This is a genomic window from Paraburkholderia sp. BR14320, from assembly GCF_040948665.1.
Classification (GTDB): Bacteria; Pseudomonadota; Gammaproteobacteria; order Burkholderiales; family Burkholderiaceae; genus Paraburkholderia; species Paraburkholderia youngii.
Genome location: NZ_JBFPKG010000013.1, coordinates 56,398 through 111,761, shown reverse-complemented (window position 1 = coordinate 111,761; position 55,364 = coordinate 56,398). Strand labels below are relative to the sequence as shown.

Sequence of the window (55,364 nt, the reverse complement as noted above, 5' to 3'; positions counted from 1 at the left end):
CGGCGGCTCGCTCGGCCGCCGCGAGGCGACCGGCCGCGGCGTGTTCGTGGTGGGCTGCGAAGCGGCTCGCCGGATCGGCTTCGACATCGAAGGCGCGCGTATTGCGGTGCAGGGCTTCGGCAACGTCGGCGGCATCGCCGCACGTCTGTTCCAGGAAGCGGGCGCGAAGGTCGTCGCGGTGCAGGACCACACCGGCTCGGTGTACAAGTCCACCGGGATCGATGCGGTCGCGTTGCTCGATTACGTCGCGAAGAAGGGCGGCGTCGGCGGTTTCCCTGAAGCCGACGCGATCACCGCTGATGAGTTCTGGACCGTCGAATCGGACATCCTGATTCCGGCGGCGCTGGAAAACCAGATCACCGAAAAGAACGCAGGCAAGATCAAGACCAGGATCATCGTCGAGGGCGCGAACGGCCCGACCACCACGGCGGCGGACGACATCCTGCACGATCGCGGCATCCTCGTGATTCCGGACGTGGTCGCGAATGCGGGCGGTGTGACAGTGTCATATTTCGAATGGGTGCAGGACTTTTCGAGCTTCTTCTGGACCGAAGACGAGATCAACGAGCGCCTCGAGCGCGTGATGCGCGAAGCGTTCGCGGCGGTGTGGCAGGTGTCGAGCGAGCAGAACGTGTCGGTGCGGACGGCGGCGTTCATCGTCGCGTGTAAGCGGATTTTGCAAGCGCGCGAGATGCGCGGCTTGTATCCCTGATGGACCCTGTCCTATCTTGTTGGAAGCGGCGGTGACGCGGCCCGGTATCCGGGCCGGGAGGCGAAACCGCCGAAATTTTGTGCATCAGCGCTGTCCACAAGACGGCGTGTTTGACCGGCGGGCGGCATCCTATCGATGCCGCCCGCCTTCTCGTATGCGCGAAACGGCTGTGCGACCGCGCCGCGGGCCCATCGAGGCGTGCGCGCAACAGCATGGTTAATAGGAATACTTTCAGAAAAATTACTTTGTTACACTGGCGCCGGTTCTTGCCAAGGAGATCAAGATGAAGGTTAAAAAAGCTGCGCTGTTGCTCGCCACTCTCGGATTGTTTACGGTTGGCGCGCATGCGCAAGACTCGGGGACGCTGAAAAAGATCAAGGATACGGGCGTCATTTCGCTGGGCCATCGGGAGTCGTCGATCCCGTTCTCTTATTACGACGACAAGCAGAACGTGATCGGCTACTCGCAGGATTACGCGACGAAGATCGTCGAGGCCGTCAAGCAGAAGCTGAACATGCCGAACCTGAAGGTGAAGCTCGTGCCGGTCACGTCGCAGAACCGCATTCCGCTCGTGCAGAACGGCACGGTCGACATCGAGTGCGGCTCCACCACGAATAACCTCGAGCGCCAGCAACAGGCTGCCTTCACGAACACGATCTTCGTGATCGGCACGCGCCTGATGACCAAGAAAGATTCGGGCATCAAGGACTTCCCGGACCTGAAGGGCAAGACGGTCGTGACGACCGCCGGCACCACGTCCGAGCGCCTGCTTCGCAAGATGAACCAGGACAAGAACATGGGCATGAACATCATCAGCGCGAAGGATCACGGCGAGTCGTTCCTGACGCTGTCGACGGGCCGTGCCGCCGCGTTCATGATGGACGACGCGCTGCTCGCCGGCGAGCGCGCCAAGTCGAGCAACCCGAACGATTTCGTGATCGTCGGCACGCCGCAATCGCGTGAGGCTTACGGCTGCATGCTGCGCAAGAACGACGCCGACTTCAAGAAGGTCGCCGACGACGCGATCGCAAAGGTCCAATTGTCGAGCGAAGGCGAAACGATCTACAAGCGCTGGTTCGAATCGCCGATCCCGCCGAAGGGCCTGAACCTGAACTTCCCGATGAGCGACGACATGCGTGCGCTGTTCAAGAACCCGAACGACAAGGCAATCGACTAAACCCTAGCTGCTTTTTCGACACTTTCGAAACGCTGAACGGAACGGAAGGGGCCACGCGCTTCTTCCGTTTCTTTTTGCCGGAGTCTTGGTCATGTCATATCACTGGAACTGGGGCATTTTGCTGAGTCCCGTCTCCACGGGCGAGCCGACCACCTACCTGGGCTGGCTGCTCTCGGGGCTGTGGGTGACGGTCACCGTGTCGCTGTCGGCATGGGTGATCGCGCTGATCGTCGGCTCGCTGTTCGGTGTGCTGCGCACGGTGCCGAACAAATGGGCGTCGGGCGTCGGCACCGTCTACGTCGCGATTTTCCGTAACATTCCACTGATCGTGCAGTTCTTCATCTGGTATCTGGTGATACCGGAGTTGCTGCCCGTGTCGATCGGCACCTGGTTCAAGCAATTGCCGCCGGGCGCGCAGTTCTTCTCGGCGTCGATCGTGTGTCTGGGCCTCTTCACCGCCGCGCGCGTGTGCGAGCAGGTGCGCTCGGGCATCAACGCGTTGCCGCGCGGCCAGCGCGCGGCAGGTCTCGCGGTGGGCTTCACGCAATGGCAGACGTATCGCTACGTGCTGCTGCCGGTCGCCTACCGGATCATCGTGCCGCCGCTCACCTCCGAGTTTCTGAACATCTTCAAGAACTCCGCGGTTGCCTCGACGATCGGTCTGCTCGATCTGTCGGCGCAGGCGCGCCAGCTGGTCGACTATACGTCGCAAACTTATGAGTCGTTCATCGCGGTCACGGTCGCGTACATGCTGATCAACGTGATCGTGATGCTCCTGATGCGCTGGGTCGAAGCGAAGTCCCGGCTGCCAGGCTACATCGGAGGCAAGTGATGCATCATTTCGACTGGAGCGGTATTCCGGGCGCGCTGCCGACGCTGTGGACCGGCGCGATCATCACGTTCAAGATCACGCTCGTCGCGATCGTGTTCGGCATCATCTGGGGCACCATTCTCGCGATGTTTCGACTGTCGTCGGTCAAACCGCTCGCATGGTTCGCGCAGGGCTACGTGACGCTGTTCCGTTCCATCCCGCTCGTGATGGTGCTGCTGTGGTTCTTCCTGATCGTGCCGCAGGTGCTGCAAAGCGTGCTCGGTCTGTCGGCCGACATCGACATCCGGCTCGCCTCGGCGATGGTCGCGTTCTCGCTGTTCGAGGCCGCGTACTATTCGGAGATCATTCGCGCCGGCATTCAGGCGGTGCCGCGCGGCCAGGTCAACGCCGCGTTCGCGCTCGGCATGACCTATGGGCAGGCAATGCGTCTGATCGTGCTGCCGCAGGCGTTTCGCGCGATGGTGCCGCTGCTGCTCACGCAGGGGATCGTGCTGTTTCAGGATACATCGCTCGTGTACGTGATCAGCCTCGCCGACTTCTTCCGCACGGCCACGAATATTGGCGATCGTGACGGCACGAATGTCGAGATGGTACTGTTCGCGGGTGCGGTTTATTTCGTGATCTGCGTTATCGCGTCGAGCCTCGTCAAAAGTCTTCAGAAAAAGGTCGCAAGATGATCTCTATCAAGAATGTTTCGAAGTGGTACGGCCATTTCCAGGTGCTGACCGACTGCACGACGGAAGTCAAAAAGGGCGAAGTGGTGGTGGTGTGCGGGCCGTCCGGCTCGGGCAAGTCCACGCTGATCAAGACCGTGAACGGCCTCGAGCCGTTCCAGAAGGGTGAGATCGTCATCAACGGCCAGTCGCTGACCGACAAGAAAACCAATCTGTCGAAGCTGCGCTCGAAGGTCGGCATGGTGTTCCAGCACTTCGAGCTGTTCCCGCATCTGTCGATCGTGCAGAACCTGACGCTCGCGCAGGTCAAGGTGCTCGGCCGCTCGAACGACGAGGCGACCGCGAAGGGCCTGAAGCTGCTCGATCGCGTCGGCCTGCGCGCGCATGCGGACAAGTATCCGGGGCAGCTGTCCGGTGGTCAGCAGCAGCGCGTGGCGATTGCGCGAGCGCTGTCCATGGACCCGATCGCGATGCTGTTCGACGAGCCGACTTCGGCGCTCGACCCGGAGATGATCAACGAAGTGCTCGACGTGATGGTCGAACTCGCGCAGGAAGGCATGACGATGATGTGCGTGACGCACGAAATGGGCTTCGCGAAGAAGGTCGCGCATCGCGTGATCTTTATGGACAAGGGTTTGATCGTCGAAGACGACCGCAAGGAAGACTTCTTCGCGAATCCGAAGTCGGATCGCGCGAAGGACTTTCTCGCAAAGATCCTGCACTGAGATTCGCCGGGCAGGCCTCGTTGCCGAGGCTTGCGTGGGGATCAAAAAAGCCGCTCGGTGGAGCGGCTTTTTGTTGCCTGGCTGAGGGCGACGTCAGCGGTTTATGACTCGAACGCCGCCGCATCATCCGCGGCTTCGAGATCGGGTTCGCTGTCGGGCGAATGCGTGGCTCCATGCGTGCCCACCGGCTGCGCGCCGTTCGACGCCGCGATCGTCGTCGCCGATGCGGATGCATCGAGCGCCGGATTGCGCAGCTTTTCGAGCACCGAGTTCGGCACCGGGATATGGGCCTGGCCGATCACTTCGCCATGCCGGAACATCAGCAGATCGCCGGGCTTGAACGCGGTCCACACTTCGTTGTCGGTCAGCGGCTTGGTCGCGATGACGGCGACGCGGTCTTCGGGCGTCGTGTATTTGGCGAAATCGATCGATACGTCCGCGTCGACCAGATGCGCGGTCGAAAACGGCCAGTGACGCACGAGGTAATGCAGATGCGTCGAGCAATGCGCGAACAGCGCCTGGCCATTCGACATCAGGAAATTGAACACGCCGTATTGCGTGATTTCACGCGTGAGCGCCTCGAGCGCGCCGAACAGCTCGTCGAGCGGCTGCTGCTGCGTGGCCGGGAAAGCCTTGCGCAAACCCTGCAGCAGCGCGCAAAACGCGAGTTCGCTGTCGGTCGTGCCGACCGGCTGATACACGCCGTTCAACTCCGGCGCGTAGCCCTGCAGATCGCCGTTATGCGCGAAGATCCAGTGACGCCCCCACAGTTCGCGCATGAACGGGTGGCAGTTTTCGAGCAGGATGTGCCCTTGCGTCGCCTTGCGGATGTGCGCGATCGTGTTTTTCGATTTGATCGGGTAACGCTTGACCATCTCGGCGATCGGCGAGGTGGCCGACGATTGATGATCGATGAACAACCGGCAGGCCTTGTCTTCAAAGAAGGCGATGCCCCAGCCGTCGGCGTGGTGATCGGTGACGCCGCCGCGCGCCGCAAAGCCGGTGAAGGAAAAGGTAACGTCCGTCGGCGCGGCGCAGTTCATTCCGAGAAGTTGGCACATGTTGCGGGTGAGCCTGTGAACGGAGCGAGCCGTTACAATGATGATTTTCCAAGCATATCACCGAGCCGGAGACGCCAAATAGCAAAATTGACACGTGTTTGGGCCGCTACAACGCGGTTTGACCGGTCGATCAGCGAGGCGCGCGAAGTCTCGTATTCCTGCCATGACTGCTTCCAACGTTTCCCCCGATTCCGTCACGCTGGTCCGCCCGGACGACTGGCACCTGCACGTGCGCGACGGCGCGATGCTCGCAGCCGTGCTGCCTGACACCGCGCGCCAGTTCGGCCGCGCGATCATCATGCCGAACCTGAAGCCGCCGGTCACGACGACCGCGATGGCGAAGGCGTATCGCGAGCGCATCATCGCCGCGATCCCCGAGGGCGCGAAATTCGAGCCGCTGATGACGCTGTACCTGACCGACAACACGCCGCCCGACGAAATCCGCAGCGCGCGAGAGAGCGGCTTCGTGCACGGCGTGAAGCTGTACCCGGCGGGCGCGACGACGAACTCGGACGCGGGCGTCACCGATCTGATGAAGTGCGCGAAGACACTGGAAGTGATGCAGGAAGTAGGCATGCCGCTACTCGTGCACGGCGAGGTGACGGATTCGGACATCGATCTGTTCGACCGCGAGAAGGTCTTCATCGATCGCGTGATGATGCCGCTGCGCCGCGCGTTTCCGGCGTTGAAGGTCGTGTTCGAGCACATCACGACGAAGGACGCGGCAGACTACGTCCGCGAAGCGGGCGTCGCGCCGGAGCTGCTGGGCGCTACCATCACCGCGCACCATCTGCTGTACAACCGCAATGCGATTTTCCAGGGTGGCATTCGTCCGCATTACTACTGCCTGCCGGTGCTCAAGCGCGAGACGCATCGCGTCGCGCTGGTCGAGGCGGCGACCTCGGGCGATCCGCGTTTCTTCCTCGGCACCGACAGCGCGCCGCATCCGAAGGGGCTGAAGGAGCATGCGTGCGGCTGCGCGGGCTGCTACACCGCGCTGCACGCGCTCGAGCTCTACACCGAGGCATTCGACAAGGCCGGCGCGCTCGACAAGCTCGAAGGCTTCGCGAGCTTTCACGGGCCGGACTTCTATCGTCTGCCGCGCAATACGGAGAAGGTCACGCTGCGTCGCGAGGAATGGACGCTGCCGGCCGAACTGCCGGCTGGCGATACGCCGGTCGTGCCGCTGCGCGGCGGTGAATCGATCGGCTGGCGTCTCGTTTGAGGCTGTGTTAAATGCCCGAGCGTGAGGCGGGGCAGCGCGCTGCCAATATTGATGTGGCGGCGAACGCCGGCTCCGCGGTAGCGCGTGAAGCCGCGGCCCAAGCTGTACGCGGCATGGCACCCGAGCCTGTGCCAGCAGGCTTCGCCGCAATCGACTGGTCGACGCCGTGGTTCGCGCAATTCGCCGCACGCGGCGAGCGTTGGCAGCAAGCCGCGCTGACCGGCCACGCTGACCTGCTCGCCGCGATGAATGCCGACGCGGCCCAGATGCAACAGACCACCGGCCGCGGCCAGCGGCTCGCGTTTATCGCGCAGGACGATCTGCCACCGGGCGCCGCGTACGAGGGGCATATCGCGTCGACCGGTTGCGTGCCGACGCGCCACAATCTGCACGACTTCTTCAACGGCTCCATGTGGTTCGCGTTTCCGCGCATCAAGGCAGCGTTGAACGCGCGCCAGTCGGCGGAACTCGACGTGCTCGGCGTCGGCCCGACGCGTGGCGGCGTGCGCGACATGCTGACCCTGTTCGACGAAAACGCGCTGCTGTTCGCTTGCGCCGATCCTGCGCTGAGCGCCGCGCTACGTGGTTTCGACTGGCAAACGCTGTTCGTCGCACGGCGCGACGCATGGGGGCGCGACTGCGAAGTACGTTGCTTCGGTCATGCGCTGCTCGAAAAGCTGGTCGCGCCGTTCAAGGGCTGCACCGGCCATGCGTGGATCGTCGACGTTCCGGCCGAATATTTCGACTGGGACACCCTGGCGCGCGACGCATGGCTCGATGAAGCGGTCAGCACCGCGCTGCTCGGCACCGACGCTTTGACCAGCCGCCTGTTCGCACCGCTGCCGGTGCTCGGCATTCCGGGCTGGTGGCCCGAGAACGAATCACCCGCGTTCTATGACGACACGAACGTGTTCCGAGCGGGGCGGCGCAAGCGTTAGGTGCTTTTGCGTTCGGTGTTAAAATCCGCGCCAGCAAAGCAGGCTAGGCAGTCGCGGCCTCGGCGGCTTCGGCCAACGAGGGCGAGGAAAGTCCGGACTCCACAGGGCAGGGTGATGGCTAACGGCCATCCGTGGCGACACGCGGAACAGGGCAACAGAAAGTAAACCGCCGATGGCCCGGCGCAAGCCGGGATCAGGTAAGGGTGAAACGGTGCGGTAAGAGCGCACCGCGGCTGTCGCAAGGCAGACCGGCACGGTAACCTCCACCCGGAGCAATTCCAAGTAGGCAGGCGCGCATCTTCGCGATGCAGGACGGGGCCCCCGTCTCGTCTGCGGGTAGGAAGCTTGAGCGCGTCAGTAATGGCGCGCCTAGAGGAATGGCTGCCACGCGCGTCGCGTCTCCGGACGTGGGGCGTGCACAGAATCCGGCTTATCGGCCTGCTTTGCCGCTGAATAAGAAAAGCCGGCGTCCGTTGGGACGCCGGCTTTTTCATTTGGGGCGCGGATGGCGGCCCGTGGCCGCTGCCCCTATCGCGCTCAGAGCGCCACGATGTCGAACGAATGCGTGAGTTCGGCGGTCTTCGCGATCATGATCGACGCCGAGCAGTATTTGTCGTGCGACAGATTGATCGCGCGCTCGACAGTCGCCGGGTTCAGATTCTTGCCCGTCACCGTGAAGTGGAAGTGGATCTTCGTGAACACTTTCGGATCTTCGCTTGCGCGCTCGGCCTTCAGCGTCACCGAGCAGCCGGCGATCTCCTGGCGGCTCTTCTTCAGGATCATCACGACGTCGTAGGCGGTACAGCCGCCGGTGCCGAGTAGCACCATTTCCATCGGACGCGGTGCGAGGTTGCGTCCCCCACCCTCGGGTGCGCCGTCCATCGCGACCAGATGGCCGCTGCCCGTCTCGGCCGCGAACGCCATCCCGTCCTGTCCCATCCAGCTTACTTTGCATTCCATGCTGTCACTCCCACCGCGCATCGCTTTGTCGAGACGGCATTGTAGCCCGGTGCCTGACAATTAGCTCAGGCCGACCGCATCCGCTATCCATGCACACTGATTGCTTTCTTGCTGCAGCGCGGAATGGACGGACGATTCCCTCATTCCGTGCTCGCTTTAGGGGTTTTACTCTAGCGGATGTCTGATGCCGTTTGAATTGTTTTGCCCTTGGTGCTTGATCCATAAGGGATTTTGCAAAACCTTCTCAGTGCGCCGAATCTATCGCATTATGAAAGCGCGTTTCGCAATGCAAATATTCTTGCGTTGCACAAGGGCGACTCTTATAATCCACTCATCGTTGCAGCAGTTCTGCAACCTCCGCTGTCTCCTCCACCTCCTCCTTTGGTGGATTAAACCCGAACCACTTGTTCGGGTTTTTTTTCGCCGGCCGTTGTCCGTCGTTTTGCCCCGATTTCGTACCGCCCATGGCGAGCGCATCGCGCCTTTTGACTTGCGGCTACAAATTCCTTTATAATTCAGGGCTTTTCCGCATCCGCGCCCGCGGAAGAAGAACCAGGGAGAGCCTGCACGCGCCTCGATGCGCACACTACAAGCAGGAAAGAACACACTGGGCGCAGCAATTTTTTTGGATCGATCATGAAGACGTTTTCCGCAAAAGCCCATGAGGTGACGCGCGAATGGTACGTGATTGACGCGACGGATAAGGTTCTCGGGCGTGTCGCCAGCGAAGTGGCACACCGTCTTCGCGGCAAGCACAAGCCTGAATTCACTCCCCACGTCGACACCGGTGATTTCATCATCGTTATCAACGCAGGCAAGCTGAAGGTCACGGGCAACAAGGTTACCGACAAGAAGTACTACCGTCACTCGGGCTACCCGGGCGGTATCTATGAAACGACGTTCGGCAAGATGCAGGAACGCTTCCCGGGCCGCGCGCTCGAGAAGGCGGTCAAGGGCATGCTGCCGAAGGGCCCGCTCGGCTACGCGATGATCAAGAAGCTGAAGGTCTACGCTGACGCAACGCATCCGCATTCGGCACAACAGCCGAAGGCGCTCGAGATCTAAGGGGAGCCCACATGATCGGTAACTGGAATTACGGCACGGGCCGCCGCAAGAGCGCCGTCGCTCGCGTGTTCATCAAGGCAGGCAAGGGCGACATCGTTGTGAACGGCAAGCCCATCGCCGACTACTTCTCCCGCGAAACGTCGCTGATGATCGTGCGTCAGCCGCTGGAACTCACGAACCACGGCACCACGTTCGACATCAAGGTCAACGTGACCGGTGGCGGTGAAACGGGTCAAGCCGGTGCGGTTCGCCACGGCATCACCCGCGCTCTGATGGACTACGACGCAACGCTGAAGCCGCAACTGTCGAACGCTGGCTTCGTTACCCGTGACGCTCGTGAAGTCGAACGTAAGAAGGTCGGTTTCCACAAGGCACGTCGCCGCAAGCAGTTCTCGAAGCGTTAATCGTTTCGGGCGCGAACCGGCCTTCACGCCGGTTTGCAGAAAAAAGCCGCCAACGCCATGTGCGAAGGCGGCTTTTTTTATGGTTCACTGGGGTTGGCGGCCAGGTCTCGTTCGCTCGAGCGGCAACGGCTCGCCTTGCATCGACCTTGCAACAAGAACCCATTGATTTTGTGGGCATCAGCACGATATCCGGAACAGCCCTACAATATCGGCTAAAGCTTTTTGGAGAGTTCGAATGAACGCAGTCACCGACACCCCCGTGACCGAGATGCCGGCCCCCTTCGTCTTTACCGACGCAGCGGCTGACAAGGTCAAGCAACTGATCGATGAGGAAGGCAACCCGGAGCTCAAACTGCGCGTGTTCGTGCAGGGCGGCGGCTGCTCGGGCTTCCAGTACGGCTTCACGTTTGACGAAGCGATCAACGAAGACGACACCGTGATGAACAAGAGCGGCGTGCAGCTTCTGATCGACTCGATGAGCTACCAGTACCTGGTCGGCGCAGAGATCGACTACAAAGATGACATCAACGGCGCGCAGTTCGTCATCAAGAACCCGAACGCGACCACGACCTGCGGTTGCGGTTCGTCGTTCTCAGTCTGAGCGAAAAGGCTGATCAAGCCACAGCGAAAACGGGGCCTCGGCCCCGTTTTTTTATTGCCTCCGCGCCGCGAAAGCAGCGCGGCGGCAAAAGAAGGCGTGGGCTTCTTCGCTGTGACCTCTCCTCACCGCGGATAAATCGCGCCCAGCACCCGCTCCGCGGACGCCCCCGTCACGCTTGGCAGACTGCCCGGTAGACGCGCGATGCAGCGCATCGCGAGCCACGCGAACGCGAGCGGTTCGACCTGGCTCGGCGGCACGCCTAGCGCGTCGGTAGTCAGCACGGGCACACCGCTCACGCCGCTGTCTTCGAGTGCCCGCTGCAATGCCTTCATGATCTCCGGATTGCGCGCGCCGCCGCCGCACACGTACACAGCCCGCGCGTCGGATGCATGCCGCTCGATCTCGCGCGCGACCGTCACCGCGGTCAGCGCGACGAGCGTCGCCTGCACGTCGGCTGGTGCGAGCGCGGCGAACGGTTCGAGCTTCGCATCGAGCCATGCGGTGTTGAACAGATCGCGGCCGGTGCTCTTCGGCGGCTGCTCGGCGAAGAACGGCTCGTCGAGTAGCGCGTTCAGCAGCTTGCGATCGACCTGGCCGCTCGCCGCGAAATGACCGTTTTCGTCGAATGGCTTGCCGAGATGGCGCTCGGACCACGCGTCGAGCAGCGCGTTCGCCGGGCCGCAGTCGAAGCCGCGCACCCCGCCCGTCGCGTTCAGGATCGTGATGTTGCTGATGCCGCCGAGATTGCAGACGACGCGTGTTTCGTCCTTCGCGCCGAAAATCGTCGCGTGAAAAGCGGGCACGAGCGGCGCGCCCTGGCCGCCCGCCGCGACGTCGCGGCTGCGGAAGTCGGCGACCACGTCGATATGCAACATCTCCGCGAGCAGCGCCGGGTTGTTGATCTGCCGCGTATAGCCCTTTTCTGGCCGATGCCGCACGGTCTGCCCATGCACGCCAATCGCGCGGACCTCGTCGGCCGATACGCGGCTGTCGCGCAGCAGATCGTGGCAGCACACCGTGTAGCGCGTCGCGAGCGCGTTGGCGGCGAGCGCCTCGCGCTCGATCTCGTTATCCCCCGGCTGTTGCAGCGCGAATAGCGCCTCGCGGATGCCGGCCGAAAAGCCGACGAACGCCTCGGCCAGCACTTCGGGCGGTTTCCCCGTGGCAAACCGGACGGCCACGCCGTCCACACCGTCCATGCTGGTTCCCGACATCAGTCCGAAATAGATGCCGTCTGCGGGGTCTTGCGCCACGTCGCTGCTCCTGTCGATGTTCATTGCGATTCGTTGTAGCAGATTATCGGCGCAAACGCCGAAAGCGACGCGAGCGGCAACGAAATCGCCCGTCGCGACGCCGCGCAGGGCGCGTCAGTGGGCGCGGCGGCGCGCATCTATGGGACAATCCTGTTTTTTCGCGACTTCACGTTTCCAGCATGAGCACCGAGTCCACCCAGCCCAATCCCGCTTCCGCCTTCCCGATCACCGACGAAGTCCGTCACGCGCTCGCCGTGACCAAGCGCGGCGTCGACGAATTGCTGATCGAAGACGAATTCGCGCAAAAGCTCGCGCGCAGCGCGGCGACGGCCAAGCCGCTGCGCATCAAGCTCGGGCTCGATCCGACCGCACCCGACATCCACATCGGCCACACGGTCGTGCTGAACAAGATGCGCCAGCTGCAGGACCTCGGCCACACGGTGATTTTTCTGATCGGCGATTTCACGTCGCTGATCGGCGACCCGTCCGGGCGCAACGCGACCCGCCCGCCGCTCACGCGCGAGCAGATCGAGTCGAACGCGAAGACCTACTTCGAGCAGGCCGCACTGGTGCTCGATCGCGACAAGACCGAGATCCGCTACAACAGCGAATGGTCGATGCCGCTCGGCGCCGACGGCATGATCAAGCTCGCGTCGCGCTACACGGTCGCGCGCATTCTCGAGCGCGAGGACTTCACGAAGCGCTTCCAGGGGGGCGTGCCGATCTCGATCCACGAGTTCCTGTACCCGCTGATGCAGGGCTACGACTCGGTCGCGCTGAACGCGGACCTCGAACTCGGCGGCACGGACCAGAAGTTCAACCTGCTGGTCGGTCGCGAGCTGCAGAAGCAGTACGGCCAGGAGCAGCAGTGCATCCTGACGATGCCGCTGCTCGAAGGGCTCGACGGCGTCGAGAAGATGTCGAAGTCGAAGAACAACTACATCGGCATCAGCGAAAAGCCGACCGACATGTTCGGCAAGCTGATGAGCATCTCCGACACGCTGATGTGGCGTTACTTCGAGCTGCTGTCATTCCGTCCGATGGACGAAATCGCCGGCTTCAAGCGCGAAGCCGAAGCGGGCCGTAATCCGCGCGACTTCAAGGTGATGCTCGGCCAGGAAATCGTCGCGCGCTTCCACTCGCAGGCGGATGCCGAGCGCGCGCTCGAGGACTTCAATCATCGCGCGAAGGGCGGCGTGCCCGACGATATTCCGGCTGTCACGCTCGCGGGCGCACCGCTTGCGATCGGCCAGTTGCTGAAGCAGGCGAACCTCGTGCCGTCGACGAGCGAGGCACTGCGCAACATCGAGCAGGGGGGCGTGAAGATCGATGGCACCGCGGTGTCCGACAAAGGCCTGAAGGTCGAGGCGGGCGAGTACGTCGTGCAGGTCGGCAAGCGCCGCTTCGCACGCGTGACGCTGACGGCGTGATCGCGCTGATCCAACGTGTGCGGCGCGCCGAAGTGCGCGTCGCCGAACGCGTAACCGGCGCGATCGACGCCGGCTTGCTCGCGCTCGTCTGCGCGGAGCGCGGCGACACCGAGGCGGTGGCCGACAAGCTGCTCGCCAAGGTGCTCGGCTACCGCGTGTTCAGCGACGCGGCCGGCAAGATGAACCTGTCGGTGCAAAATCTCGACGGCGCAGGACGCGCGGGCGGCCTGCTGCTGGTGTCGCAGTTCACGCTCGCGGCCGATACCAACAGCGGCCTTCGTCCGAGCTTCACACCGGCCGCGCCGCCCGACGAGGGCAAGCGCCTGTTCGACTATTTCGTCGCGGCCGCGCGCGCGAAGCATCCGATCGTCGAGACCGGCGAGTTCGGCGCGGACATGCAGGTGTCGCTCGTCAACGACGGACCGGTCACGTTCTGGTTGCAGACCAACGCATAAAAGAGAGCGAACGGTGCGAGCTGCGGTCGCGGCATGCGAGCCGCGCCGCCGCTTTTTGCGACAATAGCCGCTGGACACAACCGCGAACCGCACCCCTCTCTCATGACGACGCAGATCCTGTTCATCCGGCACGGCGAGACCGACTGGAACCGCATCAAGCGGATTCAAGGCCACATCGACATTCCGCTCGCGACGACCGGCATCGCGCAGGCGCAACGTCTCGCGCAGCGTCTAGCCGCCGAGGCGAAGCAGGGCGCGCGGCTCGACGCGATCTACTCGAGCGACCTGCAGCGCGCGCAGCAGACCGCGCAGCCGATCGGCGAGGCGCTCGGCTTGCCGCTGCAATCGCGTGAGAACTTGCGCGAGCGCTCGTACGGCGCGTTCCAGGGCCATGACAGCGACGAGATCGCGCTACGTTTCCCTGACGAATACGCGCAGTGGCAAACCCGCGATCCCGGCTTCGCGCCGCCCGAGGGCGAGTCGCAACGCGTGTTCTACCACCGCATCATGCATGCGATCGAACCGCTCGTCGCCGCGCATCCGGGTGGGCGCATCGTGTGTGTCACGCATGGCGGCGTGCTCGACTGTGTGCACCGCTTTGCAACCAGTATGCCGCTCGACGCACCGCGCAATTACCCGCTGCTGAACACCAGCCTGAACGTCGTGGATTACGGGAACGATCGCGCGACAATCGTGACGTGGGCGGACGTATCGCATCTCGAAGCCGGCAGCGCCGACGACGATGGTTTCAGGAAGGGACCGGAGTCGAAGCGGTAAGCCGAAGCCGAGAATGGCCCGGCTCGCGCGGCGCGATCAATCCTGCCGCCGCGCCGCCGCCGCGCGCCGCCGCGCCCGCTTCGATACGCCATTGACCAGCGCCCAGCGGATTACCGGCGCGACGACCCGCACGCCAGGCCGTGCGAAGGTTCGACGCAGCACCGCGTAGCGATTCAGGTCGAGCATCGTCTGCGCCCAGTCGGGCAACAGATCGACCCCCGCGTTGAGCATCAGCGTGCCGGCGGGCCGCATCGCGAAGCTCGGTGCGGGCGCGTTCATCAGAATCCTGACGACTTCGCGCGTGCGCTCGCTGGCGACGAGGGCGGGCCGCATCGCAAGCAGGTAGGCCTCGATCTCGGCGCGCGAGCGCGGAATATCGACGGCGCCGAGCATTTCCGCGATGCGCGCGGTTTCCGCGAAGTATTGATCCTGCGCGGTGACGGACAGCACCGGATTCACATAGCGCAAATGCGCGGTCATGAAGCTCGACACTTCCGCGACGTGCACCCACGTCAGCAGCGCGGGCTCGCTCGCGCGATACGACTGGCCGTCCGGTGCGACGCCGGTCACGTCGAGATGAATGCGCTTCACGCGCTCGATCAACGCGAGCGCATCGCTCTTGCTGCCGTATGTCGTGCCGGCGATGAACGTCGCCGTGCGGCGCAGCCGGCCCAGGATGTCGGTGCGAAAACTCGAGTGGTCCCAGACGCCCGCGAGCGCGAGCGGATGTAGCGCTTGCAGCAGCAGCGCACTGATGCCGCCCGCCATCATCGACGTGAAGTCGGCGTGGACTTTCCAGCACACGGAGTTCGGCCCGAACAGGCCAGGATCGCCCGGCGGCGATGAGTAGTCGAGCACCGGTCCGCTACCGGTCGTCAGATGCGTGACGCCGGCGGCGAGCTTCGAACGCAGGCGGTGGGTGAGGCGCGCGGCGAAATTACCGGACGGGTCGCCGGCGGGATTGACGGGTGAACGGTTGGAAGGGCCGGGTTGCTCGGTCTGATCGGACATCCTGGTCGACCTCGTCGTGTGACTCAGTTCGTTGAATTCCACAGACCCGGCAGCGCGCTCGACGAATCCGGCGCGGCCAGCCCGAAGTGCCTATACGTGAGCAGCGTGGCGACGCGGCCGCGCGGCGTGCGCTGCAGGAAGCCCTGCTGGATCAGATACGGCTCGAGCACGTCTTCGATCGTGTCGCGCTCCTCGCCGATTGCCGCCGCGAGATTGTCGACACCGACCGGGCCGCCGTCGAACTTGTACAGGATCGCTTCGAGGAGCTTGCGGTCCATCAGGTCGAAGCCGACCGCGTCGACGTCGAGCATGCTGAGCGCGGCGTCGGCCACCTGCGCGGTGATGTTGCCGTCGGCCTTCACTTCGGCGAAGTCGCGCACGCGCCGCAGCAGGCGGTTCGCGATACGCGGCGTGCCGCGCGCGCGACGGGCGATTTCAAATGCACCGTCCGGATGGATCTGCGCACCGAGCAGCGCGGCCGAACGCGTGACGATGCGCGCAAGCTCCTCGGCGTTGTAGAACTCGAGTCGCGCGACGATGCCGAAGCGGTCGCGCAGCGGATTGGTCAGCATGCCCGCGCGCGTGGTCGCGCCGACCAGCGTGAACGGCTGCAGATCGAGCTTCACGCTGCGCGCGGCCGGTCCTTCGCCGATCATGATGTCGATCTGATAATCCTCGAGCGCCGGATAGAGGATTTCCTCGACGACCGGCGAGAGCCGGTGGATTTCGTCGATGAACAACACGTCGTTGGCTTCGAGATTGGTGAGCAGCGCGGCGAGGTCGCCGGCGCGTTCGAGCACCGGCCCCGACGTTTGCCGCAGATTGACGCCCATCTCGCGCGCGATGATGTGCGCGAGCGTGGTCTTGCCGAGGCCCGGCGGGCCGAATAGCAACACGTGGTCGAGCGATTCGGAACGGCGCTTCGCGGCCTCGATGAAGATTTCGAGCTGGCCGCGGACTTTCTCCTGCCCGACATATTCGTCGAGCTGACGCGGGCGCAGCGCGCGTTCGAACGCTTCTTCGTTCGGCGACACGGGCGTGGCCGCGATGATGCGCTCGGCGGCGAGTTTGTCGGTTTCGATCATCTGTTCATTGTACCGCGCGCGGATCGCGCATCAGCCCTTCGACAGCGCCTTCAGCGCGAGCTTGATGCCCTCGGACACGCCCGTGCCGGCCGGCACGTTCTTGATCGCCGCGAGCGCTTCCTTTTCCGAGTAGCCGAGCGCTAGCAGCGCATTGAGGATGTCCGACGCGTGGTCGGATGGCGACGCGGCGCCCGCCATTGCACCCAGGTCGGCGCCGAGCTTGCCCTTCAGTTCGAGCAGCAGCCGCTCGGCGGTCTTCTTGCCGATGCCCGGCACACGCGTGAGGCGCGCGGCGTCCTGCATCGTGACGGTCTGCGCGAGTTCCGCGACGCTCATGCCCGACAGCACCGCGAGCGCCATGCGCGCGCCGATGCCGGAAATCTTCAGCAGTTCGCGGAAGGTCGCGCGTTCCTGCGCGGTGCCGAAGCCGTATAGCAGATGCGCGTCCTCGCGCACGATCATCTGCGTGAGCAGCACGATGCGCTCGCCGGTCGACGGCAGGTTGTAGAACGTGCTCATCGGCACGTCCACTTCATAGCCGACGCCGTTGCAGTCGACGAGCAGATGCGGCGGGTTTTTTTCCAGCAGAACGCCGGCGATGCGACCGATCATGGCGGATTATTTTTCAGAGTCGGATGGGAATGCGCGAGTGTAGCGCAGCGGGTCGGCGGCGCGAACGGTATCGTATCCGCGTCGCGCTAGCCGACCAGACGCCCGCGCCGCACTCGCAGACCCTTCTTTGCGAGCGCCGGGGCGATGCCGCCGAGCGTGCTCAGCGTCGAGCCACCGTGCGCGTGGCAGATGGCCATGCCGAGCGCGTCGGCGGCGTCGGTGCCGGGCACGCCCGACAGGCTCAAGAGCCGCACGACCATCTGCTGCATCTGCTCCTTGGTCGCCCGGCCATAGCCGACCACCGACTGCTTCAGCTGCAGCGCGGTGTATTCGGCGACCGGCACGCCGCCCGCGACGAGCCCGCAGATCGCGGCGCCGCGCGCCTGGCCGAGCAGCAGCGTCGACTGCGGATTGACGTTGACGAAGACTTTTTCGATCGCCGCCTGATCCGGCGCGTGCTCGCGGATCAGCGTCGAGATGCCGACGAAGATGGTGCCGAGGCGCGACGGCAGATCCGCGTCGGCGGTGCGGATCACGCCGCTCGCGACATAGCTCAGTGTGTGGCCGTGTTGTTCGATCACGCCGAAGCCGGTCACGCGCAGGCCGGGGTCGATGCCGAGAATTCTCATGAAGTGCCGCACAAGCGATAAAAACCAGGTGCCTGCGATACTACAACGAACGCGGCGTGCGGCGGACCGCTGGCCGCACGCTTAGCGGAATAAAAGCTGCTAAAGGCTTCGCACGAGGAGGGCGATCGGGAATGGAGCGCTACCGCAATCTCAGCCGCGACTCGGGCGTCGACGCCTATGAAATCGGCGACGATTTCATCAAGGTGCGCTTTCGGCCGGGCATCGTGTATTGGTACACAGAGGCAAGTGTCGGCGCCGAGCATCTCACGGTACTTAAGCGTCTCGCGCGGCGAGGCCAGGGTTTGGGCACGTACATCAGCCAGCATGAGCAGGTTCGGGACGGTTACGCCCGCAAAGAACCGGACGATTGAACGCGTCGCTGCAAGACAAAAGGCCCGGTGGGACAACCCGCCGGGCCTTTTTTCAGCTAGCGACCTTCAGCCGATCAATGACGGAAGTGACGCACGCCCGTCAGCACCATCGCGATGTTGTGCTCGTCGGCGGCCATGACCACTTCGTCGTCGCGCACCGAGCCGCCCGGCTGGATCACGCAGGTCGCGCCTGCCGCGACCACGACGTCGAGACCGTCGCGGAACGGGAAGAACGCGTCCGATGCGACCGCCGAACCGGCCAGCGTCAGGCCGGCGTTCTGCGCCTTGATGCTGGCGATACGCGCCGAGTCCACGCGGCTCATCTGACCGGCGCCGACGCCGAGCGTCATGCCGTTCGCGCAGAACACGATCGCGTTCGACTTCACGTACTTCGCGACACGCCATGCGAACAGCAGATCGTCCATTTCCTTCGGCGTCGGATGACGCTTGGTGACGACGCGCAGCTCGCGCGGCTGCACGTTCCTCGAGTCGAGCGACTGCACCAGCAGGCCGCCACCGACGCGCTTCAGATCGAACGTGTTATGGCCTTCGCCCAGCGCGATTTCGAGCAGACGCACGTTCTGCTTCGCCGCGAACACCTGGCGCGCTTCGGCGCTGAACGACGGCGCGATCAGCACTTCGACGAACTGCTTCGCGACGGCTTGCGCGGCCGCTTCGTCGACTTCACGGTTGAACGCGATGATGCCGCCGAACGCCGAGGTCGGGTCGGTCTGGAACGCCTTCGAGTACGCTTCGTGCGCGTTCGCGCCCACCGCGACGCCGCACGGATTCGCGTGCTTGACGATCACGCAGGCCGGCACGTCGAAGGTCTTCACGCATTCCCACGCCGCGTCGGAGTCGGCGATGTTGTTGTACGACAGTTCCTTGCCCTGCAACTGGTTGTAGTTCGCGAGCGCGCCGTCCGGCACGGTCAGGTCGCGGTAGAACGCCGCGCTCTGGTGCGGGTTTTCGCCGTAGCGCAGGTCCTGCACCTTGTTGAACGCCATGTTGAAGGTGGCCGGGTACTCGTTGCGCGACGAGTGCTGCAACTCGTCGGTCAGGCTCGTCAGATAGTTCGTGATCGCGCCGTCGTACTGCGCGGTATGCGCGTACACCTTGGTCGCGAGACGGAAGTTCGTCTTGTACGACACCGCGTTGCCGTTCGCGCGCATTTCGTCGAGCACGACCGCGTAGTCGGCCGGGTCGACCACCACCGTCACGTCACGATGATTCTTCGCGGCCGAGCGCAGCATCGTCGGGCCGCCGATGTCGATGTTCTCGATCGCGTCTTCGAGCGAGCACTCTTCCTTCGACACCGTCTGCACGAACGGGTACAGGTTCACGACCAGCAGGTCGATGGTCGGAATGTCGTGCTTCTCGAGCGCGGCCATGTGTTCGGGCAGATCACGGCGCGCGAGGATGCCGCCGTGCACCTTCGGATGCAGCGTTTTCACGCGCCCGTCGAGCATTTCCGGGAAGCCCGTGTAGTCGGCGACTTCGGTGACGGACAGGCCCGCGTCCGCGAGCAGTTTCGCGGTGCCGCCGGTCGACAGGATCTTGATGCCGAGGTCCGACAGCGATTTGGCGAAGTCGACGATGCCGGACTTGTCGGAAACGGAGATGAGCGCTTGCTTGATCATGATGAAGACGAAAAGCCGAAGGGGAAACGTGGCAGGGCGCGAGAAACTACAACGCGCTACAGCAAACCGTGTTGTTGCAGCTTCTTGCGCAGCGTATTGCGGTTGATGCCGAGATACTCGGCGGCCAGCGACTGGTTACCGTTGGCCTGCTCGAGCACCACTTCGAGCAAGGGTTTTTCCACGCATGAAATGACCATGTCGTAGACGTCGTGCGGATTGGAGCCGTCGAGATCCTGGAAATACACATCCAGGCTGTCGCGGACAGATTGTTCGATGTTGTTCTTGCTCATGCTGCTAGTCGGTCGGTGTTGTCCTCGCCTTGGCTGTCGAGCCCGGGGTTGCCGGGCGCTTCGTCGACGTAGACGAGGCGGTCTGAGATCGCCCTTTGCGCGTCAAAGAACTCGTTGACGGCGAGGAGTTGTTCGCGCGTGGTGTCCAGCGTATTCATGCGATGCCGGAACAGGTTGGCGCCGGAAAGGCCGCGAGTGTACCAGCCGATGTGCTTGCGCGCAGTGCGAACACCGGTAAATTCCCCGTAAAAAGCGTAGTGATCTTCGAGATGCTCGTTCATCACCTGCTGGATTTCGTCGATGCGCGGCGGCGGCAGAAGCTCGCCCGTCTGCAGGAAATGCTCGATCTCGCGAAACAACCACGGACGGCCCTGCGCGGCCCGGCCGATCATGATCGCGTCCGCGCCGGTCGCGGCGAGCACCTCGCGCGCCTTGTGCGGCGACGTGATGTCGCCGTTCGCGACGACCGGAATGTTGACCGCCGCTTTGACGGCGGCGATGGTTTCGTACTCGGCGTCGCCGTGGTACAGGTCGGCGCGCGTGCGGCCGTGCACGGTCAGCATTGAAACGCCCGCTGCTTGCGCGAGACGCGCGACGTTCAGCGCGTTTTTGTTCTCGCGATTCCAGCCGGTGCGGATTTTCAGCGTGACGGGTACCGCGTCGGGCCCGACGCCAACCGCGTTCACGACGGCCTCGACGATGCGCTGCACGAGCGGTTCGTTCTGCAGCAGCGCCGAGCCGGCCGCCACGTTGCAAACCTTCTTGGCCGGGCAGCCCATGTTGATGTCGATGATCTGTGCGCCGTTCGCGACGTTGTAGCGGGCGGCCTCGGCCATCATGTCCGGGTCGGCGCCAGCGATCTGCACCGCGATCGGTTCGACCTCGCCTTCGTGATTCGCGCGGCGCATGGTCTTTTCGCTTTTCCACAACTGCGCGTTCGACGCGACCATTTCCGACACCGCGTAGCCCGCGCCGAGCCGTTTGCAGAGCTGGCGGAACGGCCGGTCGGTCACGCCGGCCATCGGGGCGACGAACAGGTTGTTGCGCAGATTGTGGGGGCCAAGAGTGGGCATGACGTGAGCGTGCGCCGACGTCGGCTCAGGATTTGACAATCGTGACGGCCGGCGCAGCGCGAAATGCGAGGGAAAACCACCATTTTAGCGTTAACGGGTTGCCGGGACTCGCGAACCAGGTCTCGTAACTTGTTAAATCTTCTATGAAAGTCGCGCGGCTCATAGAGCCGCGCGGCGTTTTGCGCCCCTAGCGGCGCTGGCCGAACATCATCTGGCGGGCAAGCGCGGTTTTCACCGGCGGGACGAATTCGAGCGCGGTCAGCGCGAGGCCGCGCAGTACCGCGAGCGGCGCGAAGTCGATGGTGAACAGGCGCGCGAGCGTGTCGGTCGAGCCGATCGTCAGGCGCCGGTCGAGCGTGCGGCGCTGCGCGAAAGTGGCGAGCGCGAGCGGTGTCGGGCCCTCGACCGACAGCGCATCGGCGAGCGCGTGCGCGTCTCGCAGACCCAGGTTGAGGCCCTGGCCCGCCACCGGATGCAAGGTCTGCGCCGCATTGCCGATCGCCACGATGTGGCCGTTCACGAGCGTGTCGATCGTGTTGAGACCGAGCGGAAACGACGCCCGGCCCTTGATGTGCGTAAAGCGGCCCATGCGGTCGCCGAAAGCGGCATCGAGTTCGCGCAGGAACGCTTCGTCGGAGAGCTGCGCGCGGCGCGCGGCTTCGTCGGGCGCGCAGCACCAGACGAGCGCGTAGTCGGCGCCGCGCACGCCGCCCATCGGCAGCAGCGCGATCGGGCCTTGCGACGTGAAGCGCTCCCATGCGACGTGCGGCTGCGGTGCGGACACGGTGACCGTGCCGACCAGCGCGGTCTGGCCGTAGTCGCGCGAGGCGGCGGCGTTTTTACCGATGCTGCGTGCGCCGGCGGCTTCGTCCGTCGCGCGACTCGGGTTTTTCGTGTGCTTCTGGTCGCCGAACAGGCCGCCCTCGGCGTTCACCAGAATCCGCGTGCGCAACTGACGCGCGACGCCCGCGGTTTCGATCGGCAGCGTGACGCCGTCGAGCTCCTGAACCGGCGCACCGGCCGACGTCGAGCGGAACCAGTGGACCGGCGTCGCGTGCACGGCGTCGGCGAGGCCATGCACGATCGAGCCGTAACGCAGCACGTAGCCGAGCGCGGGCAGGCCGTGCTCGCGATGATCGATCAGCGTGCGGCCGAAATGACCGCGCTGCGACACGTGGATGCGCTCGATCGCGGTGGCGTCGGCCGGCCAGCGCAGCGGCTCGAGGATCATCCGGCTGCCGTGCGAGACCGCGATCGCGCGCGGATCGGCGATCGAATCTTCCGGTTCGCGCGCGTCGACGAGCGCGATCTTCATCTCGCGCGTCACGCTGCGGCGCGCGAGCCAGCCGGCGAGCGCGAGGCCGACCGGCCCGGCGCCGACGATCGTCACATCGAAATCGAACCCCTGCTGGTGGGAGGCGGGCCTCAGGATCACCGCCGATGGAGATGCTTCGTTCATCGCCGATCAGGTCCTCTGTTGATGAACCGCTCGTGCTTCCTGCATCAGCGCCTCGATCTCGTCGGCGGCGACCGGGACGTCGCGCGTAATCAGCTCACAGCCGGTCGGCGTGACGATCGCGTCGTCCTCGATGCGGATGCCGATGTTCCAGTAGCGCTCGGGCACACCCTCGGCCGGGCGCACATACAAGCCCGGCTCGATCGTCAGCGTCATCGACGCGCGCAGCGTGCGCCACGGTAGCGCGCCCGCTTCGTCGCGCGGCGCGCCGCGCTCGCGGTAGTCGCCGCAGTCGTGCACGTCCATGCCGAGCCAGTGGCCGGTGCGGTGCATGTAGAACGGCGCGTAGGCACGCTCGGCGATCACGTCGTCGACCGACGCGAACTTCGCGCGCGGCACGATGCCGGTGTCCAGCAGCCCCTGCGACAGCACGCGCAGCGCGGCCTGGTGCGGATCGTCGAAGCTCGCGCCGGCGTGCGTCGCATCGACGGCGGCCCGCTGCGCGGCCAGCACGATGTCGTACAGCTCGCGCTGCGCGGGCGTGAAACGGCCGCTCGCCGGGAACGTGCGCGTGATGTCGGACGCATAGCCGTCGAGTTCGCAGGCCGCATCGATCAGGATCAGATCGCCGTCGCGCGCGATTGCGTTGCCGGCGGGGTAGTGCAGCACGCACGCGTTCGCGCCGGCCGCGACGATCGACGCATAGGCCGGCGCCTGCGCGCCGAACTTGCGGAACGTATAGAGCAGTTCGGCCTCGAGTTCGTACTCGCGGATGCCGGGGCGGCACACCGCCATCGCGCGACGATGCGCGGCCGCCGAAATCTGCCCGGCGCGGCGCATGATCGCGAGCTCGTGGTCGTCCTTGACGAGCCGCATCTCGTCGAGCAACGGCAGCAGGTCGCGCGCGGCCGTGGGTGCGACGGTGCCGCTGCGGCTTTGCGCGCGCACCGCGTCGAGCCAGCCGCGCACCTGCTCATCCAGATGTGCCGAGCTGCCGAACGCGTAGTGCAGCGCCGGCTTGTCGGCGATGATGCGCGGCAACTGCGTGTCGAGTTCGCCGATCGGGAACGCGGCGTCGAGCCCGAACGCTTCGCGCGCACCGTCGGGGCCGAAGCGGAAGCCTTCCCACGTCTCGCGCTCGACGTTTTTCTCGCGGCAGAACAGCACCGACGCGGGCGCGCCGGGCGCGGCGCTGGCGTCGAGTACCAGCAGCGCTTCGGGCTCGGTGAAGCCGGTCAGATAATAGAAGTAGCTGTCGTGGCGGTACGGATAGTCAGTATCGCGGTTGCGCAGCGCTTCCGGCGAGGTCGGGACGATGGCGACGCCGCCGCCCGCGGCGCGCAGCGCGGCGAGAACGCGCTCGCGGCGCGTGCGGTAGACGTCGATGGCGATGGTGGGTTCGGTCGGCTGGTTCATCGTGCGATTGTAGCGCCGCGTGTCTCCTGGCCCCATTCTCCGCGCGCGACATCGACTCGCTTTGTGCGGATTCCGACGGCGCGGCGGTCGCCGTCATGTTGCAATCCGTCCACAGCGGCTCGGCGGGCAGTTCGCGAAGATGCCGCCAGCACGTTCGCGAAAGGCTTAGACCACTTATACTTTCGCCGGATTCAGAAAAAGGCAGAAGGTCATGATGAAACTCATCGGTTCGCTCGGCAGCCCGTACGTGCGTAAAGCGCGCATCGTGCTCGCCGACAAGAAGATCGACTACGAACTGGTGCCCGAGAACGTCTGGGCGCCGGATACCCGGATTCACACCTTCAACCCGCTCGGCAAGGTGCCGTGCCTAGTGATGGAAGACGGCGAGGCCGTGTTCGATTCGCGGGTGATCTGCGAATACGTCGATACGCTGTCGCCGGTGGGCAAGCTGATTCCGCCGTCGGGGCGCGAGCGCATCGAAGTGCGCTGCTGGGAGGCGCTAGCCGACGGCGTGCTCGACGCGGCCGTGCTGATCCGCCTCGAAAGCACGCAGCGCGCGCCCGAACAGCGCGTGGACGCGTGGGTCGCGCGGCAGCAGCGCAAGATCGACGAAGCGCTGATCGCGATGTCGCAGGGACTCGGCAGCAAGCCGTGGTGCGCGAGCAATCACTACACGCTGGCCGACATCGCGATGGGCTGTGCGCTCGGCTATCTGGACTTCCGTATGCCGGAACTGAACTGGCGCGAATCGCATCCGAACCTGGACAAGCACTTCCAGAAGCTGTCGCAGCGGCAGTCGTTCATCGATACCGCGCCGAAGGATTGATGAAGCTCGAATGAGCATAAAAAAATGCGCCTGCATGTCAGGCGCATTTTTTTATGCGGGTGGTGTTCGTTTGACGTCGGGGCCGGCGTTACCGCTTGCCGTTGCGTCGCCGCGCGATCCCCGGTCCGAACGCGAAACCGATCGCGAGCAGCAGCACCGACACCGCGAGCACCGTGTTGTTGCCGCTCATCACGTAAGGCGTGTTGCCGGCGGTGCCTTGCACGTTGACGTCGAGCGAGCCGACCGTGTATGGCGTCAGGCGCCCGATCACGCGGCCGTTCGCGTCGATCGCGGCGGTCATGCCGGTGTTGGTTGCGCGCAGCATCGGCCGGCCGGTTTCGAGCGAGCGCATGCGCGCGATCTGCAGATGCTGGTCGAGCGCGATGGTGTCGCCGAACCAGGCCAGGTTGGTCGAGTTGATCAGCACGCCGGCGGGCGTCGCGTTCTCGCGCAGCGTGCGCGCGATTTCCTCGCCGAAGATGTCCTCGTAGCAGATGTTCACCGCGACCGGCTGGTTATGCACCATGAACGGCTTTTGCACCGGCGGGCCGCGGAAGAAGTCGCCGAGCGGAATGTTCATCAGGTTCACGAACCAGCGGAAGCCCCACGGCACGAATTCGCCGAACGGCACCAGATGGTGCTTGTCGTAGCGATAAATCTCGTGCGAGCCGGGCGTCACGACGAACAGACTGTTGGTGTAGTCGACCACCCGGCCATCCGGCGTGATGGTGCCGCCGATCGCGCCGAACAGCAGCGCGCTGCCGGTCGAATCCGAGAACTGGCGGATCGCGGCTGCGAAGTTCGGCGGAAGCTGCTGCGCGAGCACTGGAATCGAGGTTTCCGGCGTGACGATCAGATCTGCCGGCTTCGACGTGATCATCTGTTGATACTCATCGACCGCCGCGCGCAAGCCGGCTTCCTCAAATTTCATCTCCTGCTTCACGTTGCCTTGCAGTAGCCGCACCGTCAGCGGCGCGTTGGCGGGTGTCGTCCACTGCACGAGCGGCAGCAGCAGGCCGACCACGAGCAGCGCGAGGGCGACGCAGGCTGGCACCGCGATGGCGGCGACGCGCGTGCCGCGGCCTCGCGCGGCGCGGCTGTCGACGTCACCAGCGGCGGCGGCATCCGGCTCGCGCGATTCATTGGCAGACCCGGGGCGCCACGACGGCAGCAGCGCAAGCAACGCCTGCACAATCAATGCGGCCGTCAGCGCGACCATCCAGCCGACGCCATACACGCCGACCACCGGTGCAAACCCCGCCAACGGACCGTCGACTTGCGCATAACCGGTGGCGAGCCACGGAAAGCCGGTGAACACCGTGCCGCGCAGCCATTCGCCGATCGCCCACGCGCTGGCAAAAGCGAGTGCACCGTGCCAGGTCGGCGAGAATGGCGCGCGCTCGTCGGCCGCGCCGTTGCGCGCGTGGCCCGCGCAGAACGACCATATCCCCGCGGCGAGCGCCGGATAGAGGGCGAGATACAGCGAGAACAGCACGAGCGCCGTGCCCGCGAGTGGCGCCGGCATGCCGCCGTAGTAGTGCATGCTCACATACAGCCACCAGACCCCGCTCACGAAGTTGCCGAAGCCGAACGCGCCGCCCGTCAGCGCGGCGCTTTTCCAGCCGGTGCTGCGCGTGAGCCACGCGAAGAAGAACACGAAGATCGCGAGTTGCAGCCAGCCGCCATGCGGCGTCGGCGCGAACGACAGCGTATTGGCCGCGCCCGCGGCCAGTGCGACGAGGTAGTGCCAGCGCGGCAGCGCGCGGCTGCGCGTGACGTCGTCGGTGGGAGCGGGGGCGGCAGCGCTCACGCCGCGGTGCGAGTCGGAAGTGATCGGGTCGGCCATTGTTGCGCGGTCGGCGTCGGAAGTTGGAAGGGTAAATCAGTAGGAAAACGCGTAGACAACATGCGCCTGCAATAACAGCGCGCGGGCGCTCGGGCCGTGCATCGGCCCGAGCCGCCGGCTCAGGTCTGCACGTGCTGCGACTCGCGTTCACGCTGGCCCGCAAGCGGGTCGCGGCGCACCAGCAGCATGTGGATCTGGCGGGCGTCGCCGCGCAGGATCTCGAAGATCAGATCGTCGAGGCGGACCTTCTCGCCGCGATGCGGCACCCGGCCGAAGTGATGCGTGACCAGCCCGCCGATCGTGTCGACTTCTTCGTCTGAATAATGCGTGCCGAAGGTGTCGTTGAACTGCTCGATCTCGGTCAGCGCGCGCACGCGGAAGCGTCCGTCCGGCGACGCGATGATGTTGCCGCTTTCCTCGTCGAAATCGTATTCGTCCTCGATGTCGCCGACGATCTGCTCCAGCACGTCTTCGATCGTGATCAGGCCCGCGACGCCGCCGTATTCGTCGACGACCACCGCGAGGTGGTTACGGTTCACGCGAAAGTCGTGCAGCAGCACGTTCAGCCGCTTCGACTCGGGGATGAACACGGCCGGGCGCAGCATGCCGCGCACGTCGAATTCCTCTTCGGCGTAGTAGCGCAGCAGATCTTTCGCGAGCAGCACGCCGATGATGTTGTCGCGATTGCCCTCATAGACCGGATAGCGCGAATGCGCTTTCTCCAGTACATAGGGGATGAATTCGGCGGGATTGTCCGCGATATTGATCGCGTCCATTTGCGCGCGCGGCACCATGATGTCGCGTGCGCTCAATTCCGAAACCTGGAACACGCCTTCGATCATCGACAGCGAGTCGGCGTCGATCAGGTTGCGCTCGTGCGCGTCCTGCAGAATTTCCAGAAGTTCGGCCCGTGAGTCGGGTTCGGGCGAGATGAAGTCGGTCAGGCGTTCGAGCAGCGAGCGCTTTTCCTGCGGTTTGTCGAGATGGCGTCCGGTATGGCGTCGACTGGGATACGTGTCGTTCATGGTAGTGCGCCCGGCGAGACTGAGCGCGCTGTTACAGAGCGTTAAGGATACACCAGGCACATGGCGGAACCGTGTCCGGCCGGGCCTGGCGATGAGTGAAGCCAAGGTGAAACGGACGCGCCGCGAAGGCGGAGCGTGGAATCATCCTAACCGATTACGCGGGCAAAAGCGCTCGCCGGCAAAAAAGTCGCGGGTGGGGTTTTCGCCGAGATGACGAAATTACACGGCCGGCTTGCAGCGCGCGAGCAGCGCTTCGAGCGCGCGGTCCGGCATCCCGCTTTCGCGCAGCGCATGCACGGTGCGGCTCACGTAATCGAAAGTCGTGCCGTAGCGGCCGCTCGCGCAGCCCAGCACGGTCTGGATGATGTCGTCGCGCAGCTTGCCGGTGTAGCTCGGCACGTCGCGGCGCATCACGAAGGCGAGCGCGTCGACGCGCCGGCCGTCCGCGAGTACGCATGGCAGCCACGCGGGACGGTACGAGCCCATCGGCATTTCGCGGCGCCACAGTGCTTCGAGGTGCGGCATCGAGCCATCGGCCGCGAGCCGGAACGCCATGCCGGTGCACGAGCCGCCGCGATCGAGTGCGAGCACGAGGCCGGGCTGCTCGGGCGTGCCGCGATTCACCCGTGACCACAGATAGAGGCCGCGGTGATAGCCGTGCACCTTCGAGCGCATCGCTTCGACGGTGGGCAGGCCCGGGTTCCAGATCAGCGAGCCATAGCCGAACAGCCACAGGTCGCTCTGGCGGTCCCAGCCTCGCAACGTGCATTCGAGCGACGCGCGCAGTTCGTCGTCCGTCAGAAGCCGCGAGTCGCCGAGCACCGGCGGGTAGTCCGGACAGCGCACGGGGATCTCGGCTTCGGGGGACGGAGTGCTCACGGTGGATTCGGTTGGAGGAGGGGCGGGGACGTCTATTGATAAGGGTCCGGAAAGCCGAGCCGGGCGAGGATTTCGGTTTCGATCGCTTCCATTTCCTCGGCTTCTTCTTCGATTTCGTGGTCGTAGCCCTGTGCATGCAGCGTGCCGTGCACGAGCAGGTGCGCGTAATGCGCGGCGAGCGGTTTGCCCTGCTCGGCGGCTTCCTTCTCGACCACCGGGCAGCACAGAATCAGATCGCCCGTCACCGGGTCGTCTTCCGATTCGGCATAGGCGAAGGTCAGTACGTTGGTCGCGTAATCCTTGCCGCGATAGGTGCGGTTCAGCGTGCGGCCTTCTTCGGCGTCGACGAAGCGAACCGTCAGTTCGCCGTCCGCGAACAGCGCCGCCTTGATCCAGCCTGCCACCGTCGCGCGCGGCAGCAACGCCTTGTGTTCCGGCCAGGCTTTGGCCGCGGGGAATTGCAGGCTCAGTGTTAGTTTTGGGGTGCGGCTCATGCGGATTCTATGCGGGGCGTTCGTGGCTCGGTCGTTTTTTGCGGCGTGGTGGCGAGGCCACGCGGGCCTCGCGCTGCGAAGCGCATCGCTTTAGCGCGGATCGGCCGCGGCGGTCGACTTCTGCGCATGCGCATCGTACGCCTCCACAATTCGCGCGACCAGCGGATGGCGCACCACGTCCGCACTCGTGAAGCGCGTGAGCGCGATGCCGCGCACGTTCCCGAGCACCTGCTGCGCTTCGATCAGCCCGCTCTTCTGGCCGCGCGGCAGGTCGACCTGGGTCGTGTCGCCGGTGACGACCGCCTTCGAGCCGAAGCCGATCCGCGTGAGGAACATCTTCATCTGCTCGGGCGTGGTGTTCTGCGCCTCGTCGAGGATGATGAACGCGTGATTCAGCGTGCGGCCGCGCATGTACGCGAGCGGCGCGATTTCGATCATCTGCCGCTCGAACATCTTCGCGGTTTTGTCGAAGCCGAGCAGGTCGTACAGCGCGTCGTACAGCGGACGCAGATACGGATCGACCTTCTGCGCGAGATCGCCCGGCAAAAAGCCGAGCCGCTCGCCCGCTTCGACGGCCGGGCGCGTCAGCACGATGCGCTTGACCTGGTCACGCTCGAGCGCGTCGACCGCGCAGGCCACCGCGAGGTAGGTCTTGCCGGTGCCGGCCGGGCCGACGCCGAAGGTGACGTCGTGCGACACGATCTGCTTCAGGTAATCGCGCTGCGCCGGCGTGCGGCCGCGCAGATCCGCGCGCCGTGTGTACAGCTTCGGGCCGTATTCCTCGAAGTCGTCTTCGCTCGCATTCGCATCGGCGGGCTGGTCGAACGGATGATCGGGGTTGCCCGCGAAGCGCGCGTCGCCGTCGCCATTGCCATTCGAACGATGGCGCGCCGGATGGCGCACTTCGACGAGCGCGAGCTGGATGTCGTCGACCGACAAGGGCTCGCGTGCGCTGTTGTAGAAGTTTTCGAGCGCGGTGAGCGCGAGTTTCGCGCCGCGCCCGCGGATCGTGATGCGGTGGCCACGGCGCTGCAGGGTCACGTCGAGCGCCTGCTCGATCTGCCGCAGATTTTCGTCGAGCGGTCCGCAGAGGTTGGCAAGCCGCGCGTTGTCTTCGCGCGGCGCGGTGAATTCCAGATGCTGCTGAGTGGTCTTCAAGGCGGTGAGTCGATCCTGTCGGTTGCGATACTCAGAATGTCGGTCAGTGCGCTCAGTGTGCTCAGTGCGTGACGGCGGCGCTGTCGTCGTGAACCATCACGAGTTCGCCGCGCAGCGAGTGCGGGTACGCGTGCACGATCTTCACGTCGACCATCTGGCCGATCAGCCGTGCATGCGACGCGACCGGCGCCGGGAAATTGACGACGCGGTTGTTCTCGGTGCGGCCCGCGAGCTCGTTCGGGTCCTTGCGCGCCGGGCGCTCGACCAGAATGCGCTCGACCTTGCCGACCATCGCGTCGCTGATGCGCTGCACGTTCTCTTCGATCGTGGCCTGCAGATGCTGCAGGCGTTTGAGCTTCACCTCGCGCGGCGTGTCGTCGTGCAGGTTCGCGGCCGGCGTACCGGGGCGCGGGCTGTAGATGAACGAGAAGCTCGTGTCGTACTTCATCTCTTCGACGAGCGCCATCATCTTCGCAAAGTCTTCCTCGGTCTCGCCGGGGAAGCCGACGATCATGTCCGTCGATAGCGACAGATCAGGGCGGATCGCGCGCAGCTTGCGGATCACGGACTTGTACTCGAGCACGGTGTAGCCGCGCTTCATCGCCATCAGGATGCGGTCGGAGCCGTGCTGTACCGGCAGATGCAGGTGGCTGACGAGTTTCGGCACCTTCGCGTAGGTATCGATCAGGCGCTGCGTGAATTCCTTCGGATGCGACGTCGTGTAGCGAATCCGTTCGATGCCGGGGATGTCCGCGACGTATTCGATCAGCGTCGCAAAGTCGGCGATCTCGGTCGAGCCCACGGTCAGCGCGCCGCCGAATTTTCCACGATAAGCGTTCACGTTCTGGCCGAGCAGCGTGACTTCGCGCACGCCCTGGTCGGCGAGACCGGCGATTTCGGTCAACACGTCGTCGAGCGGACGCGACACTTCCTCGCCGCGCGTGTACGGCACCACGCAGTAGCTGCAGTACTTGCTGCAGCCTTCCATGATCGACACGAACGCGCTCGGACCTTCGACGCGCGCCGGCGGCAGATGATCGAACTTCTCGATTTCGGGAAACGAAATATCGACCTGCGCGCGGCCGCTCGCGCGGCGCTCGTCGATCATTTGCGGCAGGCGGTGCAGCGTTTGCGGACCGAACACGATATCGACGTACGGCGCGCGCGCCACGATCGATGCGCCTTCCTGGCTAGCGAGGCAGCCACCCACGCCAATGATCAGATTCGGATTCGCGTCCTTCAGCTCGCGCACGCGGCCGAGGTCGGAGAAGACTTTTTCTTGCGCTTTTTCGCGCACCGAGCAGGTATTGAACAGGATCACGTCGGCATCTTCCGGCGTGTCTGTCTTGACGAGTCCTTCAGCGGCACCGAGCACGTCGACCATCTTGTCGGAGTCGTACTCGTTCATCTGGCAGCCAAAGGTCTTTACATAAACTTTCTTGGTCATTGAATTTCGCCGGTCGCAGTGGTTAACCTGGGGGCGTCGTAAAAAGGTGAAGGAGGCCGCGGCGCGGGGCAGCGCGGCGCGTGATGGCCGGCTTGCTCGCGTCTTCGCAGCGTAACTGCATATTATAGCCCTTCACGCTGCGGGGGTTTTGGCGCTCACTGGGCGCTCACTGGCCGGTCCGGCGGCAGTCCCAACAGGCGTTCCAGTTCATCCGACACCTGCGCGAAGCGCTCGGCGAGGAAATCGAGCAGCACGCGTACGCGCGGCGCCATGAAGCGGTTGCGGTGATACAGCGCGTGCAGCGGCGCGTCCGGGTAGCGCCACTCCGGCAGCAGGATCTTCAGGCGGCCGGCGCGCAGGTCCGCTTCCACGTCCCACATCGATTTGATCGCAATGCCGTAGCCGCGCAACGCCCATTCGCGCGCGACCGCGCCGTCATTGGTTTCGCGCGCCGCTTCGAACGGCACGCTGTAGTGCTGCACCTCGTCGCCGCGCGTGAAGCGCCATTCGCTGGCCGGCCCCGATGTGGTACCGAGCACGATGCAATCGAAATTGGCGAGGTCGAGCGGGTTTTTCGGCTCGCCGCGACGCCCGATGTATTCCGGCGATGCACACAGCACGCGCCGGTTCGGCGCGAGCCGGCGCGCAACCAGCGAGCTGTCCTGCGGCACGCCGAAGCGGATCGCCAGATCGATGTCTTCCTGCACGAGATTGGCCAGCGCATCGGACAGCGTCAACGCGAACGTCACGTCCGGGTACAGCGCGTTGAATTCATCGAGCCAGTGCATCAGCAGATTGCGGCCGAAGTCCGAAGTCGCCGACACCCGCACCTTGCCGCGCACGACGCCCTGGCCCGCTTGCAGCGCGGCTTCGGCGTCGTCGAGCGATTGCAGCGCCTGGCGGCAGCAGTTCAGGTAGAGGCGGCCTTCGTCGGTGAGCCGAAGTTGCCGGGTGGTGCGCTCGAACAGGCGCGCTTTGAGCCTCGCTTCCAGTTTCGCGAGCCGCGCGCTCGCCGCGGCGGGCGTCAGACCCATCTTGCGGCCCGCCGCCGAGAGGCTGCCTTGCTGCGCCGCTTCGACGAAGAGGCGGATGTCGCCGAGGTTATCCATCGCTGGCTTTCAAGCGGAATTTGAAAATGCTTCAAATGCTACGCCAATTATCAAATCGGGGCGGCGCCGCGACAATGCAGCCGTCGAAACTCCGCTGCTGTCTTAGCCATGCAACTCGATCACGCGACCATCGTCACCGCCGAGCTCGATTCGGCCCGACGTTTCTTCGTCGATATCGCCGGGCTTACCGACGGCGCGCGCCCGTCGTTTTCCGTCGACGGCTACTGGCTGTACGCAAGCGGCCGCCCGCTCGTGCATCTGATCGGCGCGCCGGCTTCCGGCGCGGTGGGCCGCATCACGCCGCGCGTCGATCACATCGCCTTTCGGCTCGATAGCGCGGGCGAATGGCAAGCGTTGCTCGAGCGGCTCGACGCGCACTACATCGGCTATCAGACCGCGCAGGTGCCGGCGAGCGCCGCGCAACCGGCGGAGCGGCAGTTGTTCGTCGCGCTCGCGCCGGGCGTCGTCATCGAATTCGTCACAGCTGCGCGCCAGACCATCCAGCCCGAGTCCTGATCCAACCTCATTCCCGGAGCAGAAAAATGCCCATTCCATTACTCGCGCTCGCGATTAGCGCATTCGCGATCGGTACGACCGAATTCGTCATCATGGGCCTGTTGCCCGAGGTTGCGCGCGATCTGGCCGTGTCGATTCCGTCCGCGGGCCTGCTCGTCAGCGGCTATGCGCTTGGCGTCGCGGTCGGCGCGCCACTGCTCGCGGTGATCACGAGCAGGATGTCGCGCAAATTCGCGCTGCAACTGCTGATGGGTGTGTTCGTCGTCGGCAATGTGCTGTGCGCGCTGGCGCCGAGCTATTCGGTGCTGATGATCGCGCGCGTCGTGACCTCGTTCGCGCACGGCTCGTTCTTCGGCATCGGTGCGGTGGTCGCCGCCTCGCTCGTGCCGGCCGACAAGCGCGCGAGCGCGATCGCGCTGATGTTCACGGGCCTGACGCTCGCCAACGTGCTCGGCGTGCCGTTCGGCACCTTCATCGGCCAGCAGTTCAGCTGGCGCGCGGCGTTCTGGATCGTCAGCGGTTTCGGCGTGCTGTCGCTCGCGGGCATCAGCGCGCTGGTGCCGAACCGCCACGACACCGGGCCGGCCGGCCTCGGCCACGAAGTGCGCGTGCTGAAAGACCCGCAAGTGTGGACCGCGCTCGCAATGACGGTGCTCGGCTTCGGCGGCGTGTTCGTCGTGTTCACGTATATCGCGCCGATCCTCGAGCAGGTGAGCGGCTTCTCGCCGCGTGGCGTGACGCTGATCCTCGTGCTGTTCGGCGTGGGCCTGACGGTCGGCAACATGGTCGGCGGCAAGCTCGCCGACCGTGCGCTGATGCCGTCGCTGATGGGCATCCTCGCCGCGCTCGCAGTCGTGATGGCGCTCTTCGCGCGCACCAGCCATTCGCCGCTGGCCGCCGCGGTCACGGTATTCGTGTGGGGCATCGCGGCGTTTGCGACGGTACCGCCGCTGCAGATGCGCGTGGTCGAGAAGGCGGCCGCCGCGCCGAATCTCGCGTCGACGCTGAACATCGGTGCGTTCAATGTCGGTAATGCGGCGGGTGCGTGGCTCGGCGGTCTCGTGATCAATCACGGTCACGCGCTCGATACCTTGCCTTGGGTCGCGGCCGCGGTCAGCGTCGCCGCGCTGCTGCTTACATGGTTCGCGGCGCGCATGGATGCGCCGGCGCGCGCGCTCGCGCAAAGCACGTAAGTCGTCAGTTGCTTGCCTCTGCGATGCTGATAACAGTGTGAAGATAACTTCGTTGGGCGCGGCGAAAGCCGATGCTATCTTGCCTCCACTTACTGCTCTTGCGCCGCCGGGCGGCGCTCTGGAGGCCAATATGCATTCCCCGCTCGCGCTGGTCCGCGATCCTTCGGCCGATGCCGATACCAACGCCGCGCCGCGCTCCGCCGAACCCTTCGATGCGCTCGAACAGCTGGTCGGCGTGAATCTGGCGCGGCTGCGCGCCGAACGGCAGCTTTCGCTCGATGCGCTGGCGCGCGCGTCCGGCGTATCGCGCGCGATGCTCGCGCAGATCGAGTCGGCGCGCAGCGTGCCGTCGATCAAGGTGCTGTGCAAGGTGGCGGCGGCGCTGAAGGTGTCGGTGGCGGCGTTCCTGCGGCGTCACGCGACCAACGGCTTCGAGCATCTGCCGGCCGAGCGTTCGGCCCGCGTGGTCAGCGCGAACGGGCGCTACTCGGTGCGCCCGCTGTATCCCGACGACGAGTCGATCGCTGCCGAGTTTCACGAACTGCGGATCGCGCCGCTGCATACGGAGGCGGGCATTCGCCGCGCGCCGGGCACGACGGTGAATCTGGTGGTCAGCGACGGCACGCTCGAAGTCAGCGTGCACGACCAGCGCCAGCTGCTCGCGACCGGCGACGCGATCGTGTTCGACGCCGACCAGCCGCACAGCCTGCGCAATCCCGGCGACACCGAGGCACGCGCGTTTCGCGTGACGCTGCGGGCTGAGACGCCGCCGCGCTGGGAAGTGCGGGCCGCGAGCGCCGCACGCGATGAAGCTGCGCGCGAAGGCGTACCGGGTTGAGGAGCGACGGCGTTCGAGGTTCTGGCGTAGTTCAGGGCGTCGATGCAGGGCCAACGCCGTCAGTAGGGTCTTTATTCGTCGCGCTGCAGCGCTCGCGCGACTGTTGTATGCTTCGCCGGCCGGTCAAACCGGCAATCAGTGCGTCTTCAGGGCGGGGTGCAATTCCCCACCGGCGGTAGGCCGGCAGCGCGACAGCGTGAGCCGGCAAGCCCGCGAGCGCCCGCATCGAGTGGTCTACGCAGTAGCGCAGACCGCGGCGGGGTCAGCAGATCTGGTCAGAAGCCAGAGCCGACGGTCATAGTCCGGATGGAAGAAGATGTGCAGATAGTCATGTGCGTTCCGCGATGCCGCCCGTAGCCTGGGCGGCCGATCATCGTCCGCTTTCGTGCGGCGTGCCAGGCGGCAGCGTGTCAGTCTGTTTGCAATGCCCTGAAACGTTTCTCGCCCAACTTTTGCGATGAGCGTTTCAACATGTCCTTTGCTACTTTTCCCGCTCCGTCGACGATCGCAGACGATGCCTTCGCCGATCTCCCTCTGCTTGCCACCGAAGCCGTTCCGCCGCGTATCGCCGTCGCCTTGCAGGCGCTGCGCGACGGTCGCGCCGTGGTGCTGCAGGACGACCACGACCGCGAGAACGAAGCCGATCTGATCGTCGCGGCCGAGCGCCTGTCGGTCGAAACGATGGCGCTGCTGATCCGTGAATGCAGCGGCATCGTGTGTCTGTGCCTGCCCGACGACAAGATCCGCGCGCTCGAACTGCCGCCGATGGCCGTCAACAACGAAAGCCGTCACGGCACCGCGTTCACGGTGTCGATCGAAGCGCGTGAAGGCGTCAGCACCGGCGTGTCCGCGCAGGATCGCGTGACCACGATCCGCGCGGCGATCGCCGATACGGCCAAGCCCGCCGACATCGTGCGCCCGGGCCACGTGTTCCCGCTGCGCGCGATGCCCGGCGGCGTGCTGGCGCGGCGCGGCCACACCGAAGGCACCGTCGATCTCGCGATCCTCGCGGGCCTAAAGCCGGCCGGCGTGCTGTGCGAACTGATGAACGCCGATGGCACGATGACGCGCGGCGCGGACGTCGAGCGCTTTGCCGCGCAACACGATCTGCCGATGCTGACGATCGCCGAGCTGGTCGAGTTTCGCGAGACGCTCGCGCAGGTGCGCGAGGGTGCGTTGGCCGAGGCTTGACGGGCCATCATCCGTCGAGCGGCACGCGGTGCCATCATGCAAAAAGCCGGTTCTTCGCACGAGGAACCGGCTTTTTTATCGGCGTTGCGCGAAGCCGCTACGACTGCACGTCGCCGAACTCGCCGCGCACGCCCGCGTCGATCAGCGCCGGCAGTTCATCCATGTGCTTGATGATTCGCGTGATGCCCATCGCGCGCAGCGCATCCGCATAGCCGTCCGGAATATGGCTCGCGCCGACGAAGGCGATCGTCTTCATGCCGGCCGCGCGGGCCGCGTTCAGGCCCGAGACGCTGTCCTCGACGACGAGGCAGCGCGCCGGTTCGACGCCGAGCGAGGTGGCCGCGAACAGATAGACATCGGGATAGGGTTTCGGCCGCGCGACCTGCTCGGCGCTGAACACGCGCTCGCCGAAAATCTGCTGCAGACCCGCACGCCGCACCGATGCGCTGACGCGCGTCATGCGGCTGTTCGACACGACGGCGGCCGGCAGTGTGACGCGTTGGAGCGCGTCGCGCACACCGTGGATCGGACCGAGCGACGCGGCAAGCGCGAGCTCGACGTTGTGCTCGATCGTATCGAGGAAGTTCGCGGGCAGCGTGATGTCGAACTGCTTTTCGAGGCCGGCGAGAAAGCGCGAAGTTTGCTGGCCGAACGCGGTTTTGATGACAGGGGCGAAATCGATGCCGGGGAAGGTGGCCGTCAGCGTGTCGAACATCACGCGATCGGCGATGACTTCACTGTCGACGAGCACGCCGTCGCAGTCACAGATGAGGTGGTCGATCATGCTTGAAAAACGATAAGCGCAACGCGCGCGGGCGGCGGGTTGCAAGCCCGCTCGTCGGGGTGAAAAGCGTCATCATACGTGCTTTCTGACCACGTTCTTTCGATGTTCTGCCGCCCGCAGACTTATGGCCTTATGGTGTATCGGCCCAGGCCTTCGCCGCGCGGATCGCGCGCTGCCAGCCATCGAGGCAGGTCCTGACCTCCGCGTGCGGCAGCGCTGGCGTGAAGCGATGCTCGAGCTTCCACTGGCTTTTCAACTCGTCGATGTCCTTCCAGTAGCCGACCGCGAGACCGGCCAGATAGGCCGCGCCGAGCGCGGTCGTCTCCGACACCTGGGGGCGCACCGTGTCGACGCCGAGGATGTCGGCCTGGAACTGCATCAGCAGATTGTTCGCGCAGGCGCCGCCATCGACGCGCAGCTCGCCGATGCGAATGCCCGAGTCGGCTTCCATCGCCTTCAGCACGTCGAGCGATTGATACGCGATCGAATCGAGCGCCGCACGCGCGATATGCGCGGAGGTCGTGCCGCGCGTGACGCCGAACAGCGTGCCGCGGGCGCGTGCGTTCCAGTGCGGCGCGCCGAGGCCGGCGAACGCCGGCACCAGATACACGCCGTCGCAATGCCGCACGCTGCGCGCGAGCGTTTCGATTTCGGCCGCGTTCTTGATGATGCCGAGGCCGTCGCGCAGCCACTGCACCACCGCGCCGGCGATGAAGATGCTGCCTTCGAGCGCGTAGTCGATACGATCGCCGATCTGCCAGGCGATCGTCGTCACCAGATTGTTCTTCGATTCGATCGGTTTGGCGCCTGTGTTCATCACGAGGAAGCAGCCGGTGCCGTAGGTGTTCTTGACCATGCCGGACTCGGTGCACATCTGGCCGAACAATGCAGCGTGCTGATCGCCGGCGATGCCCGCGAGCGGAATCTTCGAGGCGAACACGGTGGTCACCGTCGGTCCGTACACCTCCGACGACGGCCGCACTTCCGGCAGCATGCTGCGCGGAATATCGAGCGCGGCGAGCAGTTCGTCGTCCCACTTCAGCGTGTGGATGTTGAACAGCATCGTGCGCGACGCGTTGGTTACGTCGGTGATGTGCAACGCGCCCTTCGTGAAATTCCACATGAGCCAGCTGTCGACGGTGCCGAACGCGAGCCGGCCCTGACGCGCTTTTTCGCGCGCGCCTTCCACGTTGTCGAGAATCCAGCGGATTTTGGTCGCCGAGAAATACGAGTCGATCGGCAGACCGGTCTTCGCGCGCACGCTCGCTTCGAGACCTTGCGCTTTCAGTTCGTCGCAGAAGTCGGCGGTGCGGCGGTCCTGCCAGACGATCGCGTTGTAGATCGGATGGCCGGTTTCGCGATCCCACACGATCGTGGTTTCGCGCTGGTTCGTGATGCCGATCGCCGCGATCGACGGGCCGTTCATGCCGGCTCGCGTGACCGCCTCGGCGGCGACGCCGGCCTGGCTCGACCAGATTTCCTGCGGATTGTGCTCGACCCAGCCCGGCTGCGGGTAGATCTGCTGGAATTCCTTTTGCGCGGTCGACACGACGTTGCCGCGCCGGTCGAACAGCATCGCGCGCGAGCTCGTTGTGCCTTGGTCAAGCGCGAGGACGTACTGATCCTGCATTGTCTCTTCTCCATGCATGTTACGGATCGCCGGATCGTTTGGCCGGCGATGCGGGCGGCGTGTTGTTGTGAGCGGGCCGCCATAGTGTGAGGGCGCGTGCCGGCGTCGTCCAGCCGGAGCAGCGGTGGGTGGCCGGCTCTGCTCGCGGGGTGGCGTCTGCCGCGTCGCCTAAGCGCTCTGCGGGGCCGGTTCGTGCGCGAACCACGCGTCGATGTCGCGCGTGACCTGCTCGAGCGTGCCCGGCTCGACATGCAGGCCGAGCTTCGAGCGCCGCCACAGCACGTCCTGCGCGGTACGCGCCCACTCCGTATCGCGCAGATAAATCAGCTCGGCTTCGTGCAGTCCCGGCGCGAACTCACGACCGAGTTCGGCGCGCGAGCGCGCCGAGCCGATCACGCGATTCGCGCGCGTGCCATACGCGCGCGCGAGCCGATGCGCGAGCGATGCCGGCAGCCACGCATGTTCGCGCGAGAACTCGCCAAGGAAGCGATTGAAGTTCGCCTGCGCGATGTCGCCGCCCGGCAGCGGCGCGTCGGCGGTCCACGCGGGTGCGCCGCGGCGCAGCGCATCGGTGAGCGTATCGACGGCCTGCTCGGCCAGCTTGCGAAAGGTCGTGATCTTGCCGCCGAATACTGACAGCAGCGGCGCCTCGTTCGCGGGCGCGTCGAGTTCGAGCGAGTAGTCGCGCGTGACCGCCGACGGATTGTCCGCGTTCTCGTCCTCCAGCAGCGGGCGTACGCCCGAATAGCTCCAGCGCACGTCGGCGGGCGAGATCTTCTGCCTGAAGTAGCGGTTGATCGAATCGCACAGGTACTGCGTTTCGTTGGCGTCGATCGCGACTTGCGACGGGTCGCCGCGATATTCGAGGTCGGTCGTGCCGATCAGCGTGTAGTCGTGCTCATACGGAATCGCGAAGATGATCCGCTTGTCCGGGTTCTGGAAGATGTACGCGTGGTCGTGCTCGAACAGGCGCCGCGTGACGATGTGGCTGCCCTTGACGAGCCGCACGCTATGGGACGACGGCCGGCCGAGCGGCCCCTTCAGCAGCTCGCCGACCCACGGGCCCGCCGCATTCGCGATCGCGGCGGCGCGCACGTCGAGCGTCGCGCCGTCCGCGCGTTGCAGTTGCGCGCGCCACTCGCCGCCGGCGCGCACGGCGGCGATCAGCTTCGTGCGCGTGAGGATCGTCGCGCCGCGCTCGTGCGCGTCGAGCGCGTTCAGCACGACGAGGCGGGCGTCGTTGACCCAGCCGTCCGAATAAACGAAACCGCGCTCGATCGTTTCGACGAGCGGCGCGCCGGCCGGATGCCGGCTCATCACGATGCCGCGCGAGCCCGGCAGCAGTTCGCGTTTAGCCAGATGGTCGTACAGGAACAGACCCGCGCGGATCAGCCAGGCGGGGCGCAGATCAGGCATGTGCGGCATCACGAAGCGCAGCGGCCAGATGATGTGCGGCGCCGCGCGCAGCAACGTTTCGCGCTCCTGCAGCGCTTTGCGCACGAGCCCGAACTCGCGGTACTCGAGGTAGCGCAGGCCGCCGTGGATCAGCTTGGTGCTCGCCGACGACGTGTGTGCGGCCAGATCGTCCTGCTCGCACAGCAGCACTGACAGACCACGGCCGGCCGCGTCGCGGGCGATGCCGGCGCCGTTGATCCCGCCACCGACGACGAGCAAATCGTATTTCGTGCGTTGCGTCACCTGCTGAGCCCTCTGGATCGAATCGGGACGTGGTTTGGAAAGCTAATTGAACGAATCATGTTCGTTTTCGAACTCTAATGAACATATTCGAAAAAGTAAAGTTCGCTTGACTTGAACGAACGCGGACCGAAAGGCGCCGGAGTGGCGTTACGCGCGACCGCGGACGATACTCTTGGCAGCAGCCATTTCGAGGTGATGAATGCGAGGATTTTTGATGATCGGCGCTGCCGCGCTTCTGGCAGGATGCGTGAGCACGCCGAGTCTGGAAGGGACGAGGGGCGCGACGTCGTTCGAGGCGTTGCAGAAGATGTGCACGCCGCAAACCGTCGACTACGGTCACGACGCGCAGATCGTCTATGAGACGTTCTTCGATGCGTATGTCGCAAACCGGCGCGGTCGGCTGTCGAACGACGACTTCTGCGCGTTCCAGGCGTCGATCGCGCAGCGCCATGCGAGCGAGGGGACGAGCAGCGATCCGAAGGTGCGCAACCAGTGGGTCGAGTTCTTCAACGAGCAGCGCGCAAGAGCGCTCGGCTGGCGAGCGACTGTCGATCCGACCTTGCGGAGCGGCTAAACGGCAGTGGGTGACTGGCGAGCCCGACGCTCGCGCCTCCTGCCCGGCGCACCGGTTCACTTTTGCGGCGACAACGCTCCGCGCCACAACATGCGCAGGATCTGCGCGAACACCGCTTCGCGCGACGGCTCGTGTGCGCCGTCGCCGGCGGAATCGGCCTGTTGTGCCGCCGGCGGCGGCAACTGGTTCACGAGCGCGAGCATCGTGAAGCCGTGCAGGCTCGTCCAGTACGCGTAGCCGATCAGACGCGGATCACCTTCCAGAACGCCCGCCTCGACGAGCCGCTCGAAGTGCGCTTCCAGCAGACGCCACGCGCGCTGCGACGCCGCGGCCAGTTCAGGGTAAGCGCCTTGCTGTTGCGGCGTCTGATCGAACATCAAACGGTAGGCGTGCGGCTCATCGAGCGCGAAGTCGACATAGGCCCGGCTGACGGCGCTGTGATCGATGGCGGGGGCGGTCGCGGGGATCGCTTTCGCGGCCGCTTCGAGGCGCGCGGCGAAGCGGTTGAACGCGGCGGCGCGGACCATCGCCAGAATCTCTTCCTTGTCGCGGAAGTAGCGATACGGTGTCATCGCGCTGCAGCCGAGCTCCTTCGCCAGCTCGCGCATCGTCACGCCTTGCGCGCCGCGGGTAGCGAACGCGTTTTCCGCGACGCGTCGCATCGCTTCGCGAAACTGCTGTATGTCGTCGGCGGAGAGCGTCTTTGGCATGCGCGAGGGTGGGAAGTCCGTCGCGTAAATTTACTGTGTAAATGAGATGCGCACAACAAAGGGCCGCGAAGGCGGCCCGCTGTCAACTGCAGGGATCATTCAGGAATAACGTTTTATGGCCCGCAATGCGGTGTCGCCGGTTTCCGTCACGCGCCATTCTTCGTTGCCCGATGCGAGGCGTTCGAGTTGCACCAGTTGGCGTTCGAGCAACGCGTCGAGTTCTTCTCGGTCCATTTCGACCTGGTTGGGGGCGTCCTTGACGAGCAACAACGTGGCGAATTCATGCGGACTCAGCATCGTTCTCTCCATGTCAGCAAATGGCGGACAGCCTTGCAGTCGGCCTTGGGCCGGGGCGGGGGTCCGCTGAAGATCAGGGCGGGAGGTACGGCTTACACGACAGATTCACACAACCGACGCCGTGCGAAACTCGCAACGTACGCTGGGGAACTGGAGTGTAGGCGAGCACCGATGAAACGCCAACCTGGTCCCCGTTAATTTTCCATTTGACAATTGGCCGCACGATAGGCGGTCCGGCCCTGCGGCCAAATTCTTGATTTCACGCGAGGTTTTGCGTGCACCGCAGCATGGCGGAGAACGCCTGGAATTATCCGGCGATGTAGATTTGACAATTCGCGGCGTTCAGCGCTTCGGCCATGTCGGCGGGCGGGGTGGCGTCGGTGAACAGCGCGTCGATCTGCTCCAGATGTCCCTGGCGAACTAGCGCGGGACGGCCAAACTTGGAGTGATCGGCGGCGAGGAAAACGGTGCGCGCGTGCTCGATGATCGCCTCGGCGACACGCACTTCGCGCGTGTCGAAATCGCGCAGCGTACCGTCCGTTTCGATGCTCGACGTGCCGATGATCGCGAAATCGACCTTGAACTGGCGGATGAAATCGATCGCCAGCTCACCGACGATGCCCTTGTCCCACGGCCGCACGATGCCGCCCGTCACTAGCACTTCGCAGTCCGGGTAGCCGCTCATCATGCTCGCGACGTTCAGATTGTTCGTGATCACGCGCAAGCCGCGGTGACGGTTCAGCGCCCGTGCCACTTCCTCGGTGGTCGTGCCGAGATTGATGAACAGCGATGCCTGATCCGGAATGTGAGTGGCCACCAGCGCCGCGATGCGTCGCTTCTCTTCATGGAACATGCGCTGGCGCGCGGTGTAGGAAACGTTCTCGGAACTGGTCGGCAGACTGGCTCCGCCGTGATAGCGGCGCAGCAGGTTCATATCGGCGAGCCAGTTGACGTCGCGGCGGATCGTCTGCGGGGTGACGTCGAAGTGGCTCGCGAGGTCGTCCACGGTCACGAAGCCGTCGCGTTGCACCCACTCCAGCAATTCCTGTTGCCGGGCGTTGAGAGTCAGGCGGGGGTCTCGTGTCATGTGTGGTGTGTCGTGGCTGTTGTGTCGGCGCGGTCCGTCGCCGTCATCAGGCGGCTGGCCGATGGCCGGCCGTCGACGAACGCGGTTGCGGCTATTGTAAGACCATCGCGCCCCTTGTCCGCCAACTGGCGCAGTCCGCTGGATTCGCCGCGAGCACGCCGGATTTGCTCGATCCCCCTCATTCAGGCGCATTACGCATTTATTCATTTAATAAATGAATTTGTTTTTTGGCGCGCTTCGCGATGCAATCCTGGGTTTCGCGATTGACCTGCTTTACAACCTTTCCCCTGATGTCCGGCGACTTTTTCGTGCCGGCCCGCGCTTTCGAGAGTGTTCGACATGACTGGCTTCAGCAACTGGCAAAACCCGTATCCGACGAAACGTCTGCCCGTATTCGCACGCAATATCGTTTCGACCTCGCACCCGCTCGCCGCGCAAGCCGGGCTGCGCATGCTGTGGAAGGGCGGCAATGCCGTCGATGCGGCCATCGCGGCCGCCGCCGCGATCACGGTGGTCGAGCCGGTGTCGTGCGGCCTGGGTGGCGACGCGTTCGCGCTCGTGTGGGACGGCAAGAAGCTGCATGGTCTGAACGCGTCGGGCGTAGCGCCGGCCGCGTGGAACGTCGATTACTTCAGGCGCAAATACGGCGAGGAAAACGGCCTCGCGCAGCAGCCGAAGCGCGGCTGGGATGCGGTCACGGTGCCGGGTGTGATCGCCGGCTGGGAAGCGCTGCACCGGAAGTTCGGCAAGCTGCCGTTCGCCGACCTGATGGAGCCGGCCATCCAGATCGCCGAGCGCGGTCACGCAGTGGCGAGCATCGTCGCGTACAAGTGGGCGGCCGCGGTGCCGGAGCTGAAGGATCAGCCGGGCTTCGCGCAGACCTTCATGCCGCGCGGCCGTGCGCCCGAGGTCAGCGAGCTGGTGCGCTTCCCCGGTCACGCGAAGACGCTGCGCCTCATCGCCGAGCAAGGCCCGCGTGCGTTCTACGAAGGCGAGATCGCCGAGCGGATCGCCGCTTTCGCGCGCGCAGGCGGCGGCGCGCTGACCGCCGACGATCTGCGCAACTACCGCGCTGACTGGGTCGAGCCGATCGGCAAGGACTATCGCGGCTACACCGTGCACGAGATTCCGCCGAACGGCCAGGGCATCGCGGCGCTGGTTGCGCTCGGCATCCTCGAAAAGTTCGACGTGAAGTCGCTGAAGGTCGACAGCGTCGAGTCGCAGCATCTGCAGATCGAAGCGATGAAGCTCGCGTTTGCCGATCTGTATCGCTACGTCGCCGATCCGCGCTCGATGGAAGTCACGCCCGAGCAGATGCTCGACGACGCGTATCTGAGCTCGCGCGCGAAGCTGATCGACCCGAAGCGCGCGACCCACTTCGACTTCGGCATGCCGAAGGCGGGCGGCACGATCTACATGTCGGCCGCGGACGAGAGCGGCATGATGGTCAGCTTCATCCAGTCGAACTACATGGGCTTCGGCTCGGGTGTCGTGGTGCCCGACAGCGGCATCGCGCTGCAGAACCGCGGCTGCGGCTTCTCGATGGACCCGAAGTCGCCGAACGTCGTCGAGGGCGGCAAGCGGCCGTTTCACACGATCATTCCGGCATTCCTCACGCAGCAGGTGAACGGCCGGCAGGAAGGGGTGATGAGCTTCGGCGTGATGGGCGGTGACATGCAGCCGCAAGGTCATCTGCAGACCGTGGTGCGCATGCTCGACTACGCTCAGCAGCCGCAGGCCGCGTGCGATGCGCCGCGCTGGAAGGTCAACCGCGACTTCACGGTCGATATCGAGTCGACGGTCGATCCGAAGACCACCGAGGGCTTGCAGAAGCTCGGCCACACGATCAAGTCGGTCGACGATCCGTACATGGACTTCGGCTCCGGCCAGTTCATCTGGAAGCTCGATCGCAACGAGCCGGAGCGCGGCTACGTGGCGGCTAGCGACAGCCGCCGCGACGGTCTCGCGGCCGGCTTCTAGGCCACGACGAGGCAACGCGCGGAGCTGGGGTCCACGCCGGAGCCCAGCTCAGCTCAGACACCGGGCAACAGGCAATGAAAGCGCGGCATTCCATATGCCGCGCTATTGCCCGCCCACCAGCCGCCTCGCCGATGCAGGCGAAGCCGCGCCCAACACAGCAATCACGCAGCAGACAAGCAGGAGACCATCATGCACACCCCCGCGTCGCATGCGACAAGCGCTTCTCCTCACGCCGCGCCGCTTTCGAAAGCAATGGTGCGGCGGATCGTTTTCTCGTCGTCGATCGGTAACGCGCTCGAGTGGTTCGACTTCCTGGTCTATGGCTACTTCGCGACGGTCATCGCGAAACAGTTCTTCCCGATGCAGGACGAGTGGCTGTCGACGCTGCTCGCGATCGCCACCTTCGGCATCTCGTTCCTGATGCGCCCGCTCGGCGCGATCGTGCTCGGCGTGTACGGCGACCGCAAGGGCCGCAAGGCGGCGCTGACGCTTGCGATCGCGCTGATGATGGTCGGTACTTTCACGATGGCCGTGATGCCGCCGTTTTCGACGATCGGTCTCGCGGCGCCGCTGCTGGTGCTGTTCGCGCGGCTCGTGCAGGGCTTCGCGGTCGGCGGCGAGTTCGGCAGCGCGACCGCGTTCATGGTCGAACACAGCGCGACGCGGCGCGGCTACTACGCGAGCTGGCAGTTCGCAAGCCAGGGTCTCGCGGCGATCACCGCGGCAGCCTTCGGTTCGCTGCTGACCGCGTGGCTGCCGGCCGAGCATCTGAACAGTTGGGGCTGGCGTGTGCCGTTCGTGTTCGGTCTGCTGGTCGGGCCGGTCGGCTACTACATCCGCTCGCATCTCGACGAGACGCCCGAATTCCTCGCATTGCGTGAAGAGCGCGCGGCTAGCGAAGCGGCTGGCGAACCCAAGGCCGTGAACGGTTCGAAGGACGCGTCGTTCTCGAATCAGTGGGTCAACCTGCTGCTCGCGATCGGTATCGTTGCGCAGTCGACGGTCGGGGTGTACGTGCTGCAGCTCTATATGCCGCTCTACGCGGTCAAGCAACTGCATATGGCGGCGGCCGCGTCGTTCGGCGTGGTCGTGCTGAACGGCGGCATGCAGTTCATCTTCTCGCCGATCATCGGCGCGCTGTCCGATCGCATCGGCCGAATTCGCATCATGCTGAGCACGTCGATCCTGATGGGCCTGCTGATCTATCCGATGTTCGCATGGTTGCAGACCCATCCGACGATTGGCTGGCTGCTCGTGCTGCAAGGCGTCGCCGGGATTTTCAAGGCCTCGTACTCGGGGCCGATGCCCGCGCTGATGTCGGAGATCTTCCCGACCCGGGTGCGCTCTACTGGCCTTTCAATCGGTTACAGCATCGGCGTGACGATCTTCGGCGGCTTCGCGCCGACCATCGTCGAAACCTTCATTCATTTGACCGGCGACAAACTCGCGCCGAGTTATTACGTGCTGCTTGCGGCGGTGCTTTCGGGCGTATCGCTGATCATCGTTCCGCTGCGCATGCGTCGCGAGCGCCCCGTCTCGGGCGAGGTACAACCTGCCTGATGCCTGAGGAAGAGGGCGGCCACTTGGGGCGCCCGTGCCCCAACCCCGCCGGACCTGGTGTTTGTCCGAAAAGCCAGCCTTTTGGGCTGGCTTTTTTTTGCCTTGCGCACATCGTTTTAATACGCGGCAAGATTTCGACTATCTTGGAATCGGAACTGCGTCGTTGCGGCATGGTCTGTGCTGTGTGAACTGCATGGTCGGATATCTCCGGCTAACATGCAGAGTACAAGGGCCCAACTCTAATTCACGGCGTTGTATCCGGCACGGAGAACATCACGGCGAGCGCGGGGGCGGTTGCGAAGAACTCCACGGGTCGGTACAGCATGGGAGCAAGACACAATGCACACGGAGCTGAACCATGTCATGCCCTGGCGGATCGAGGACATCGATCTGACTCGCATCGACCGGCAGAAGGCTGCGGCCAACGAAGACCTGCTGCTGTTGCTGTGCGCTGCTTCGTTCATCGAAAGCGGCACCGATCTCTACACCAGCAATCTGAGTACATTTTTCAACGACGACCCTGAGGTCTCGGCCTGGCTCAACCACGAGTGGGAGCCCGAGGAAATGCAGCACGGCCGGGCGCTGCAGACCTATATCGCGTACGTATGGCCCGAGTTCGACTGGCACACCGCGTTCCGCAATTTCATGGGCGAATATTCGCTGACTTGCTCGGTCGAGGATTTCGAAAAGACCCGCGCGCTGGAGATGGTCGCGCGTTGCGTCGTCGAAACGGGTACCGCGACGCTGTATCGAGCGATCAACGAATGCTCGGACGAGGCGGTGCTCAAGCAGATCACCGACAACATCCGCACCGACGAAGTCCGCCACTACAAACACTTTTTCAAGTACTTCAAGAAGTACAACCGGATTGAGGGCAATGGCCGGCTCGCGGTGCTCGGCGCGTTGATGCGTCGCGTGATGGAAATCAAGAACGAAGATTCGGAGATCGCATTGCGCCACGTGTTCGCGATTCGCTATCCGGAGCGCGTGCACGACTCCGCGTATAACCGTGAGCGCGCGGCGCGCATCAATAAGCTGGTGCGGCGCAATCTGTCCGCCGACATGTGCGTGAAGATGCTGCTCAAGCCGCTCGATCTGCCGGCGCGCATTCAGCCGGGTGTGCATTATCCGCTCGCGAAGATCACCCAGCATGTGTTCTTTCGCTGAGCCTTCGAGGAGAATCAGAAAGCCAAGCCCGCTGATGCGGGCTTGGCTTTTTTCGAGGCATGATTGTGCTTTACCGACTACTTCGACTGGATCGATGGCATGAGCGATTCCTCCTCCGCATCTACGTCCGCGCGTCCGCTCGAGCAGAACGTGTTCGACGAATGGCCGGCCAACGTGCGCGCATTGTTCGACGGGTCGTCGCTTGCGGACAAGGCGGGCTTCACCGCGTCGCTGTTGAGCGTCGATGCGAACGGGCACGTGCGCACATCGCTGCTGAGCGTCGGCGAACTCTATGCACCCGACTCGCGCACGCTGTGCATTGCGCTCTGGCCGCAAGCGCGCGCGACACGCGCGATTGCGCAAAGCGGGCGCGCGGCGCTGAGCTTCGTCTGCGATGCGGCGTTCTATCAGGTGCAGTTGCGTGTTGTGCCGCTGCCCGAGGTTGCGGGCGACGACAGCGGCCTCGTCTATCTGCTCGGCTCGATCGACACAGCGGAAGCGCAAAGCGTCCGTTATGCGCGCCTGACGGGCGGCATCACGTTCGAATTGCAGGGAGAGGGGAATGCGGTGCTCGAGCGATGGGAACAGCAGATCGAGCATTTGAAGCGGGCTGCCGCCGCGAGCAGCCGTTAGTCTTCGAGCAGGAAGCGCTAAATGGCTGATGCGCCGGCAGCCTTTAGGCGGAGCGACGCTTAACGGCCGCGGTCGCCGTTGCGCGACGGTTGCGCGCCGCGCGGCGCATCGTTGCGCTTCACGCCGCCGCCGAGCAACGCGCCCGGATTGCCGTTGGACGAACGATTGCCTTGCGGCTTGCGCGGCGCTTGGTGCGCGGGAGCGCCATCGTGCGCGGCCGCACGCGGCCGATCGTCGTGCCGCTGCATATCGCGACGCGGCTGACCGCCATTGCCGGCCGGCTTCGCACCTTGCGGCCGCGGCGCGGGCTGAGCATTCGACGCACGCTGTCCCGAACGCTGACCGGAGCCTTGAGCCGGCTTGGCCGATGCGCCACCACCAGCACCGCCGTCACGGCGCCCGGCGCCTTGTCCCTGGCGCGGCGAACGCCCGCCGCCGCCCTGGCCGCGTCGCTGGATCGGCTCCGGCTTCGCGGTCGGGTCCGGCTCGAAACCGGCGATCACTTCCTGCGGGACCGGACGCTTGATCAGCTTCTCGATGTCCTTCAGCAACTGCAGTTCATCGACGCACACGAGCGACACCGCCTCGCCCGTCGCGCCCGCGCGACCGGTGCGGCCGATGCGGTGCACGTAGTCTTCCGGCACGTTCGGCAGATCGAAGTTGACCACGTGCGGCAGCTGATCGATATCGATGCCGCGTGCGGCGATGTCGGTCGCCACCAGCACTTGCAGCGTGCCGTCCTTGAACTCGGCGAGCGCGCGCGTGCGGGCCGATTGGCTCTTGTTGCCGTGGATTGCGAGCGCGCTGATGCCGTCCTTCGTCAACTGTTCGGCGAGGCGGTTCGCGCCGTGCTTGGTGCGCGTGAACACGAGCACCTGGAACCAGCTGTGCTGACGGATCAGATGCGTGAGCAGTTCGCGCTTGCGGTCGCGATCGACCGGGTGAATCTTTTGCGCGACCGTTTCGGCCGTCGTGTTGCGGCGCGCGACTTCGATCAATGCCGGCGAGTCGAGCAGGCTGTCGGCGAGCGCCTTGATCTCGTCGGAGAAGGTCGCCGAGAACAGCAGGTTCTGGCGCTTCGGCGGCAGCTTCGCGAGCACGCGCTTGATGTCGTGGATGAAGCCCATGTCGAGCATGCGGTCCGCTTCGTCGAGTACGAGAATCTCGAGATGCGACAGGTCGATGGTCTTCTGCTGCATATGGTCGAGCAGACGGCCCGGCGTCGCGACGACGATATCGACGCCGCGCTTCAACGCATCGATCTGCGGATTGATGCCGACACCGCCGAACATCACGGTCGACTTCAGCTTCAGATACTTGCCGTAAGCACGCACGCTTTCTTCGACCTGCGCGGCGAGTTCGCGTGTCGGCGTGAGGATCAGCGCGCGCACCACGCGCTTGCCGCCGGCGGCCGGCGCCATCGAATTCAGGCGCTGCAGGATCGGCAGCGTGAAGCCGGCGGTCTTGCCGGTGCCGGTTTGCGCGCCGGCGAGCAGATCGCCGCCGTTGAGCACGGCCGGGATCGCCTGACTCTGGATCGGAGTCGGACTGGTGTAGCCGAGTTCGTTGACAGCGCGGACCAGCGGTTCGGACAAGCCGAGGGAATCAAAAGACATAAAAGCTCTTTGCAATGCAGTTTCGCGAACGGCCCCGCTGAGTCCATAGGACCCCAACGCGGAAAAACCAGCGCGGCATCGACACGCCAGCATGGCGTGTGCGAGGCCGCAGCCCGGTTCCGTTCACGGAGAAATCGGCGGCACGCTCACAGATGTGCCGAATGGTTTCAACGCGCTATGCAGACACGTCGACTGGCCTTAAGTTGCAATTCGTCGCCGTGGAACGTCACGCGACATAGCGCGCGACACTGACGAATTGACACAGACTGCCCGCCAGTACGAACAGGTGCCAGATACCATGTCCGTGGCGGATGCGCTCGTCGTTGATGAAGAAATAGATGCCGGCGCTATAGATGACGCCGCCGGCCACGAGCCACGCGGTACCCGCGGCCGGCAACGCCTGCACCAGCGGGCGGACGGCTACGAGCGCGAGCCATCCCATCAACACATATAGCACCATCGACACGCTGCGGGTGCGTCGCCCGAGCGTGAGTTCCTGCACGATGCCGAGGGCAGCGAGCCCCCAGCTCACGCCGAATAGCGACCAGCCCCACGGTCCACGCAACGTGACGAGCGTGAACGGCGTGTAGCTGCCGGCGATCAGCAGGTAGATCGCCGAATGATCGCATTTCTGCAGAATCGCCTTCAGACGCGGATGGCTGACACTGTGATACAGCGTCGAGATCGCATACAGCACGAACAGCATCGCACCATACACGCTGAAGCTGACGACCTTGTACGCGTCGCCGGCGAGCGCGCCCATCGTGACGAGCGCCGCCAGCCCCACCACCGACAGCACGGCGCCGACGAGATGGGTAATGCTGTTCAAACGCTCACCGACAGGCACGACTCTTTCCTCCTGCACGGTCCCACGAAGGCGACCGCCAACACAAACAGGCCCACATGATACCGGTCCTGAAAAAACGAAGGGCGCGGCCGCGAAACTCGCAGGCCGCGCCCAGGGTACGTCAAACCCTGCTTAGTCGAGCGGCGCCGAACGCAGCTCGGCCACTTGCTGCGGCGACACGGCCGTACCGTGGTTGCCCCAGGACATACGAATGTACGTCACGACCGCTGCGACTTCCTGATTCGACAGAGACTGTGCGAACGGCGGCATGCCGTACGGATGCGGGTTCGCGTCCGTGCTCGGCGGATAACCACCGTTCAGCACCATGCGGATCGGGTTGACCGCCGACGGCATCTGGATCGACTGGTTGTTCGCGAGCGGCGGGAACGCCGGCGGACGGCCGAGACCATTGTCTTCGTGGCACTTCGCGCAGTTGTCAGCGTAGATCTTCTGACCTTGCTTCAGCAGTTCGCCGCCGAACTTTTCCGAGGTTTCGAGCTGCAGCGGTTCCGGCGCTTCGCTCTTCTGCGGAATCGTCTTCAGGTACGTCGCCATCGCGTTGATGTCTTCGGTCGACAGATACTGCAGGCTGTTGTGAACCACTTCGGCCATCGGACCGAACACCGCGCCGCGGTTCGACACGCCGGTCTTCAGCAGATCGGCGATGTCCTTCAGGTCCCAGTCGCCGAGGCCGGCTTCCCTGTTCGACGTCAGCGACGGCGCATACCAGTTCTGCAGCGGAATCAGACCGCCCGCGAACGCTGCCGAACTGACCGGGCCGCCCATCGCGTTGATCGACGTATGGCACATGCCGCAGTGGCCGAGGCCTTCGACCAGATACGCACCGCGGTTCCATTCGACCGACTTGGTCGGGTCCGGCTTGAACTCGCCTTCACGGAAGAACAGCGTGCGCCAGCCGATCAGCATGTTGCGCTGGTTGAACGGGAATTTCAGTTCGTGCGGACGGCTCGGTACGTTGACCGGCGTGACCGAGCGCAGGTACGCGTAGATCGCGTCGGAGTCGGCGCGCGTGACCTTCGTGTAGCTCGTGAACGGGAAGCCCGGATAGAGCAGGCTGCCATCTTTCGAGCGGCCGGTGTGCATCGCGCGATAGAAGTCGTCCTGGGTCCACTTGCCGATGCCGTACTGGTCGTCAGGCGTGATGTTCGGCGTGAACATCGTGCCGAACGGCGTGGCCATCGGCAGGCCGCCCGCAAACGGCTGGCCGCCGCGCACGGTATGGCAGGCGATACAGTCGCCGGCGCGGGCGAGGTACTCGCCCTTCTTGATCAGGTCGGCCTGGTCCGCGGGCGTTGCCGCGACGGCCGCGCCGCTGCTGTGCAGATGGTCGCCGCCCGACCACAGGACGGGAACGAGTGCGGCGGCCGCGACCACGACGACTGCCGAGAGGGCGAACAAAGACTTGCGTTTCATTTGAATGTCTCTCCCGGCGCCTTATTGCGGTTCGCTGCCGCAGGCAAGCGGAGTCTTCAAGGAGCGGGCCGGAGCCGGCACGGGGTTTTGCGGAGCCTGCTGCGTGGCAAGCCAGGCCGCGACGGCGTTCACGTCTTCGTCGCTAAGGCGCGTGGCGATGGTGTGCATGCAGTCCGGTGCGATCGCACGACGCGTGCCCGAACGCCATGAGCCGAGCTGCGCGCTGATGTAGTCGGCGTGCAGGCCGACGAGACCCGGGATCGCCGGTTCCATACCGGTCAGTGCCTTGCCGTGGCAGGCCGCGCACGCGGGAACCTGCTTGTTCGCATCACCATGCAGCACGATCTGCTCACCGCGCGCGAGCGTGGAGGCGGAGGCCGTCGGCTTGGCCGGCGTCGGATACGGTGGGCGCTGCTGCGAGAAGAAGGTGGCGATCTGATGCAGGTAGTCGTCGGAGAGATACGTGACGAGGTAGTTCATCGGCGGGTACTTGCGGCGCCCTTCACGGAAGTTCTGCAACTGATTGAACAGATATCCCGCCGGTTTGCCCGCGAGACGCGGGAAGTAGTCGTTGTCGGTGCCTTGCCCATGCGAGCCGTGGCAGGCCGTGCAGCCTTGCACGCGCGCTTCCATCGTGTCGGGGGCCTTCGGTTGGGTCTGCGCTTTCGCAGCGCTATAGACACCCGCGGAGCCGATCAGCAGAAGGGCAAGCAACGGGCGGAAGAGGCGTCTTGAAGACACGCGTAACTCCATCAGAATCGGGGACCTGACCGAACTTCGGGCGGCTCGGTGTGAAGGACAGCCGTCGCTGCGGCGACGCAGCATTCTATCATCGAAGGGTAATGGTGACTATTTGCCGCATTAGATGCGGTTCCAGGTGTGACCGCCATGCGACAGTGTGTCGCGTTTGCCAGTTTGGGACTTCAGTTGCGTCGCGCGTCGTGATCAACAGCTTTGTCTCATCAAGCAAGGTTGAACCGATCCCCGCGCGCGCCATCGAAGCGTACACTTCCGGGCTTCGCCGGCCGTCGTGCAGACGATGCGCGTCGTCGGCCCGGCTTTGTTCCGTTCGTTCTCATCCGCTATCGGCCTTACATGAAGCTATTCGATTTCTCCTCATCGACGCTGCGAGCGTTGATGTCCGGCGCGGTGGCGCTGGCCATGTCATCCACCGCGTTCGCGCATGCGCATCCGATCTCGAGCGTGCCGGCCGCGAACGCCGAGGCCGTCGCGCCCGCCGACGTGACCATTCATTTCACCGAGCCGCTCGAGCCGGCGTTCAGCAAGATCACACTCGCCGATGGAAGCGGCAAGTCCGCGGCTTCGACCGCATCGACGGTCGACAGCGCGGACGCCCGCGAGATGCGCCTCGCGCTGCCTCAGTTGTCGAGCGGCCGCTATGCGGTGCACTGGGTCGCGGTGGCCACCGATGGCCATCGTACGCAAGGCGACTTCGCGTTCAACGTCAAATGAACTTCGACGGACTGTGGATCGGGCAGGTCGCAATGGCCGCGCTCATGAACGTCGCGTTCGGCTTCGCCGTTGGCTCGGCGCTACTCGGCGCTTGGCTCGCGAAAGACGGGCTGCAAGGCACTTCACCGGCGCGCCCCGGCTGGATGCGCGCACATCGCTCGATGCTCGCGGCGACCATCGTGCTGGTGCTCGCGGATCTCGGCTGGCTGTTGTATCAGGCGGCGTCGATGAGCGGCGTCGCGTTGCCCGCGGCGTTCGGCATGGTGCCGATGGTGCTGACGCAAACGCATGTCGGCTATGGCTGGAGCGTCGCGTTCGGTGGCGCGCTGGTGCTGCTCGGGACCGCGCTGAGCCATGGCACGGGCATGCTGCGTAACACGCTGCTGTGGCTCGCGGTGCTCGCGATCTCGGCGGGCAAGGCGTCGCTCGGTCATGCTGCGGATGCCGGCGTGATGTCGGCCGCGATCGGCATGCAGACGCTGCACGTGCTCGCGACGAGCGTATGGGGCGGTGTCGCGATGGCCGCGGGCTTCGCGGTGCTGCCGGCGCTCGGCGCATCAACCGCGCGCGGCATGCTGATTCGCACGGCGACCCAGGTGTCGAACGTGTCGCTCGTCGCGGTCGCGTTGGTGTTGCTGTCGGGCGTCTTCAATGCCGTGCGCGGCTCGGGCGGGTCGTTCGAAGCGATTCAGGGGAGCACGTGGGGCCATGTGCTGACATTGAAGCTCGTACTGGTCGCGCTCGCGCTCGTGCTCGGCGCGCTGAATCGCACCTCGGCGCTGCCGCGGCTGCGTCGTACCGCGTCGACGATGGATGCGCATACCTTCGTCAACGTGATCTATCTGGAAGCGCTCGTGATGATCGGTGTGTTCGTCGTCGCGGCCGCGTTGTCGCACACCGTGCCGGCGTTTGCTGCGCTCGGTTGAACGCGCGGCGAGCCGCATAAAAAAGCGCCGCACTGCGAAGCACGTGCGGCGCAATACACACGGTCGCCTGGCTGTGGCCAGCGCACCCGCTACTACTCTTCAGGCAAACGGCGCGTCGTCGCGCGCCCGTTCCGGCAATGCAGGCGTCAGTCGCATCACGCGGCCCGGCTCGAAGCGCGCTTACTCGAGACCGAGGCGGTGACCGAGAATCGGCGCGCAGAACAACGCGATCGCGCAGCCCGCGGCCTTGCCTTCGAGTTCGGCGCCGGCCGCGTGCGTGCCGACCATCTGCGTGAGCAGATCGAAAACCTGCGGCAGGCAGTACAGCACTGCCGCCGCGATAAAGCATTTCCCGACTACCGCAATACTCCATCCGCGCTCGTAGGCGACCATCGCGCCGAGGATGCGCAGCACGCCGAAGACGACCAGCGCGCCGACCGCCGCCTGTTCGCGGATCAGATAGTCAGGAAGGAATTCGCCCATGGTGTCCCCGCTGCATGCGTTGTCGGCATGCATTTCAGCAAGGAGCAGACCATGCGTCTGTCCGATACCGA

Annotated in this window: 56 protein-coding genes, 1 other RNA gene and 1 riboswitch (1 of these 58 running past the window's edge); of the genes, 27 read left to right on the top strand and 30 right to left on the bottom strand. The window is 64.9% G+C overall.

Annotated elements, in window-relative coordinates; all coding sequences use genetic code 11:
* The 5 genes from AB3X89_RS15255 to AB3X89_RS15235 form a co-directional block, all read left to right on the top strand.
* Nucleotides 1-712, top strand: the 3' portion of a protein-coding gene (locus tag AB3X89_RS15255; RefSeq protein WP_176121823.1) for a Glu/Leu/Phe/Val dehydrogenase. Its footprint begins 611 nt before the window's first position; only the last 712 of its 1,323 coding nucleotides appear in the window; its start codon lies off the left edge, out of view; it ends in the stop codon at nt 710-712.
* 283 nt (nt 713-995) lie between these two features.
* Nucleotides 996-1,889, top strand: a complete 894-nt coding sequence (locus AB3X89_RS15250; RefSeq protein WP_368584029.1) for a glutamate/aspartate ABC transporter substrate-binding protein — start codon at nt 996-998, stop codon at nt 1,887-1,889.
* Between the two features lie 91 nt (nt 1,890-1,980).
* Nucleotides 1,981-2,721: an amino acid ABC transporter permease gene (locus AB3X89_RS15245; RefSeq protein ID WP_368584028.1), complete on the top strand. Its 741-nt coding sequence runs from the start codon at nt 1,981-1,983 to the stop codon at nt 2,719-2,721.
* Complete coding sequence (gene gltK, locus AB3X89_RS15240) at nt 2,721-3,398, top strand: glutamate/aspartate ABC transporter permease GltK (RefSeq protein ID WP_176380894.1); 678 nt, start codon at nt 2,721-2,723, stop codon at nt 3,396-3,398. Before AB3X89_RS15245 ends, gltK begins: the two co-directional genes overlap by 1 nt.
* Entirely contained in the window at nt 3,395-4,120 is a 726-nt protein-coding gene (locus AB3X89_RS15235; RefSeq protein WP_176105077.1) for an amino acid ABC transporter ATP-binding protein, read from the top strand. The genes gltK and AB3X89_RS15235 overlap by 4 nt, the downstream gene beginning before the upstream one ends.
* A gap of 101 nt (nt 4,121-4,221) precedes the next feature.
* Here the strand turns inward: AB3X89_RS15235 and AB3X89_RS15230 are convergent, their stop codons facing one another.
* Complete coding sequence (locus AB3X89_RS15230; protein WP_368584027.1) at nt 4,222-5,181, bottom strand: class II glutamine amidotransferase; 960 nt, start codon at nt 5,179-5,181, stop codon at nt 4,222-4,224.
* Nucleotides 5,182-5,344: 163 nt separating this feature from the next.
* Between AB3X89_RS15230 and pyrC the strand changes: the two genes are divergently transcribed.
* The 3 genes from pyrC (at nt 5,345) to rnpB (ending at nt 7,793) form a co-directional block, all read left to right on the top strand.
* Nucleotides 5,345-6,406, top strand: a complete 1,062-nt coding sequence (gene pyrC / locus AB3X89_RS15225) for a dihydroorotase (protein WP_368584026.1) — start codon at nt 5,345-5,347, stop codon at nt 6,404-6,406.
* A gap of 11 nt (nt 6,407-6,417) precedes the next feature.
* Entirely contained in the window at nt 6,418-7,344 is a 927-nt protein-coding gene (locus AB3X89_RS15220) for a DUF3025 domain-containing protein (protein WP_368584025.1), read from the top strand.
* Nucleotides 7,345-7,379: 35 nt separating this feature from the next.
* An RNA gene (gene rnpB, locus AB3X89_RS15215) (RNase P RNA component class A) lies at nt 7,380-7,793 on the top strand.
* A gap of 88 nt (nt 7,794-7,881) precedes the next feature.
* Here rnpB and AB3X89_RS15210 read toward each other — a convergent pair.
* The gene (locus AB3X89_RS15210; protein ID WP_026226035.1) at nt 7,882-8,304 is read right to left on the bottom strand and encodes an OsmC family protein; all 423 of its coding nucleotides are present in this window, start codon (nt 8,302-8,304) and stop codon (nt 7,882-7,884) included.
* Between the two features lie 636 nt (nt 8,305-8,940).
* Here AB3X89_RS15210 and rplM point away from each other — a divergent pair.
* The 3 genes from rplM to erpA all read left to right on the top strand — a co-directional run bounded on the left by rplM (nt 8,941) and on the right by erpA (nt 10,374).
* On the top strand, nt 8,941-9,369 hold the full coding sequence (gene rplM, locus AB3X89_RS15205) for a 50S ribosomal protein L13 (protein ID WP_013090508.1): 429 nt from the start codon (nt 8,941-8,943) through the stop codon (nt 9,367-9,369).
* Between the two features lie 11 nt (nt 9,370-9,380).
* Nucleotides 9,381-9,773, top strand: a complete 393-nt coding sequence (gene rpsI, locus AB3X89_RS15200) for a 30S ribosomal protein S9 (protein ID WP_013090507.1) — start codon at nt 9,381-9,383, stop codon at nt 9,771-9,773.
* A gap of 235 nt (nt 9,774-10,008) precedes the next feature.
* Nucleotides 10,009-10,374 (top strand): iron-sulfur cluster insertion protein ErpA, encoded by a 366-nt coding sequence (gene erpA, locus AB3X89_RS15195; RefSeq protein WP_013090506.1) that lies wholly within the window; start codon nt 10,009-10,011, stop codon nt 10,372-10,374.
* A gap of 122 nt (nt 10,375-10,496) precedes the next feature.
* Here erpA and AB3X89_RS15190 read toward each other — a convergent pair whose 3' ends face one another.
* The gene (locus AB3X89_RS15190) at nt 10,497-11,627 is read right to left on the bottom strand and encodes an anhydro-N-acetylmuramic acid kinase (RefSeq protein WP_368584072.1); all 1,131 of its coding nucleotides are present in this window, start codon (nt 11,625-11,627) and stop codon (nt 10,497-10,499) included.
* Nucleotides 11,628-11,806: 179 nt separating this feature from the next.
* Here AB3X89_RS15190 and tyrS point away from each other — a divergent pair, with 179 nt between their 5' ends.
* The 3 genes from tyrS (at nt 11,807) to AB3X89_RS15175 (ending at nt 14,289) form a co-directional block, all read left to right on the top strand.
* The gene (tyrS, locus tag AB3X89_RS15185) at nt 11,807-13,057 is read left to right on the top strand and encodes a tyrosine--tRNA ligase (RefSeq protein ID WP_176121817.1); all 1,251 of its coding nucleotides are present in this window, start codon (nt 11,807-11,809) and stop codon (nt 13,055-13,057) included.
* Nucleotides 13,054-13,512: a D-aminoacyl-tRNA deacylase gene (dtd, locus tag AB3X89_RS15180; RefSeq protein WP_368584024.1), complete on the top strand. Its 459-nt coding sequence runs from the start codon at nt 13,054-13,056 to the stop codon at nt 13,510-13,512. The genes tyrS and dtd overlap by 4 nt, the downstream gene beginning before the upstream one ends.
* A 102-nt stretch (nt 13,513-13,614) precedes the next feature.
* A complete protein-coding gene (locus AB3X89_RS15175) occupies nt 13,615-14,289 on the top strand; it encodes a histidine phosphatase family protein (RefSeq protein WP_368584023.1) in 675 nt (224 codons plus the stop codon).
* A gap of 36 nt (nt 14,290-14,325) precedes the next feature.
* Here AB3X89_RS15175 and AB3X89_RS15170 read toward each other — a convergent pair whose 3' ends face one another.
* The 4 genes from AB3X89_RS15170 to ruvC form a co-directional block, all read right to left on the bottom strand.
* Complete coding sequence (locus AB3X89_RS15170) at nt 14,326-15,300, bottom strand: oxygenase MpaB family protein (RefSeq protein WP_368584022.1); 975 nt, start codon at nt 15,298-15,300, stop codon at nt 14,326-14,328.
* Nucleotides 15,301-15,323: 23 nt separating this feature from the next.
* Entirely contained in the window at nt 15,324-16,385 is a 1,062-nt protein-coding gene (gene ruvB, locus AB3X89_RS15165; RefSeq protein WP_013090500.1) for a Holliday junction branch migration DNA helicase RuvB, read from the bottom strand.
* A 30-nt stretch (nt 16,386-16,415) separates the two neighbouring features.
* A complete protein-coding gene (gene ruvA, locus AB3X89_RS15160; protein ID WP_018421776.1) occupies nt 16,416-16,997 on the bottom strand; it encodes a Holliday junction branch migration protein RuvA in 582 nt (193 codons plus the stop codon).
* 86 nt (nt 16,998-17,083) lie between these two features.
* A complete protein-coding gene (gene ruvC / locus AB3X89_RS15155) occupies nt 17,084-17,626 on the bottom strand; it encodes a crossover junction endodeoxyribonuclease RuvC (protein WP_368584021.1) in 543 nt (180 codons plus the stop codon).
* A 131-nt stretch (nt 17,627-17,757) separates the two neighbouring features.
* Here ruvC and AB3X89_RS15150 point away from each other — a divergent pair, with 131 nt between their 5' ends.
* Nucleotides 17,758-17,997, top strand: a complete 240-nt coding sequence (locus tag AB3X89_RS15150) for a hypothetical protein (RefSeq protein WP_368584020.1) — start codon at nt 17,758-17,760, stop codon at nt 17,995-17,997.
* Nucleotides 17,998-18,071: 74 nt separating this feature from the next.
* Here the strand turns inward: AB3X89_RS15150 and purH are convergent, their stop codons facing one another.
* The 5 genes from purH to AB3X89_RS15125 all read right to left on the bottom strand — a co-directional run bounded on the left by purH (nt 18,072) and on the right by AB3X89_RS15125 (nt 23,872).
* Nucleotides 18,072-19,637, bottom strand: coding sequence for a bifunctional phosphoribosylaminoimidazolecarboxamide formyltransferase/IMP cyclohydrolase (purH, locus tag AB3X89_RS15145; RefSeq protein WP_368584019.1), 1,566 nt, complete (start codon nt 19,635-19,637; stop codon nt 18,072-18,074).
* A gap of 56 nt (nt 19,638-19,693) precedes the next feature.
* A complete protein-coding gene (locus AB3X89_RS15140; protein ID WP_013090496.1) occupies nt 19,694-19,927 on the bottom strand; it encodes a Fis family transcriptional regulator in 234 nt (77 codons plus the stop codon).
* Nucleotides 19,924-21,000 carry a tRNA dihydrouridine synthase DusB gene (gene dusB, locus AB3X89_RS15135; RefSeq protein ID WP_368584018.1) on the bottom strand — a complete coding sequence of 359 codons (1,077 nt, stop codon included), beginning with the start codon at nt 20,998-21,000 and terminating at the stop codon, nt 19,924-19,926. The genes AB3X89_RS15140 and dusB overlap by 4 nt, the downstream gene beginning before the upstream one ends.
* A gap of 187 nt (nt 21,001-21,187) precedes the next feature.
* Nucleotides 21,188-22,459 (bottom strand): UbiH/UbiF/VisC/COQ6 family ubiquinone biosynthesis hydroxylase, encoded by a 1,272-nt coding sequence (locus AB3X89_RS15130; RefSeq protein WP_368584017.1) that lies wholly within the window; start codon nt 22,457-22,459, stop codon nt 21,188-21,190.
* Between the two features lie 6 nt (nt 22,460-22,465).
* The gene (locus tag AB3X89_RS15125) at nt 22,466-23,872 is read right to left on the bottom strand and encodes an aminopeptidase P N-terminal domain-containing protein (RefSeq protein WP_368584016.1); all 1,407 of its coding nucleotides are present in this window, start codon (nt 23,870-23,872) and stop codon (nt 22,466-22,468) included.
* A 211-nt stretch (nt 23,873-24,083) separates the two neighbouring features.
* Here AB3X89_RS15125 and AB3X89_RS15120 point away from each other — a divergent pair, with 211 nt between their 5' ends.
* Entirely contained in the window at nt 24,084-24,698 is a 615-nt protein-coding gene (locus AB3X89_RS15120) for a glutathione S-transferase N-terminal domain-containing protein (RefSeq protein ID WP_368584015.1), read from the top strand.
* An 88-nt stretch (nt 24,699-24,786) separates the two neighbouring features.
* On the opposite strand, the gene lnt is transcribed toward AB3X89_RS15120, so the two are convergent.
* From lnt to AB3X89_RS15085, 7 genes are all read right to left on the bottom strand, one after another.
* The gene (gene lnt / locus AB3X89_RS15115) at nt 24,787-26,544 is read right to left on the bottom strand and encodes an apolipoprotein N-acyltransferase (RefSeq protein WP_368584014.1); all 1,758 of its coding nucleotides are present in this window, start codon (nt 26,542-26,544) and stop codon (nt 24,787-24,789) included.
* Nucleotides 26,545-26,663: 119 nt separating this feature from the next.
* Nucleotides 26,664-27,569, bottom strand: a complete 906-nt coding sequence (locus AB3X89_RS15110; protein ID WP_176105093.1) for an HlyC/CorC family transporter — start codon at nt 27,567-27,569, stop codon at nt 26,664-26,666.
* A gap of 219 nt (nt 27,570-27,788) precedes the next feature.
* Nucleotides 27,789-28,448 (bottom strand): gamma-glutamylcyclotransferase, encoded by a 660-nt coding sequence (locus tag AB3X89_RS15105; RefSeq protein ID WP_368584013.1) that lies wholly within the window; start codon nt 28,446-28,448, stop codon nt 27,789-27,791.
* A gap of 32 nt (nt 28,449-28,480) precedes the next feature.
* Nucleotides 28,481-28,942, bottom strand: a complete 462-nt coding sequence (ybeY, locus tag AB3X89_RS15100) for an rRNA maturation RNase YbeY (protein WP_368584012.1) — start codon at nt 28,940-28,942, stop codon at nt 28,481-28,483.
* Nucleotides 28,943-29,032: 90 nt separating this feature from the next.
* Nucleotides 29,033-30,100, bottom strand: coding sequence for a PhoH family protein (locus AB3X89_RS15095; RefSeq protein WP_368584011.1), 1,068 nt, complete (start codon nt 30,098-30,100; stop codon nt 29,033-29,035).
* A gap of 61 nt (nt 30,101-30,161) precedes the next feature.
* Nucleotides 30,162-31,547 (bottom strand): tRNA (N6-isopentenyl adenosine(37)-C2)-methylthiotransferase MiaB, encoded by a 1,386-nt coding sequence (gene miaB / locus AB3X89_RS15090; protein WP_368584010.1) that lies wholly within the window; start codon nt 31,545-31,547, stop codon nt 30,162-30,164.
* Between the two features lie 155 nt (nt 31,548-31,702).
* Nucleotides 31,703-32,656 carry a LysR family transcriptional regulator gene (locus AB3X89_RS15085; protein ID WP_368584009.1) on the bottom strand — a complete coding sequence of 318 codons (954 nt, stop codon included), beginning with the start codon at nt 32,654-32,656 and terminating at the stop codon, nt 31,703-31,705.
* A gap of 108 nt (nt 32,657-32,764) precedes the next feature.
* On the opposite strand from AB3X89_RS15085, the gene AB3X89_RS15080 reads away from it, so the two are divergent.
* The 4 genes from AB3X89_RS15080 (at nt 32,765) to ribB (ending at nt 36,394) form a co-directional block, all read left to right on the top strand.
* Nucleotides 32,765-33,172 carry an extradiol dioxygenase gene (locus AB3X89_RS15080; RefSeq protein WP_368584008.1) on the top strand — a complete coding sequence of 136 codons (408 nt, stop codon included), beginning with the start codon at nt 32,765-32,767 and terminating at the stop codon, nt 33,170-33,172.
* A 26-nt stretch (nt 33,173-33,198) separates the two neighbouring features.
* Nucleotides 33,199-34,365 carry an MFS transporter gene (locus AB3X89_RS15075; RefSeq protein WP_368584007.1) on the top strand — a complete coding sequence of 389 codons (1,167 nt, stop codon included), beginning with the start codon at nt 33,199-33,201 and terminating at the stop codon, nt 34,363-34,365.
* A gap of 130 nt (nt 34,366-34,495) precedes the next feature.
* The gene (locus AB3X89_RS15070) at nt 34,496-35,203 is read left to right on the top strand and encodes a helix-turn-helix domain-containing protein (RefSeq protein ID WP_368584006.1); all 708 of its coding nucleotides are present in this window, start codon (nt 34,496-34,498) and stop codon (nt 35,201-35,203) included.
* Between the two features lie 138 nt (nt 35,204-35,341).
* A riboswitch (FMN riboswitch) is annotated at nt 35,342-35,525 on the top strand.
* Nucleotides 35,526-35,674: 149 nt separating this feature from the next.
* A complete protein-coding gene (ribB, locus tag AB3X89_RS15065) occupies nt 35,675-36,394 on the top strand; it encodes a 3,4-dihydroxy-2-butanone-4-phosphate synthase (RefSeq protein WP_368584005.1) in 720 nt (239 codons plus the stop codon).
* A gap of 97 nt (nt 36,395-36,491) precedes the next feature.
* On the opposite strand, the gene AB3X89_RS15060 is transcribed toward ribB, so the two are convergent.
* From AB3X89_RS15060 to glpD, 3 genes are all read right to left on the bottom strand, one after another.
* Complete coding sequence (locus AB3X89_RS15060; protein ID WP_176105100.1) at nt 36,492-37,178, bottom strand: HAD family phosphatase; 687 nt, start codon at nt 37,176-37,178, stop codon at nt 36,492-36,494.
* A 130-nt stretch (nt 37,179-37,308) separates the two neighbouring features.
* Entirely contained in the window at nt 37,309-38,808 is a 1,500-nt protein-coding gene (gene glpK, locus AB3X89_RS15055) for a glycerol kinase GlpK (RefSeq protein WP_368584004.1), read from the bottom strand.
* Nucleotides 38,809-38,976: 168 nt separating this feature from the next.
* Nucleotides 38,977-40,506: a glycerol-3-phosphate dehydrogenase gene (glpD, locus tag AB3X89_RS15050; protein ID WP_368584003.1), complete on the bottom strand. Its 1,530-nt coding sequence runs from the start codon at nt 40,504-40,506 to the stop codon at nt 38,977-38,979.
* Nucleotides 40,507-40,720: 214 nt separating this feature from the next.
* Between glpD and AB3X89_RS15045 the strand changes: the two genes are divergently transcribed.
* Nucleotides 40,721-41,080, top strand: a complete 360-nt coding sequence (locus AB3X89_RS15045; protein ID WP_368584002.1) for a hypothetical protein — start codon at nt 40,721-40,723, stop codon at nt 41,078-41,080.
* A 56-nt stretch (nt 41,081-41,136) separates the two neighbouring features.
* Here AB3X89_RS15045 and AB3X89_RS15040 read toward each other — a convergent pair whose 3' ends face one another.
* The 3 genes from AB3X89_RS15040 to AB3X89_RS15030 all read right to left on the bottom strand — a co-directional run bounded on the left by AB3X89_RS15040 (nt 41,137) and on the right by AB3X89_RS15030 (nt 43,174).
* Nucleotides 41,137-41,790, bottom strand: a complete 654-nt coding sequence (locus AB3X89_RS15040) for a TetR/AcrR family transcriptional regulator (protein WP_368584001.1) — start codon at nt 41,788-41,790, stop codon at nt 41,137-41,139.
* A 99-nt stretch (nt 41,791-41,889) separates the two neighbouring features.
* On the bottom strand, nt 41,890-42,087 hold the full coding sequence (locus tag AB3X89_RS15035; protein WP_013090475.1) for a hypothetical protein: 198 nt from the start codon (nt 42,085-42,087) through the stop codon (nt 41,890-41,892).
* A gap of 307 nt (nt 42,088-42,394) precedes the next feature.
* Nucleotides 42,395-43,174 (bottom strand): DeoR/GlpR family DNA-binding transcription regulator, encoded by a 780-nt coding sequence (locus tag AB3X89_RS15030; RefSeq protein WP_368584000.1) that lies wholly within the window; start codon nt 43,172-43,174, stop codon nt 42,395-42,397.
* Between the two features lie 339 nt (nt 43,175-43,513).
* Between AB3X89_RS15030 and ggt the strand changes: the two genes are divergently transcribed.
* From ggt to AB3X89_RS15010, 4 genes are all read left to right on the top strand, one after another.
* Complete coding sequence (gene ggt, locus AB3X89_RS15025; protein WP_368583999.1) at nt 43,514-45,154, top strand: gamma-glutamyltransferase; 1,641 nt, start codon at nt 43,514-43,516, stop codon at nt 45,152-45,154.
* Between the two features lie 189 nt (nt 45,155-45,343).
* On the top strand, nt 45,344-46,714 hold the full coding sequence (locus AB3X89_RS15020) for an MFS transporter (RefSeq protein ID WP_368583998.1): 1,371 nt from the start codon (nt 45,344-45,346) through the stop codon (nt 46,712-46,714).
* A gap of 339 nt (nt 46,715-47,053) precedes the next feature.
* Nucleotides 47,054-47,881 (top strand): ferritin-like domain-containing protein, encoded by an 828-nt coding sequence (locus tag AB3X89_RS15015; protein ID WP_368583997.1) that lies wholly within the window; start codon nt 47,054-47,056, stop codon nt 47,879-47,881.
* Nucleotides 47,882-47,980: 99 nt separating this feature from the next.
* Entirely contained in the window at nt 47,981-48,514 is a 534-nt protein-coding gene (locus tag AB3X89_RS15010; protein ID WP_368583996.1) for a hypothetical protein, read from the top strand.
* A gap of 59 nt (nt 48,515-48,573) precedes the next feature.
* On the opposite strand, the gene AB3X89_RS15005 is transcribed toward AB3X89_RS15010, so the two are convergent.
* The 4 genes from AB3X89_RS15005 to AB3X89_RS14990 all read right to left on the bottom strand — a co-directional run bounded on the left by AB3X89_RS15005 (nt 48,574) and on the right by AB3X89_RS14990 (nt 53,164).
* Complete coding sequence (locus tag AB3X89_RS15005) at nt 48,574-50,130, bottom strand: DEAD/DEAH box helicase (protein WP_368583995.1); 1,557 nt, start codon at nt 50,128-50,130, stop codon at nt 48,574-48,576.
* Nucleotides 50,131-50,356: 226 nt separating this feature from the next.
* Nucleotides 50,357-50,977, bottom strand: a complete 621-nt coding sequence (locus tag AB3X89_RS15000; protein WP_013090468.1) for a hemolysin III family protein — start codon at nt 50,975-50,977, stop codon at nt 50,357-50,359.
* A 132-nt stretch (nt 50,978-51,109) separates the two neighbouring features.
* Nucleotides 51,110-52,411 (bottom strand): cytochrome c, encoded by a 1,302-nt coding sequence (locus AB3X89_RS14995; RefSeq protein WP_368583994.1) that lies wholly within the window; start codon nt 52,409-52,411, stop codon nt 51,110-51,112.
* 21 nt (nt 52,412-52,432) lie between these two features.
* Complete coding sequence (locus tag AB3X89_RS14990; protein WP_176380868.1) at nt 52,433-53,164, bottom strand: c-type cytochrome; 732 nt, start codon at nt 53,162-53,164, stop codon at nt 52,433-52,435.
* 342 nt (nt 53,165-53,506) lie between these two features.
* On the opposite strand from AB3X89_RS14990, the gene copC reads away from it, so the two are divergent.
* Nucleotides 53,507-53,884 carry a copper homeostasis periplasmic binding protein CopC gene (copC, locus tag AB3X89_RS14985; RefSeq protein WP_368583993.1) on the top strand — a complete coding sequence of 126 codons (378 nt, stop codon included), beginning with the start codon at nt 53,507-53,509 and terminating at the stop codon, nt 53,882-53,884.
* Nucleotides 53,881-54,810, top strand: a complete 930-nt coding sequence (locus tag AB3X89_RS14980) for a CopD family protein (protein WP_368583992.1) — start codon at nt 53,881-53,883, stop codon at nt 54,808-54,810. The genes copC and AB3X89_RS14980 overlap by 4 nt, the downstream gene beginning before the upstream one ends.
* Before the next feature lie 180 nt (nt 54,811-54,990).
* On the opposite strand, the gene AB3X89_RS14975 is transcribed toward AB3X89_RS14980, so the two are convergent.
* Complete coding sequence (locus AB3X89_RS14975) at nt 54,991-55,293, bottom strand: hypothetical protein (RefSeq protein WP_368583991.1); 303 nt, start codon at nt 55,291-55,293, stop codon at nt 54,991-54,993.
* Nucleotides 55,294-55,364: the final 71 nt, after the last annotated feature.

Coding starts and splice junctions, on each gene's coding strand:
- AB3X89_RS15085 (WP_368584009.1), bottom strand. CDS start 32,656: ATGGATAACCTCGGCGACATCCGCCTCTTCGTCGAAGCGGCGCAGCAA.
- AB3X89_RS15250 (WP_368584029.1), top strand. CDS start 996: ATGAAGGTTAAAAAAGCTGCGCTGTTGCTCGCCACTCTCGGATTGTTT.
- AB3X89_RS15015 (WP_368583997.1), top strand. CDS start 47,054: ATGCACACGGAGCTGAACCATGTCATGCCCTGGCGGATCGAGGACATC.
- AB3X89_RS15245 (WP_368584028.1), top strand. CDS start 1,981: ATGTCATATCACTGGAACTGGGGCATTTTGCTGAGTCCCGTCTCCACG.
- copC (WP_368583993.1), top strand. CDS start 53,507: ATGAAGCTATTCGATTTCTCCTCATCGACGCTGCGAGCGTTGATGTCC.
- dusB (WP_368584018.1), bottom strand. CDS start 21,000: ATGCCCACTCTTGGCCCCCACAATCTGCGCAACAACCTGTTCGTCGCC.
- purH (WP_368584019.1), bottom strand. CDS start 19,637: ATGATCAAGCAAGCGCTCATCTCCGTTTCCGACAAGTCCGGCATCGTC.
- pyrC (WP_368584026.1), top strand. CDS start 5,345: ATGACTGCTTCCAACGTTTCCCCCGATTCCGTCACGCTGGTCCGCCCG.
- AB3X89_RS15175 (WP_368584023.1), top strand. CDS start 13,615: ATGACGACGCAGATCCTGTTCATCCGGCACGGCGAGACCGACTGGAAC.
- AB3X89_RS15070 (WP_368584006.1), top strand. CDS start 34,496: ATGCATTCCCCGCTCGCGCTGGTCCGCGATCCTTCGGCCGATGCCGAT.
- rplM (WP_013090508.1), top strand. CDS start 8,941: ATGAAGACGTTTTCCGCAAAAGCCCATGAGGTGACGCGCGAATGGTAC.
- AB3X89_RS15150 (WP_368584020.1), top strand. CDS start 17,758: ATGGAGCGCTACCGCAATCTCAGCCGCGACTCGGGCGTCGACGCCTAT.
- ruvB (WP_013090500.1), bottom strand. CDS start 16,385: ATGATCGAAACCGACAAACTCGCCGCCGAGCGCATCATCGCGGCCACG.
- AB3X89_RS15045 (WP_368584002.1), top strand. CDS start 40,721: ATGATCGGCGCTGCCGCGCTTCTGGCAGGATGCGTGAGCACGCCGAGT.
- AB3X89_RS15075 (WP_368584007.1), top strand. CDS start 33,199: ATGCCCATTCCATTACTCGCGCTCGCGATTAGCGCATTCGCGATCGGT.
- AB3X89_RS15060 (WP_176105100.1), bottom strand. CDS start 37,178: ATGATCGACCACCTCATCTGTGACTGCGACGGCGTGCTCGTCGACAGT.
- AB3X89_RS14995 (WP_368583994.1), bottom strand. CDS start 52,411: ATGAAACGCAAGTCTTTGTTCGCCCTCTCGGCAGTCGTCGTGGTCGCG.
- AB3X89_RS15210 (WP_026226035.1), bottom strand. CDS start 8,304: ATGGAATGCAAAGTAAGCTGGATGGGACAGGACGGGATGGCGTTCGCG.
- ruvA (WP_018421776.1), bottom strand. CDS start 16,997: ATGATCGGTCGCATCGCCGGCGTTCTGCTGGAAAAAAACCCGCCGCAT.
- AB3X89_RS15010 (WP_368583996.1), top strand. CDS start 47,981: ATGAGCGATTCCTCCTCCGCATCTACGTCCGCGCGTCCGCTCGAGCAG.
- rpsI (WP_013090507.1), top strand. CDS start 9,381: ATGATCGGTAACTGGAATTACGGCACGGGCCGCCGCAAGAGCGCCGTC.
- AB3X89_RS15040 (WP_368584001.1), bottom strand. CDS start 41,790: ATGCCAAAGACGCTCTCCGCCGACGACATACAGCAGTTTCGCGAAGCG.
- AB3X89_RS15125 (WP_368584016.1), bottom strand. CDS start 23,872: ATGAACCAGCCGACCGAACCCACCATCGCCATCGACGTCTACCGCACG.
- ruvC (WP_368584021.1), bottom strand. CDS start 17,626: ATGAGAATTCTCGGCATCGACCCCGGCCTGCGCGTGACCGGCTTCGGC.
- AB3X89_RS15170 (WP_368584022.1), bottom strand. CDS start 15,300: ATGTCCGATCAGACCGAGCAACCCGGCCCTTCCAACCGTTCACCCGTC.
- AB3X89_RS15130 (WP_368584017.1), bottom strand. CDS start 22,459: ATGAACGAAGCATCTCCATCGGCGGTGATCCTGAGGCCCGCCTCCCAC.
- AB3X89_RS15235 (WP_176105077.1), top strand. CDS start 3,395: ATGATCTCTATCAAGAATGTTTCGAAGTGGTACGGCCATTTCCAGGTG.
- AB3X89_RS15005 (WP_368583995.1), bottom strand. CDS start 50,130: ATGTCTTTTGATTCCCTCGGCTTGTCCGAACCGCTGGTCCGCGCTGTC.
- AB3X89_RS14975 (WP_368583991.1), bottom strand. CDS start 55,293: ATGGGCGAATTCCTTCCTGACTATCTGATCCGCGAACAGGCGGCGGTC.
- AB3X89_RS15120 (WP_368584015.1), top strand. CDS start 24,084: ATGATGAAACTCATCGGTTCGCTCGGCAGCCCGTACGTGCGTAAAGCG.
- AB3X89_RS15220 (WP_368584025.1), top strand. CDS start 6,418: ATGCCCGAGCGTGAGGCGGGGCAGCGCGCTGCCAATATTGATGTGGCG.
- AB3X89_RS15140 (WP_013090496.1), bottom strand. CDS start 19,927: ATGAGCAAGAACAACATCGAACAATCTGTCCGCGACAGCCTGGATGTG.
- AB3X89_RS15035 (WP_013090475.1), bottom strand. CDS start 42,087: ATGCTGAGTCCGCATGAATTCGCCACGTTGTTGCTCGTCAAGGACGCC.
- AB3X89_RS15080 (WP_368584008.1), top strand. CDS start 32,765: ATGCAACTCGATCACGCGACCATCGTCACCGCCGAGCTCGATTCGGCC.
- AB3X89_RS15230 (WP_368584027.1), bottom strand. CDS start 5,181: ATGTGCCAACTTCTCGGAATGAACTGCGCCGCGCCGACGGACGTTACC.
- AB3X89_RS14980 (WP_368583992.1), top strand. CDS start 53,881: ATGAACTTCGACGGACTGTGGATCGGGCAGGTCGCAATGGCCGCGCTC.
- AB3X89_RS15020 (WP_368583998.1), top strand. CDS start 45,344: ATGCACACCCCCGCGTCGCATGCGACAAGCGCTTCTCCTCACGCCGCG.
- miaB (WP_368584010.1), bottom strand. CDS start 31,547: ATGACCAAGAAAGTTTATGTAAAGACCTTTGGCTGCCAGATGAACGAG.
- AB3X89_RS15110 (WP_176105093.1), bottom strand. CDS start 27,569: ATGAACGACACGTATCCCAGTCGACGCCATACCGGACGCCATCTCGAC.
- tyrS (WP_176121817.1), top strand. CDS start 11,807: ATGAGCACCGAGTCCACCCAGCCCAATCCCGCTTCCGCCTTCCCGATC.
- ggt (WP_368583999.1), top strand. CDS start 43,514: ATGACTGGCTTCAGCAACTGGCAAAACCCGTATCCGACGAAACGTCTG.
- erpA (WP_013090506.1), top strand. CDS start 10,009: ATGAACGCAGTCACCGACACCCCCGTGACCGAGATGCCGGCCCCCTTC.
- lnt (WP_368584014.1), bottom strand. CDS start 26,544: ATGGCCGACCCGATCACTTCCGACTCGCACCGCGGCGTGAGCGCTGCC.
- AB3X89_RS15030 (WP_368584000.1), bottom strand. CDS start 43,174: ATGACACGAGACCCCCGCCTGACTCTCAACGCCCGGCAACAGGAATTG.
- ribB (WP_368584005.1), top strand. CDS start 35,675: ATGTCCTTTGCTACTTTTCCCGCTCCGTCGACGATCGCAGACGATGCC.
- glpK (WP_368584004.1), bottom strand. CDS start 38,808: ATGCAGGATCAGTACGTCCTCGCGCTTGACCAAGGCACAACGAGCTCG.
- AB3X89_RS14990 (WP_176380868.1), bottom strand. CDS start 53,164: ATGGAGTTACGCGTGTCTTCAAGACGCCTCTTCCGCCCGTTGCTTGCC.
- gltK (WP_176380894.1), top strand. CDS start 2,721: ATGCATCATTTCGACTGGAGCGGTATTCCGGGCGCGCTGCCGACGCTG.
- ybeY (WP_368584012.1), bottom strand. CDS start 28,942: ATGAGCCGCACCCCAAAACTAACACTGAGCCTGCAATTCCCCGCGGCC.